Here is a 54,782-nt window from a genome sequence, read left to right as displayed (position 1 = left end):
GATGGCGACCGCGCCCGGCACATCCCTCGCCTCGCTGAGCGCGCGCACCTGATCCTCCTGCAGGGAGATCAGCGGCGAGACGACGATCGTCACGCCGTCGAGGATGGTTCCGGTCACCTGATAGAGCGACGACTTGCCGTACCCGGTCGGCATGATGGCGAGCACATCGCCCCCGCCGAGCAGCACCTCCATGGCCTCGGCCAAGCCGGGGCGCAGCTGCTCCCAACCGAAGGACTCGCGGGCGACTTCCTGGATGCGCGACACATCAGAACCGTAGCCGCTCCCGCTCACGGGGTGGTCCGGGCTCATGCGTCGTAGGCGCGCTGCTGGTCCCGCTCATCTGCGACGCGGACGCCGTGACGGTAGGCGAGCTCACCGCCCAGGAAGCCGGAGACACCGACGACGAGGATGCCGATCAGCGCGAGCACGAAGCCCGCAACGCTGGGATGGTCGGGGTCCCCCGCGCGGACGATCGCACTGATGATGAACAGCACGAGCGCCGTGGAGTTGAAGATCAGGTGCCAGACGGCGGTGCGCTTCACCTTGGTGCCCGCCGGGAGCTGGGAGAAGTCGAGCAGCCCGAGGATCGCGGCCACGACGCCGCCGATGACACCGATCACCACGAGCCACAGAGCACCCGTCGCCAGCGCGCCCGGCGCGGCACCGAGCAGGGCCGCGATATCGAACACGACAGCGGCCGTCCAGGCGCCGATCGGGATGGTGACGACGGTCGCGTGGAACGGGTGGCCGTAGGGGCCGGCGATGACGGAACGGGGCCGCTTGGCGCGGCGGAAGCCGGTGTCGTTGTCAGTGGCGGTCATGGTGTGCTCCTTCTTCTGTCCCCCGATCGTCGGACCGGCGGTCGGCGCGCGGCAGACCCTTCACGCGCGGCCACCGCGCGAGTATGGCGCTGTCAAGGCCTCACGGCATCCGGCCGCAGCGCCTACCGTCGGCGGCATGAGCGCATCCCCTGTCGTCGTCATCACCGGAGCATCCAGCGGCCTGGGCCGGGGAACCGCCGTGGAGTTCGCCAAGCGCCACGCGAGGCTGGTGCTCGTCGCCCGCGGCGCAACCGCCCTTCAGGACGTCGCCGCCGAGTGCACGGCCAAGGGAGCCCGCGATGTCGTCACTGTGGCCGGCGACACGGCCGACCGCGAGACGAGCGACCGCGCCGTCGACACCGCCATCGCCCGTCACGGCCGGCTCGACGTGTGGATCAACGCGGCCGCGGTCAGCAGCTACGGAGTGTTCTGGGAGCAGCCGCTCGCCGAATTCGAGCGCATCATCGACGTCGACCTCCACGGCTACGCGAACGGCAGCCGGAGCGCCCTGCGCGTCATGCTGCGCCAGCGATCCGGCACCATCATCAACGTCGCATCCATCCTCGGAGAGGTGCCGCAGCCGTACACGGCGGCGTACTCGATGTCGAAGGCCGCGGTGATCGCCCTCGGGCGCAGCCTGCGTTCCGAGCTGTCGCTGGCGAAGTCGCCGGTGCACGTGGTGACCGTGCTGCCGCCCACTCTGGACACCCCGATCTTCCAGCACGCGGGCAACCGCACCGGCCGCGCCCTGCAGGCCCTTCCTCCGGTCTATCCGCCGACGGATGCGGTGAAGCAGATCGTCGCCGCATGGAAGCGGCCGGGGACACCGGAGCGGACGGTCAGCGGCGCCGGCAGGGCGATGGTCCGCCAGCACCGTCGGCACCCTCAGGCGGTGGAGGCGGCGATCGCCCGGCAGACGGAGATCGGCCAGTTCCGGAAGGCGCCGGCCGCTCCGACATCCGGAAACCTCGACAGGCCGTCCGGCGCTCCGCTCGGCGTGACGGGTGGCTGGGGCGGCCGGCGCAAGCAGGCCGGCCGCGTGCTGCTGCTCGCAGCACTCACGGCCGGCACCGCCTACGCCATCCGTTCGAGGCGCGACCAGCGCAGCTGACCGTCACCCCCCTGCGGCAGTTACTGGACCGACCAGCCGCCGTCGCTCGGAAGCACCGCGCCGTTGATGTTGACGCCGTCGTCGCTGAGCAGGAAGGTGATCGACGCGGCCAGCTGCTCGGCGGTCGCGATGGTCGGGATCTGCTGCTGGAACGGGGTGAGTCGCGCGGTCCCGGCCTCCGACGGGTGCGCGGGCATCGGGATGCCGGTGGCCACTCCGCCCGGGGCGACGGCATTGATCCGGATGCCCTGCGGGCCGTACATGAACGCCGTGCTGCGGGTGAGACCGATGACGCCGTGCTTGGAGACGGTGTACGCGGTGCCGGACGCGTTCCCGCGCAGGCCGGCCTCCGACGCCACGTTGACGATCGAGCCGGCACCCGCCTGCAGCATGGCGGGGAGCACCGCCCGCGTGAGCTTGAACCCGCCGGTCAGATTGATGCCGATCGTACGGTCCCAGACGGCGTCGGAGGTCTCGTGCGCCGGCGAGAAGTCGTCGTTGACGCCCGCGACGTTCGCCAGGGCGTCGATGCGGTCTCCGGCGGCGGCCACGATGCCGTCGATGTCGTCCTGTTTGGTGATGTCGCCCACCACGGTGGTGACCGCGCCGGCCGGAAGGCTCGACGCGAGCTCGTCCAGGCGCTCCGCGGAGATGTCCACGGCGATCACCCGGCCGCCCTCGCGGGCGATGCGGGACGCGGTCGCCCGGCCGATCCCCGACGCGGCGCCGGTGACGATCACCGTGCGGCCGTCGAAGCGACCAGGGGTGACCTTCTCCACCCAGCCGGTCTCCACATCCTCGGGCATGACACCGTCGTTGGCCTGCAGCACCAGGTCGTCGACGACGGACTGCGGCAGCTGCCCCTGGCTGAGCGCGACCAACTGCTGGAGCGGAAGCCCCCGCACCGGTGCGAGCATCTCCTCGCCGACTCCCGCCTGGGCGAGCAGCCCCTGGATGAGCGGAGCGCCCTTCGGGTGATCCAGCCATTCGCCGATGGTGCTGTGCGCCGTCAGCGGCTTCGATTCGGTCATCGTCGTCCCTTCCTCGTCGGGTTTGTGAGCCGATTATGACACCAAGTGCCAGAAAGAATGCTGCCAATCGACGACAGGATGCCGGCACGCCAGGGCTTGCCACGACGACGTCGGGGCGTAACGGTGGGAACAGACGATCCATCCGTCGAGGGAGGGCCACCATGGAGACAGTTCTCGCCGTGCTGGAGCGCGACGACGATGCCTTCGAGATCGAGTTCGAACGGACAAGCGAACCGCCCTTCGAGCTGCGCCTGCCGTCGCACATCGGCGGGGCGGCAGTGATGGATGTGTTCGACCTGTGCGATTCGACGCTGTGGCCCGAACTGATCCGGTACCGCTTCTCGGAGTGCGTGCCGGTCGTCATCGGCTCCGACGACGACTTCTGACGGCCCTGGGCGCCGACGTTCTGCTGCATTCCCGGCGGCCGGGCCGCTGGCTATGCTGTGCGCCATGAGCACCAAGAGCCGCCAAGGGCCGCACCACGAGGAGACGCTCCAGCTGGGCGAGAAGCGGGGGCTCTGGGGGGCGTTCGCAGGCCTCATCACCGCCGTGCTGATCGCGTATCCGCTGTCGGCCTGCATCGCGTTCGCGACGCATCCCACGACCCAGAAGCTGTTCGGCGGGCGCCTGGAGTCAGCGTCGGCGGGCGGTTATGCGGCCTTCTGGTGGGTGCTGGCGCTCGGCTGCCTGGCGCTGCCGTTCCTGGTCGGCTTCGGGATCGCGCGCCTGTCGGCTCGCGCGGTGGTCACCATCGCGGGGATCGTCGTGCTCTTCATCATCGCCGTGGTCGTACTGGGGCAGATGTTCGCGTTCTGAGCCGGCTCAGACCATCGTGAGGACGACCTTGCGTCCCGGCGCCGCGGACTCGGCCGCCCGGTGCGCCTCCCACACCTCGGAGAGCGGGAACTCCACCGGCTCCGCCGTGCGCAACCCGCCGGCGGCGATGTCGGCGAGGAGCGACGAGAGGAGGCGGCGGTAGGCGGTGCGGCGGGTTGCGATGAACAGCGGGGCGCTGCAGATGCGCTCCGACCGGTCGCGCGCGGCCCGGGCGAACCCCCGGACGGCGTCGGCCCGCTCCTGCCCGGCGCGCCCGGCGAAGCCCGTGCGGACGAGCACGCCCTCGGGGGCGAGCACCTCACGGACGCGCGGTGAGCCCGTGTGGTCGATCGCCGCATCCACCCCGCCGCCCGCCGCCTCGCGAACCAGGGCGGGCCAGTCGGAAGCGCCGTAGTCGACCAGCGGGATGCCGAGGTCGGTGATCGCGGCGCGGCTGCGGGCGGAGGCGGTGCCGATCACGGTCCGTCCGGCTCGCAGGGCCAGCTGCGCGGCGAGCATCCCGACGGCTCCGGACGCGCCCTGCGCCAGGATGCTGTCCCCCGCGCCTGCGAGATCGAGGGCGTGGCCCGCGGTCACCCCGTCGAGCGGGAGCACCGCGGCCGTCGACGGGTCGAGGTCCGCGGGGAGGGCGACGAGCAGTGTCGGAGCGACCGTGACGAACGTCGCGTGAGCGCCCATCCGCGGAAGCGCGGCGACCACGCGGGCGCCGACGCGCAGGCCCAGGGCGACCGACACCGCCGACTCCGTGACGAGCTCACCGACGAAGTCGTATCCCGTGATGAAGCCGGGAGCCGGTTGCAGCACGTACCCGCCGCGCCGGGCCAGCACATCCGTCGCGCCGAGGGAGGCGTGCGTCACTCGCACGACGACCTCGTTGCCCCGCGGCGGACGCACCGCCTCACGGGCCAGCACCATGGCCGTCGGGTCGCCGAACCGCGAGACCCGCGCGACGAGACGCGAAGGAACGGCCGACCCCTCAGCTGTCATCGGGCGGCCAGCCCGCCCGGCGCTGCAGCAGGGCAGCGCGTTCCGGGTGCGCCTCGAACCAGTCGGCCACGTACCAGCACATCGGCACGATCCGCAGCGTCCCGCCCTTCTCGATCTCGCCGACCGCGTACTCGACCAGCTGCGCGGCGTAGCCCCTGCCCCGCCGGTGCGGCACGGTGAAGGCGCGCGTCAGGGAGATGGAGTCACCGAGGATGCGGTAGTCGAGCACGCCGACGAGCTCGCCGTCGACGTGCATCGCGTAGCGGCTCGCATCCGTCTGATCGCTGAACTCGGTGGCCATGTGGCCCATCGTACGTCCGTCGTGCTCGGAGGGAACCCGCGGTAGTGTGAAGGCGTGGGAACCCGACCCGCACCCGACGGCTCCCGCGCGCATCCCGCGACCACGTCACAGCAGACCCGGCCGCCGACGGCGCCTGCCGTCCGCGCGACGTGACGACCCAGGAGCCGCCCTGTGACGAACGACAGCCCGTCGCCCGCTCTCGCCCCCGCCTTCCAGGCCCTGCTCGAGCAGGTCCCGATCGGTGAGCGCTCGGTCATCGAGGCCGAGACGGTGGCGTACGAACACGAGGGAGTCCCGCTCGAGGGGTACCTGGCGCGGGATGCGCAGGCCGACGAGCGACGGCCGGCGGTGCTGGTGCTGCACGACTGGCACGGCGTCGGCGACAACGTGCGGATGCGCGCCCAGATGCTGGCGCGGTCCGGGTACGTCGCGTTCGCTGCCGACATCTACGGGGCCGGCGTGCGGCCGGCCGGAGACGCGGCGCCCGCCGAGGCCGGAAAGTACTACAACGACCTCCCGCTGCTCCGCGCGCGGGTGGCTGCAGGATTCAGCTGGTTGCAGCAGCATCCCGCTGTCGACCCCGCACGCCTCGCCGTCATCGGCTACTGCTTCGGGGGGACGGCCGCCCTCGAGTTCGCGCGCACCGGCGCCCCGGCCCGCGGCGTCGCCTCGTTCCACGGCGGCCTGATCGCGCACGATCCGTCCGACGCGGCGCAGATCGCCGCCTCCCTGCTGGTGCTGACCGGCGGCGACGACCCGGTCGTTCCCGATGAAGCGGTGGTCGCGTTCGAGCAGGAGCTGCGCGGCGCTCCGCACGTCGACTGGCAGGTGAACACGTACTCGGGTGCACCGCATGCGTTCACCATCCCGGGCACGGACCGGTACCGTCCCCTCGCCGACGCGCGGAGCTGGCGGGCGCTGGTGTGCTTCCTGGACGAGGTCTTCCGGTGACGAGGGGCTGGCGCTGATGGAGCACCCACTGCTGTTCGAGGAGGGCGATGCTCTCGTGGAGCGCATCCGAAGCCTCTGCCTGAGCCTGCCCGAGGCGGTCGAGACGCTGAACCACGGCCGCCCCTCGTGGAAGGCCGGCGAGAAGGGCCGGGCGTTCGCCGTGCTCGGTGCGTCGATGGACCGCCCGGACACCCTCGTCTTCAAACCGGATCCCGCGGAAGCGCCGGCCTGGCGTGAGGACCCGCGCGTGTTCGTCCCGAAGTACTGGGGCCCGAGCGGCTGGCTGGCCATCGACCTCGATCGGGGCGCCCGGGACTGGTCGGAGACCTTCGAGCTCATCGAGACGTCATACCGCCAGGTCGCTCTCCGCCGTCAATTGGCGGTCTTGGATGGCGTCATGTAAGCTCGTATCCGGTCCGCGTGCGGGTCATGCGCCACTAGCTCAACGGATAGAGCATCTGACTACGGATCAGAAGGTTGGGGGTTCGAATCCCTCGTGGCGCACTGTGTTTATACACACCCCACTGGTTGAGACAGTAGAGAAGCCCCGCTGAACAGGCATTGCCGTTCAGCGGGGCTTTTCATGTGCGGCCGACCTCCGCGTCGGGGAGCTAGTCCTGTGACGGGGCCACGGCCGTCATTCGTGTCGCCCGACGGCGACGCCACCCCGCCAGCAGCAGCGCGGCAACTCCGGCCAAGAGCACTCCGGAGCCGACGCCGAGCGGCAGTGCCACCGACGAGCCGGTGCTGGCGAGTGCGCCGGAGCCCGTGGCGGCCGACTCGGTCTGCGGATCCGACGAACCCGCGGCGGCGACCAGGGTCAGAGCGCCCCAGCCGATCAGGTCGCCCTGGGCATCGACGATCGCCAGCTTGTGCGCTCCCAGTGGGGCGTCCGCCGGAATGGTGACCGAGAAGGCTCCGCCGGAGACGACGGCCGCCGCGAGCGGCCGCGGGGTCGAGAAGAGCACGGGAGTGACCGTCTCGCCCTCGTGCGCCCCGCCGACGATCGTCACGCGGACCACGCCACCCGGAACGGCTGTCGCCGGCACGCGCACCGGGCCGCGGGTCGCATCGGTCAAGTCGGCCTCGGTGATCGGGTCCGGACCGGAGATGACCGGGGTCGTGAGGGTCGAGGAGCAGTCCGCACAGGTCGCGCCCAGTGCTCCCACCGAGGCCGTCGCGGTGAGCGTGCCGCCCGAAGAGGTCTTCGCGACGACCGCGGTGAAGGCGACGGTCGCCGTGCCGCTCGTCGCGGTGTCCGGCACGGTCCAGGTGAGGGTCGTGCCGTTCAGCGCCAGACCCACCGGGAGCGACGATGCGTCGATGGCCGCATCGTCGAGCACGTCGGCGAGGTCGACTGTCGCGGTCGCGCCGGTCAACGGGACCTGGCCCGTGTTGTTCGCGGTCAGGGTGTAGGTGATCTCCTGTTCGGGGGCGACCTCGCCGTCCACCGGGTCGGAGGTCAGGCCGAGCGTCCACGTCGACGGCCACGCCGGCTTGTCGGCGTCGTACACCCAGTCCTGAAAGAAGGCACTCAGATCGCGACCGGAGAGTTCTTCGGCGAGCGCGATGAAGTCCTCGGTCGTCTTGCTCTGACCGGCGTAGCGCTGCACCCAGGTCTTCATGATGGCGTCGAAAGCGGTCTGGCCGACGGACTGGCGCAACGCCTCCAGGGTCATCGCTCCCCGGGTGTAGACCTGCCAGTCGAAGAGGTCGGCCGGGTCGGTCATGGCTGCGGAGGGGATGGTCCAGCGGGCGCTGCTCGCCGCAGTCGTGTTCCAGGTGGTGAACAGCGACGAGGCCGTCGTGGTGCTGCTGCCGTGGTCCTGGTTGTACTGGGTGGGGATGAAGGTGGCCGGGCCCTCGTTGAGCCAGATGCTGTTCCAGTCGGCCGGCGTCACCGAGTCGCCGAACCACTGGTGCGCCAGCTCGTGGATGAACGTGCCCGACGAGACGGAGCGTTCGAAATAGGGGCGATCCTGGGTCTCCAGGGCGTAGCCGAGGGAGGTGATGTCCACCACGAAGCCCGTGCTCCCGCCCGGATAGGCGCCGTACTTCGACTCGAGGTAGTTGAGGATCTCGGGGAGTGCAGCACGGCGCGTCTGGATCGTCGCCTGGTTCGTGGTCGTGACGGCCGGGTCGACGAAGGTCCATTCGTGGATGGTCCTGCCGCTCACCGCGAGCGCGATATCCGACTCGTAGACGAGGTACTTGCCGATGGTGATCATCGCCAGTTCGGTGGCCATCGGCCGCGTCTGCCGCCAGTGCCAGGAGGTGCGGCTCCCGTCGCCGCTGGGCGTCTTCGCGACGAGCTCACCGTTGCTGACGGCGGCAGCGGAGACGCCGTCGATCGTCGTCGGGGCGTCGATGGTGATGTCGTAGGTGGCCTTGTCGGAAGGGGTGTTGTTGCTGGGAAGCCAGGTCATGGTGCCGACCGGCTGGCCGAGAGCGGTCGCCCCGTCTGAGGTGGAGACCCATCCCTCGCTCGATCCGTCGGGATCCACGTGCGTGACCGGGGTGCCCGAGTAGGCGACCGCCACGGTGAAGTCGCCGGTGACCGTCGACGCCGGCGTGACGACCAGCTTGTACGAGCTGATGCTCGGATCACTCGTCCGGCTGAACGTCGCCGGGGTTCCGTTGACGAGCACCGACGAGACGGTGAGACCCTCGAAGTCGAGGGAGAACGAGGAGAGCGCCTGCGTCGCCGTGGCGGTGATCAGGGTCGTGGCGGTGATGCTCTTGTCGGCGTTGAACGCGAGCGCCACGTCGTAGTGCGTGACGTCGTAGCCGCCGTTCCCGATACCCCGGAAGAGCGAGTCCCCGATCGCTGTCGCACCGGGTGTGCCGTCAGCGGCGGCGGCCGGAGTGCTGAGTGCGATCTGGCTGGCGCCGATCAGGGTGGCTGCGAGGACGACGGGGAGGAGGCGCCGCAGCCGCCTCCGAGGTGCGGTGTTCCGTGGTTCCAACGGTGATCCTCCAGGGATGCTTCGTCCGTGAGCGTTCGGTGGGCGAGACCATACCGGACGTTTGTTTCGAACATGAGTCGATTCTCAGGAACGGCTCGAGGCACTCCGCTCGTGCCGGGTCTACGAGAAGATGAGGTGTCGAGAGGGGAACCCATGGCGAGACACCGGCACGAGGACGAGGCGAGCGAACTGGCGGAGGCGCAGGCCGCGGCGGCCACTGAGGCCACCGAGACCGACGACGATTTCGTGGATGCGGACGAGTCGCTCGAAGCGGACGAAGAGCCCTCGTAGCGAGCGGCCCGCCGGTCAGGAGGCCGGCGGTGCGGCCGTGCTCGCGCGCACGACCAGGCGCGTGTGGAGCACCGAGGAGCGCACCGGCTCCGGGCGCGCCTCGATCTCCGCGATCAGCAGTTCGAGGGCGCGGCGGCCGATGGCCTCGAACTCCTGATGGATGGTCGTCAGCGGCGGCCAGAACGAGTCCGACTCGGCCATGTCGTCGAATCCGACGACGCTGACGTCCTCCGGCACCCGCCGGCCGGCCTCGTGGAGGGCGCGCAGAACGCCGAGGGCCATCTGGTCGTTCGCCGCGAAGACGGCCGTGATCTCGGGGCGCGCGGCGATCTCCTGCCCGTGGCGGTAGCCGGCCGAGGTCGACCAGTCGCCGCGGAAGACCTCCGGCACAGGAGCTCCCGCCGCCTCCAGAGTCCGGCGCCACGACTCCTCCCTGCGTGCTGCCGAATACGAGTCGCCGGGACCGGAGATGTGCCAGACCGTGCGATGGCCGAGGTCGAGCAGGTGCTGGGTGGCCTGCCGCGCACCCTCCGCCTGGTCCGTGTCGACCTGCGGGTAGTCGGGGCGCTCGGTCGAGTCGACGACCACGACCGACAGCCCGGACGGCAGCTCGACGTCGGCGCGGTCGACGATGTGCGCCTCGATCACGACGATGATGCCGTCGACCGCCTGCTCCAGCAGACGGCTGAGCGCGACGCTCACATCCTGCTGTGTCGGGCGTTCGACCGGGACGACCGTGATCGAGTAGCCGGCGGTCGCCGCCGACACGGCGATGGCATCCAGGGTCCGCATGTTGCCGTAGGACGACAGGGTGAACATGACCACGCCGATGTTCCGGAAGCGGCCGGACCGCAGCGCCCGCGCCGCGCGATTCGGACGGTAGCCGAGCGCCTGCATCGAGGCGAGGACGCGCTGACGCGTGGTCTCCTCGACGTTGGTGAGGCCGTTCGCCACCCGCGACACGGTCTGCGTGGAGACGCCCGCGTGCGCCGCGACATCGCCCAACGACGGACCGCGTTTGCGCCCGGTTGCACGGGCGGACGGGGATTCGGCCAGCGACTCTGCCATGGTCTCCACTTCTCGGTGTTCAACGCGAGTGTCAACACGACCTTGCATCATGTTGACGTGAACATGTTAGAGTAGCCGCCACGATGTTGACGTAAACATCCGCACACCGATCTCGAACTCAGGGAAGACATGACAACGACGTCCCTCACGCGGGCCACCGCGCCCGGCACCCCCCGCCGCGGCCGCCGGTCGCGCCGCGACTGGCGCGGCTGGGCCTTCGTGGCCCCCTTCATGGTCGTCTTCGCGGCGATGATCATCGCGCCGGTGGTCTACGCGATCTACCTCAGCCTCTTCCGCCAGCAGCTCATCGGCGGCAACGCGTTCGTCGGGCTCGGCAACTACGTCGCCGTGTTCCAGGACGAGAAGTTCTGGGCATCCCTCGGCCGCGTCTCGCTGTTCCTCGTCGTGCAGGTGCCGATCATGCTGGTCCTCTCGCTAGTCGCCGCCCTCGCGCTCGACAGCGCGCGGCTGCACGGCGCCGGTTTCTTCCGGATCGCACTCTTCCTCCCCTACGCGGTGCCCGGTGTGGTGGCCGCGCTGATCTGGGGATTCATCTACGGCGACCAGTTCGGTCTGACCGCGAGCATCAACCAGCTGCTCGGGACCGGGCTCGCGCCGCTCAGCGGACAGTGGGTGCTCGCCTCCATCGGCAACATCGTCACCTGGGAGTTCATGGGCTACAACATGCTCATCTTCTACGCGGCGCTGCGCGTCATCCCGGGCGAGCTCTACGAGGCGGCCGAGATCGACGGCGCCGGAGCGTTCCGCACGGTGTTCAGCATCAAGCTGCCCGCCATCCGCGGCGCGCTCGTGATCGCGACGATCTTCTCGATCATCGGCAGCTTCCAGCTCTTCAACGAGCCGAACCTGCTCAAGCAGCTGGCGCCCAACGCGATCAGCAGCTACTTCACCCCGAACATGTACGCCTACAACCTCTCGTTCGCCGGCCAGCAGTTCAACTACGCCGCGACCGTCGCGATCGTGATGGGCGTCCTGACCGCCGTCATCGCGTATGTGGTGCAGGTGCGCGGCACGAGGAAGGAGGCCCGCTGATGGCCACGCTGACCGACACCCGCAGCACCCGCCCGCGCAAGGCTCCGTCGCGCGCCGCCGCTCGCGTCCGGGCCGGCGCCTCCTCCGGCCGCCGCATCCGCAAGTCGCCGCTGCTGACGATCGTGATGGTGCTCTTCGTCATCTACTCGTTCGTGCCGCTCATCTGGCTGATCGTCAACGCGACGAAGACCCAGCCGGACCTCTACTCGTCGTTCGGGCTCTGGTTCGGCAAGGACTTCAACCTCTTCCAGAACATCGCCGACACCTTCACCTACCGCGGCGGCATCTTCGTGCAGTGGCTGGGCAACACCCTCCTCTACGTGGTCGTCGGTGCGGGCGGGGCCACGCTGCTCGCCACCGTCGCCGGCTACGGCATGGCGAAGTACAACTTCCCCGGCAAGCGCGCCGTGTTCGCCGTGGTGCTCGGAGCGATCGCCGTCCCGGGGACCGCCCTGGCCGTCCCGACGTTCCTGCTGTTCAGCCAGGCCGGGCTCACCAACACCCCCTGGTCGGTCATCCTGCCCTCGCTTATCAGTCCGTTCGGCTTCTACCTCATCTGGACCTACGCGAGCGAGGCCATCCCGACCGAGCTGCTGGAGGCGGCGCGGATGGACGGGGCAGGCGAGTTCCGCACGTTCTTCACCATCTCGCTGCGGCTCCTCGCGCCCGGCATCGTCACGGTCGCACTGTTCGCGATCGTCGCCACCTGGAACAACTACTTCCTGCCGCTCATCATGCTGAGCGACCCCACCTGGTACCCCCTCACGGTGGGCCTCAGCCAGTGGAGCGCGCAGGCGACCGGGGTCGGCGCCCAGCCGATCTTCAACCTCGTGATCACCGGATCTCTCATCACGATCGTCCCGATCGTGGCGGCGTTCCTGGTGCTCCAGCGCTACTGGCAGTCGGGTCTGGCCGCCGGAAGCGTCAAGCAGTAACCCCATCCCCCATCCGCAATCTCATTCCACGAAGAAGTGAAAGGAAGCTCATGAAGAGCACTCTCGCGTCCCGGCGCATCGCCCGGGTCGTCACCGCCGCGGTGGTCGGCGCCGTCGCCGCCGCCTCCCTGGCCGCCTGCTCCGGCGGCACCTCGTCCGGCGGCGGAAGCGCCTCCGACATCGACGCGGCGCTCAAGCAGGGCGGGACCATCACGTACTGGTCGTGGACCCCGTCGGCGGAGGCCCAGGTCGCCGCGTTCGAGAAGGAGTACCCGAAGGTCAAGGTCAAGCTGGTCAACGCCGGCACGAACACGACCGAGTACACCAAGCTGCAGAACGCGATCAAAGCCGGATCGGGCGCCCCCGACGTCGCGCAGGTCGAGTACTACGCCATCCCGCAGTTCGCTCTCTCCGACTCCCTCGTCGACCTCAAGCAGTACGGCTTCGACAAGCTTCAGGACGACTACACCCCCGGCCCGTGGGGCTCGGTGAACGTCGGCGGCAAGCTGGTCGGCCTCCCGCAGGACTCCGGCCCCATGGCGATGTTCTACAACAAGACCGTCTTCGACAAGAACGGCATCGCCGTTCCGAAGACCTGGGACGAGTACGTCGCGGCCGCGCAGAAGCTGCACGCCGCCGACCCCAACGCCTACATCACGAGCGACTCCGGCGACTCCGGCTTCACCACCTCGATGATCTGGCAGGCGGGCGGCCGCCCGTTCGACGTCGACGGCACCAAGGTGTCGATCAACCTCCAGGACGAGGGCACCAAGAAGTGGACGGGCACCTGGGACAAGCTGGTCGAGGGCAAGCTGCTCTCCAGCGTCCCCGGCTGGAGCGACGACTGGTTCAAGGCGCTCGGCAACGGCTCCATCGCCACGCTGATCACCGGCGCGTGGATGCCCGGAGTGCTCGAGTCGTCGGTGAAGGACGGCGCTGGTCAGTGGCGCGTCGCCCCGATCCCGACCTACGACGGCAAGCCGGCCAACGCCGAGAACGGCGGCGGCGGCCAGGTCGTGCTCAAGCAGAGCAAGAACCAGGCGCTCGCGGCCGGCTTCCTCAAGTGGCTGAACAACGACGAGGACAGCATCAAGGTGTTCCTCGAGTCCGGCGGCTTCCCGTCGACCACGAAGGACCTGAACTCCTCCGAGTTCCTCGCTTCCGCCCCCGAGTACTTCGGCGGCCAGAAGATCAACGAGGTGCTGGTGGACGGCTCCAAGAACGTGTCGACCGGCTGGCAGTATCTGCCGTTCCAGGTCTACGCGAACAGCATCTACGGCGACACGGTCGGACAGTCCTACACGTCGAACTCCAGCCTGAACCCCGGCCTGCAGGCCTGGCAGAAGGCGCTGGTGGAGTACGGCAACCAGCAGGGCTTCACCGTCACCGGCAAGTAGCAACAGCAGTACCTCCGTGGCCGGCCGCGCACGCCGCGGCCGGCCACGGCCTTCCCACCCCTTCAGGAGAACCATGACCACCTTCGAGATCGCGGGCGACGACTTCGTCCTCGACGGCGAGCCGTTCCGCATCCTCTCCGGAGCGCTGCACTACTTCCGCGTGCACCCGGACGACTGGGCCGACCGCATCCACAAGGCGCGCCTGATGGGGCTCAACACGATCGAGACCTACGTGCCGTGGAACGCGCACGAACCGCGCCCCGGCGAATGGCGTGCCGACGGCGCGCTCGACCTCGCCCGGTTCCTGAAGGCGGTGGCCGACGAGGGGATGTACGCGATCGTGCGCCCCGGACCGTACATCTGCGCCGAATGGGACAACGGCGGTCTGCCCGCGTGGCTGTTCACGGATCCGGAGGTCGGCATCCGCCGGTCGGAGCCGCGCTTCGTCGCCGCGCTCTCCGCCTATCTGCGGAACGTTCTCGACATCGTCCGGCCGCTGCAGGTGACCGAGGGCGGCCCTGTGCTGCTCGTGCAGGTCGAGAACGAATACGGCGCGTACGGCGACGACAAGGACTACCTGCGTCAGCTGGTCGAGGTCATCCGCGGCGCCGGGATCACGGTGCCGCTGACGACGGTCGACCAGCCGCAGGACGACATGCTCGAGAACGGTTCGCTGCCGGAGCTGCTGAAGACCGCGTCCTTCGGCTCCCGTTCGGGCGAGCGGCTGGCGACGTTGCGCCGGCACCAGCCGACCGGGCCGCTGATGTGCTCGGAGTTCTGGGACGGCTGGTTCGACAGCTGGGGCGGCCACCACCACACCACCTCGGTGGAGGAGTCGGCGGCCGATCTGGATGCGCTGCTCGCGCTGGGCGCGTCCGTCAACCTGTACATGTTCCACGGCGGAACCAATTTCGGCTTCACCAACGGCGCCAACGACAAGGGCGTCTACCAGCCGATCGTCACCAGCTACGACTACGACGCCCCGCTCGACGAGGCGGGCGAGCCGACCGAGAAATTCTGGGCGTTCCGCGATGTGATCGCACAGTACGCCCCGGTGCCGGAGCTCGAGCCCGTCGCGGCCGCGGCTGCGCCCGCGTTCACCGTCCCGTTCGGCTCCTCGGTTCCACTGTGGTCGGTCGCCGACCGGCTGGGCGAGTGGTCGCACACGGACTCCCTGCCGACGTTCGACGAGCTGGGCCATTACAGCGGTCTCGGCCTGTACCGCACGGAGATCGACACGACCGAGCCCGCGGTACTGGAGTTCGGCGAGGTCCGCGACCGCGCGTACGTCTCCGTCGGCACCAGCCGCCTCGGCGTGCTCGCCCGCGATCACCACGACTCGGCCATCGCGCTCTCCCCCAGCCGCGGAACGCTCACCGTGCTCGTCGAGGACCAGGGCCGCGTCGACTACGGTCCCCGTATCGGCGAGCCGAAGGGACTCATCGGTCCGGTTCAGCTGAACGGCGAGGAGCTGCGGCGCTGGAGCGTGCTCCCTCTCGAGCTGTCGTCGCTCGCGCCCGTGCGCGACGCCCTCGACGCCGCCGGCGCCGAGACCCCCGAGCGCCTGGCCGGTCCGGTCTTCGCCCGCGCCGTCTTCGGCCTGGACGAGCCGTGCCCCCTGTTCCTCGACACGACGGGATGGGGCAAGGGCGTCGCCTGGATCAACGGCTTCCATCTGGGCCGCTACTGGACTCGTGGGCCGCAGGAGACGCTGTTCGTCCCGCGCGGCGTTCTGCGTGCCGGTGCGAATGAGCTGATCGTGCTGGAGCTGGAGTCCGCCGCCGAGGCCGTCGCCGCCTTCGTGCCGGAACCGCGTCTGGGCCACACGGAGGTCTGATCCGGTCAGAGACCAGCGGCCGACGGTGCCTCCGCGACCGTTCCGGTAGCCGGGCGCCCTCGGACGCTGAGCACGGTGACGCAGACCGCGATCGCGGCGAGCAGGATCAGGCTGACCGGTCCGGTCCCCAGCGCCAGTCCGCCGCGAGCGTGCGACACGGCGAGGCCGTCGGACAGCGACGCCCCGAACGGCCGGGTCAGCACGTACGCGGTCCAGAACGCCGCGGTCGCGCCGAAGCCCCACCAGCGATAAGCCGCGCCGGGAAGGGCGAACAGGATGCCGAACAGCAGGGCGGAGGCGAAGTAGCCCAGCCCGAGCGTGGTCGCGGTCAGGTCGCCGACCGCTGTTCCGAGGGCAAAGGTCGCCAGGACCGCGCACCAGTAGAACACCTGGCGCGCCGGAGTGTCGATGCGGTGCACCGACAGGGTTCGCTGGGTGGCGAACCAGAGGACGAAGACCATCGCGAGAGCGACGGCGAACACCACCGTCGAGACGAGGTACGGGACGCCGAGTTCGACATGCAGCACATCGGCCACCATCGTGCCGAAGACGGCGACCATCAGCACGGCACTCCAGTAGACCCACGGGATGTACCGCCGCACGGCGAACTGCAGCCCGAGCGCCACGGCGAACACCACGAAGGCCCCACCGACGGCGACGACAGGGTCGATGGTCTTCACCAGGAAGTCGGACGCCGTCTCCCCCATGGCCGTCGTCAGCAGCTTGGTCACCCAGAACAGGGCGGTGACGGCGGGAACGGTGTTGCGCATCCACTCAGCATCCCGAACGGAGGCGGCTTCGCGCCTGTACGGAGGGGGCGAACGCCTGAAAGGGCTCAGAGACTCCGATCACGCGCAGGCCGCACGGTGAGCACGACGCGCTAAGGTCATACCTATGGCGACCGACTCCGACGCTGCAGCCCGGCTCATCCCGCAGCGGCTGCCCGCCGCGCGGCTGGGCGTCGCCGTGGTGGCCGAGCTCGTCGAGATCATCGTCACCGGCCAACTGAAGGAGGGCGACCTCCTGCCGCCGGAGGGCCCGCTCAGCGAGCACTTCGGGGTCAGTCGAACGGTCCTCCGCGAGTCCGTGAAGCGGCTCGAGGAGAAGGGCCTGGTGATCGTGTCCCAGGGTCGCGGCACGCAGGTCCAGGCGCCCGGCTACTGGAACATGCTCGACCCGGTGGTGCTCTCTGCGCTCATCGACAACGACGAGAGCCTCGGCGTGCTCGACGAGCTGACCGTCGTGCGCGCGAGCCTCGAGTCGGCGATGGCGGGCGCGGTCGCCCGCTCGCACACGGCCGACGGGCTGCGGCGCCTCGAGAACGCGCTCACCGCGATGCGCGAGAGCGAGTCGGAGACGGACTCCTTCCGGCAGGCCGACGTGGTGTTCCACTACGCGCTCATGGAGATCTCCGGCAACCGCCTCGCGGAGAACATCGCCAAGCACCTCTACAAGCGGGCCGTCGAGTCCAGCCGATACCAGGGCATCAACCCGCCGGACGCCGTGGCGCTGACTCTCGACGAGCACGCGGCCATCGTAGAGGCCATCGCCAACGGGGATGCCGCCGCCGCCGAGCGGGCCATGCACGACCACATCCACATCTCGTGGGAGCGCCGCCGGCTTCCGGACCACGCGCCCGGCGCCCGCGCGAGCCAGTCGAGCTGACGGACAGGCGGCGGGTCGTCGGTGATCAGGGCGTAAGCGCGGCCTGGCGCCAGTAGCCGCCGTCCGGGTACGAATACCACGCGACGGATTCATCGAACATCTCGGCGCTGTACCCGGGCTTCGACGGGAGCGTGTAGTTGCCGTCGACGACGATGCACGGGTCGGTGAAGTGTTCGTGGAGGTGATCCACGAACTCGGTCACCCGGTTCTCCAGAGTCCCCGAGACCGCGACGTAGTCGAAGATGGACAGGTGCTGGACCAGTTCGCACAGTCCGACACCTCCGGCGTGCGGGCAGACCGGCACGCCGAACTTCTTCGCCATCAGGTACACGGCGAGGATCTCGTTGACGCTCGCGAGCCGAGCGGCGTCGAGTTGGCAGAAGTCGATGGCTTCAGCCTGGAACATCTGCTTGAACAAGACCCGGTTCATGCCGTGTTCGCCCGTGGCGACGCCGATGGGCGCGACGGCCTTGCGCACAGCGGCGTGCCCGAGGACATCGTCCGGGCTCGTTGGTTCCTCGATCCACAGTGGCGTGAACTCGGCGAGCTGCCGCACCCATTCGATGGCCTCCGGCACATCCCACACCTGATTGGCGTCGATCATGAGCGTGGCGTCCCAGCCGATGACCTCGCGGGTGATCCGAAGTCGACGGATGTCGTCATCCAGGTTCGCGCCGACCTTGAGCTTCACGTGCCGGTAGCCCGCATCGACCGCCTCCCTGAGCAGACGACGGAGTTTGTCGTCGCTGTAGCCGAGCCAGCCGGCACTGGTCGTGTAGCAGGGATAGCCTCCGCGTGCTTCGAGCTCGGAGATGCGCTGAGCGCGGGTCGGCGCCATCTCGGCAAGGATGTCGATCGCCTCGTCGCGAGTGAGCGCGTCGGACAGGTAGCGGAGGTCGGCGGCGCCGACGAGCTCCTCCGGTGTCATCTCCGCCAGGAGACGCCAGAGCGGCTTGCCTGCACGACGGGCGGCGAGGTCCCAGACGGCGTTCATGACGGCGGCCATCGCCAGGTGCACGACGCCCTTCTCCGGGCCGAGCCAGCGCAACTGGGTGTCGGACGCGAGCAGACGGTACGTTGCGCCGAGATCGCCGACGACCTCCTCCACCGAGCGGCCGATCAGCGGAAGCGCCCGCTGGCGAGCGGCCTCGACGCACAGGTCGTTTCCGCGGCCGATCGTGAAGGTGAACCCGAACCCGCTGAGCTCGGGGTCGTCGGTGTCGAGCACGACGTAGGCGGCCGAGTAGTCGCCGTCCTTGTTCATCGCGTCCGAGCCGTCGAGACTGAGCGACGTGGGAAAGCGCACGTCGAAGACGCGGGCGCCGGTGATCGTGGTCATGGTGGCGCCTACAGTGCGAAGACCGACGCCACGGCCCACGGGGCCAGGGCGAGGTCGATCTCGAGGGTCCCGTTCTCCGAGGCGATCAGGGTCTGCCGCTGAAGGGCGTCGCCCTGCTCGCGCAGGTAGGTGGCCTGGGCACGGGAGAGGTTGAGGGGCCGGCCCATGGCACTCCACGCTTCGGCCGCGTCGCCGTGCCCGGGGGCGAGAATCTCGACCGCGAAGACGGCGCCCGGCTCCAGCCCGCCGATGGTGTGCCGCACGCGCTCGTCGGCACCTATTCCGATCAGGTCGCGCGTCGCCTCATAGGAGGTGCGCGAGCCGACCGAGCGGCCGTTCATGTCGTCGGGGTAGTTGTAGAAGACCGCGGCCAGCTTTCCCGTCGCGCTGTGCTGCGAGACGACGCCGCGTTCGGTGGAGGCGATCAGCCGATCTCCCAGCCGGTTGAGCATCTCGAAGGCGTGGAAGGTCGGCTTGTGGATGCCCTGCTCGTTCACCAGGCCGAATCCGCCATGGAACGGGCCGATCCCGGCGCCGCCCTCCTCGAAGATGTCGGTGAAGGTCCAGTAGGAGATGGAGTCGGCCAGGTCGGCGCAGCGGAGATAGGCCCGCGTGATGTAGGTGGCGGCGAACACCGTGTCGTGGATGTGGTCACGGCTCGACGGTGAGCTCGACCACTCGGTGATGTGCACCTCCGCGTCCGGGTAGGCGCTCTGGCCGATCAGCCGCCGGAGCAACGTCAAGTCGTCCGAGGTCGCATCCGCGTAGCGGGTGAGACTGACGGCCTCGCCGTTGGCTCCGAAGGCGAAGTCGGTGGGGTACAGGTGCGTCGAGATGAAGTCGACCGGGAGCTCCCGCTCAGCGCACCAGGCGAGGAAGTCCTCGATCCACACCGGTCTCCAGTCCAGTGCGTCCGGGTCGGATGCCGCGGCGGTGGCGTGCTCAGCCGAGCGGTCCTCGGTCTCTCCCGCGTACCGCTCGTCCGGCACGAAGACGCTGGTCGACGGGCCGCCGACCTGGAGTTCGGGATCGATGGCCTTGATGGCCTGCGCCGTCCGGGCGTACAGCTCGAAGTACTCGGTCTTCGTTCCGGTCCAGAAATGGGGAACGAGGTTTGGTTCGTTCCAGACCTCGAACCGCCACTCCCGCACTTCGGCGAGACCGTAGCGCTCGATCCAGTGCTCTACCGAACGCACCACCAGTTCCACCCAGCGATCCATGTCCTTCGGCGGGCTGCAGTGCGCGCCCCACCAGAACACCGTCTCGGTCTGGGTGGCGAGCTCGCGCGGCATGAAGCCGAGTTCCACGAACGGGCGCACCCCCAGATCGATGAGGAAGTCGAACACCTTGTCCACGTAGGAGAAGGTGTGCACCGGGGTCTCGAGAGGCACATCCGGCCCGAAGCCTCCACCATAGGAGCCGCGGTACACGAACATGTCGTCGTGGAAGACCCCGTGGAAGCGGAGGTAACGGAACCCGAGGCGATCCACGGCCTCACGGAACTGCTGCTGCCAGTCGGCCCGAAGCGCTTCATTGGCCCGGCCCGCCCCCGCGCAGAGGCTCCAGACGTGGGGAAGGACGGTCGACTCGGCGACGCGGTCGTCGACGGTGATGACGGGAAGCGAGGCGGGTGCCATGGGAATGATCTCCAGATGGTGGTGGGCGAACCGGATCCGCGTCAGCGCAGACCGATCGTGAGCAGCAGGTTGCCGTACAGGCGTTCGTCCCCGGTGGCGATGACGACGCCCACGTCCGGAGAGCGCACCCGGTCGTAGAACGCGAAGCGGTCGACTCTCTCCATGGGCACGTCCGCGCCCAGCCGGCGTTCATAGTCGTCCTGCGCCGGCGCCGCGACCCCGGGCGGGGTCTGCATGACGGTTGCCGCTTCGATGTTGACGACGGTGAGCACGGCGTCGAGCACCGATGTGACGTCGAGCAGGCCTGGGCGCAGATTGAGATGGATGAGGCGCACACCCGATCCGGTGGCGGTCAGGTACGGGTAGTTCCCGTCCGCGATCAGCACCCCGGAGCCGTGGCCCGACGAGGCGAGCGCCTCCAGGAGCGGAGGATGGACGAGCGGGCCGGTGATCATGCGGACACCTCCGCTGCTGCGCGGCCGGCCGCGCGATCCGCGGCGTAACCATCCCAGCTCGGGATCGTTCCGTCGACGTCCCACAGGTCGAGCCAGCTGCCGGCGCCGGGCCACAGGAACACCTGACCCTTGATGAGGCGGTTGTTCTGTTCCGCCGATCGCAGCTCCTCGAGCTCGGCAGGGGTCAGCGGGTCCTCGACGACCGACCGCAGGTTGGCGATCAACTGCGACTCCTTCACCGAGAACGGGATCGGGATCTGGCCGCGCTGCACCGCCCACTTCAGGCAGATCGCCGCCGGATGCACTCCGTGCGCACGGGCGATCGAGACCACGACGGGATGCTCCATGTCCGACACATCCGAGAGGACGCGGTCGCGTTCGGGTCGCGACGGCGAGCCCAGGGGCGAGTAGCCCACCGGCTGGATGCCGTGATCGAGGCAGAACCGGAAGAGTTCGGGCTGCTGGAAGCAGGGGTGCAGTTCCATCTCGTTCAACGCCGGTGCGATCCGCGCATCGGCGAGGATCGCCGTCAGCTTGGGGATGGTGACGTTCGAAGTCCCGAGGTGCCGCACGACCCCCTCGTCGACGAGACCCTCCAGCGCGTGCCAGAGCGCCATGTACTCCTCGTGGATGTACGGGCGCGCGTCCGGGTCGCGGTCGGCCGCGTCGGCGAACGGTGCGTGATGGTTCGGGAACGGCCAGTGCACGAACACCGCGTCGAGAACGTCCAGGCGCAGGTCGCTCAACGATCGGCGGACCGAGGCGACCGCGGCGTCGGGGTCGTGGGCGTCGTTCCACACCTTCGACATCACGAACAGCTCGTCACGGGGCACGCCGCCGGCGATCGCGTCCTGCAGGACCACGCCGACCTGTGCCTCGTTGCCGTACACGGACGCGCAGTCGATCAGGCGGTACCCGGCTCGGATCGCGCCGCCCACGGCAGCGGCCACCTCGTCCGGCCCGTAGTGGTCGGATCCGAACGTCCCGACACCGATCGCGGGCATCACGGCCCCGCTCGCGAGGCGGCGGGTGGGCACGGTGTCAATCGTGGTCATGTGTGTTCTCCGTTTTTCGATGTGAGCGGGCGGATGTGTCGCGGCGCCCGCACTAGATGCCCAGGCCGTGGAAGAAGTCGATGCGTGTCTCGGCGACAGGCGGCTCCAGCTCGATACGCACCACCGCGCCACCGGGTCCCGTGGTCTCCGCGGGCGGGAGCACCACTTCCAGGGCCTCGCCGGTGCGCGTCCACTCCGGCCGCTCCGACGAGCCGAGGACGCGCACGTCGGCGATCGGACGGTCGAGGAAGCGGCTGCCCGACCCGAAGCTCCGGATGCGCATCCGGCCGTCCTCCGGCCGCACCATCCCGATCGCGTAGACGTAGTCGTGGCCGACCTCCGTCATCCTGGTGAAACGGAGGTCCTCCGCCGAGTACACGGGAGCGGCTGCGTCGGTGAACGAGCCGGCGGCGGGAGCCGTCGGCCCCTCGCCGAAGACGACCCACGGGCTGGAGCCGTAGATCGCTTCGCCGTGGACGGCCAGCCAGTCGCCCACGGCCTCCAGCAGCGCGGCCTCCTCGTCGGGGATCGTCCCGTCAGGACGGGGGCCGATGTTGAGCAGCAGGTTCCCGTTCTTCGCGACCACGTCGACAAGCTCCTGGATGAGCTCGGAGGCGTCCTTGTAGTCGTGTCCTTCCACCCAGCTCCACGATGTCCGCGACACCGACGTGTCGTTCTGCCAGACGTCGGGGCGGATGCCGCCCATCGTGCCGCGCTCGATGTCGAGCACCGCCGAACCCGGCGCGAACGACTCCCACTTGTAGTTGATGACGACGTCGCGCCCCCACTCCGCCGCACGGTTGTAGTAGTACGCGGCGAGTCTGCGGATGTAGGGCTCGAACGACGGCTCCTCGATTCCGGTGTCGAAGTAGAGGATCTGCGGCCGGTAGGAGTCGATGATCTCGACGGTCCGCAGCAGCCAGTCCTCCAGGAACCGCTCGGTGGGATTCATCTCCTTGCGGAGGGCCGGCCCGTACAGGTCGGCGTACGCGGGATCGCGGACATCGGAGTCGAACTCCGCTCCCCCGTTCATGAAGAACCAGTGCTCCGCCCGGTGGGTGGACGCGCCGGTGATCAACCAGGCCTGGTCGACCGCCGCCAGCAGGTCTCCCATCACGTCGCGCTGCGGGCCGACCTGCGTCACGTTCCAGCGCGAACGCGCCGTGTCGTACATCGCGTAGCCGTCGTGATGCTCGGCGACCGGCACGACGAACTGCGCGCCCGCGCGCTTGAACAGTGCGACCCACTCCTGCGGGTCGTAGTGCTCCATGCGGAAATGCGGAAGGAAGTCCTTGTAGCCGAAACGGTCATGCGGCCCGTACGTCGCCAGGTGGTGGTCGAACGCCGGCGTGCCGCGCCGGTACATGGTGCGCGGGTACCACTCGTTCCCGAACGCCGGCACCGAGAAGGCTCCCCAATGCAGGAAGATGCCGAACTTGGCGTCGCGGTACCACTGCGGAGCGCGATACCGGGACAGCGACTCCCAGGTGGCGTCGTACGGCCCGGCGTCGATGACAGCGTCGACCATCGCGAGCGCCGGACGGTTGTCCGAGACGTCGACAGGCGCCGGCAGGGTCGAGGGGTCGAGCGGTTCGAGATTCATATGTCTCCGTCGTTGGGGGCTCAACGGCCGCCGAAGGCGCCCGCGCCGATCGCGGCCACCAGCTGTCTCTGGGCGAGAGCGACCACGACCACCACCGGGGCGATCGTCATCACGCACGCGGCCATCAGCAGTTGCCATTGCGTGCCGGTCTGCGTCGTGAAACCGGCGATGCCGATGGGGATGGTCCACTTCTCCGAGCTGTTGAGGATGATCAACGGCCACAGGAAGCTGTTCCAGCTCCCGAGGAAGGCGAAGATCGCCAGGACGGACAGCGCCGGGCGCACGAGCGGGACGATGACGCTGATCAGGATGCGCCAGGTGGAGGCCCCGTCAAGGCGGGCGGCCTCCTCCAGCTCCCCGGGGATCTGGAGCATGAACTGCCGGAGCAGGAAGGCTCCGAACGCCCCGAACAGGCCGGGGAGGATCAGCGCGACCCACGTGTCGGCGAGCCCCGCCTGGTCGAAGCCGAGGAACAACGGCACCACGGCGACCTCGCTCGGCAGGGTCAACGTGATGACGAACAGCAGGAAGACCGCGCTGCGACCGGGGAAACGCAGCCGGGCGAACGCGAACGCCGTCAGGGTCGCCACGATCAGGGTGAGGAACGTGGAGATGGCGGCCACGACCAGGCTGTTGAGAAGCAGGCGACCGAAGTCCACCTCCGTCCACGCATCCACGAAATTGGACCAGAGGACTTTCGAGCCGATGAAGGTGATCTGCGCAGCGAACACCTCGTTCGCCGGCTTCAGCGCCGTGAAGACGGTCCAGATCAGCGGAAACGAGAACACGAGCGCGAACAGCCACGCGGCCGTGGTGTTGGCGGCGAACCCGATGGTCCGCCCGCGGCGACGCCAGCGTGGAGCGGAGGCCGGCAGCTGGTGCTCAGTCATAGTGGACCCACTTCCTCTGTCCCCAGAGTTGGAACAGCGTGAAGATCGCGATGATCACGAACAGCACGGTCGCGATGGCGGACGCGTAGCCCAGCTGGTTGTTCGTGAAAGCGGTCTGATAGAGGTACAGCATGATCGTCATCGTGCTGTTGCCCGGGCCGCCGCCGGTGATCACGTAAGCCTGGGCGAAGGTCTGCCAGGCGCCGATGACGGTCAGCACCGTGGTGAAGAACAGGGCGGGGCTGACCAGCGGCAGGGTGATCGAGACCAGGCGGCGGAAGCGACCGGCGCCGTCGATCCGCGACGCCGCGATCACATCGGGGCTGATCGAGTCGATCCCAGCACCGAGCACGATCATGTTGTAGCCGAACGACTGCCAGAGGGACACCCCGATCACGGTGGCCAACGCCCAGTTGCCGTCACTGAGCCAGGGGATCGGACCGAGGCCGAAGACCGCGAGGCCCTGGTTGACGGCGCCGTCCTTCTGGAACAGCAACCGGAAGACCGCGGCGTTCGCCACCATCGGGGACAGGGCTGGGATCAGGAAGATCACCCGGAGCCAGTTGCGGCCCGCGATGCGGGTCTTGAGCCACATCGCCATCGCCAGGGAGATCGCGATGTTCGCCGGGACGTACACGAGCACGAAGATCGCCGTCACCATGACGCTGTTGAGGAATTGCGGGTCGCGGAACAGCCGGATGTAGTTCTCCGTGCCCGTGAACTGGACACCCCCGAGCAGGCTCGAGTCGGAGAACCCCAGGATCAGCGAGGCGACCTGCGGGATGACGATGAACACGGCCAGCCCGATGAGCCCGGGGAGGACGAAGGCCCACCCCACCCAGCGGGGCCCCCCGAGGGGCCGGCGGCGAAGCCGGCCCCTCGGGCGCTCCGGTTGGGCGACGGACCCCTCGGAGACCTCTTCCTCCGCACGGTCCAGACGCACGAACGTCATTGCGGAAGGCCCGCCTTCACTTGCTGGAGGACCTGCTCGACCGTGCTCTTGCCGGAGAACGCATCCACCTCGTACTGGGTCAGCAGCGTGTCGAGCTGCGCCTGGCTGGAGGGCACCGGTGACGGAGTCGCGTCACCGGTCATCTGCTTGATGACCGCGGTGAACGCAGGCGACCCGACGTTGGTGGACCACGCGTCCAGCGCATCGAGCCGCGCCGGCACGGAGGCCTGCGACTTCGTCACGAACTCCAGTCCGCTCTTGCTCGTCATCGCCTCGATGGCCTTGAAGGCCTTCTGCTTGTCGCCGCAGGTCTTCGTGATGCCGAAGCCCGAACCGCTGATGAAGCCCTTGGAGGTGCCGCTCTTGCTCGGGACCACAGCAATGCCGACGTTGTCCTTGCCGAGGGTCTGCTGCTCGTGCTGCAGATCCCACAGACCCTCGAGTTCCATGGCCGCCTGACCCGTGCTGAACGCATCGATGTCCGGGAAGGTGCCGCCCGCGGCAGCCTCGAGCGGCTTCGCGACCTTGTACTTGTTGGCCAGGTCGACGAGCAGCTGCAGCGCGTCGCGGAAGTTCGGGTCGTCCAGCTTCGGACCGTTCTTGTCGGCGTAGGGGTGGCCGTCGGCCGCCATGAGAGTGCTGATGGGCGTCGAGCCCTGTCCGATCGCGAAGCCGTACACGCCATTCTTCGTGGTGGCCTTCGCTGCGGCGATGAAGTCATCGACCGTCCAGTCGAGGCCGGGCTCGGCCACCCCGGCGTCCGCGAACATCTTCTTGTTGTAGAAGATGACGTTGGGACCGGCATTGAACGGGATGGAGTAGAGCTTGCCGTCGACGCTGAGCTGCTCGAGCATCGCCGAGCTGTACGCCGACAGGTCGACCTTGTTCTTCTTCACCAGATCGTCCAGGGGCTCCAGCCCCTGCACGTACTGGTTCACCCGGCCGTTCTGGAACGTGACCAGGCACGGCGCACTGCTGCCCTTCATCACGGTGGGCAGCTTGGTGTAGTAGTCACCGATCGGCGGGCCGGAGAAGCTGACAGCCATGTCCGGGTCGGCGTGCTTGCCTCCGGCGATGTAGTCGCTCCACTGCTGCTTGTCGGCCTTGCCGCCGATCCACGTGTACATCTTGAGCGTCTTGCCGTCGAGGCCCGACGTTCCACCGCCGCCTCCGGAACAGGCGGCGAGAGCGAGGGCCAGAACGCTCGCGACCGCGACGGCGACGCCGACGCGTCCCCGTCGCCTCGGGCTTTTCAACCGTGACTTCATGAACTCCTCCTTGAGTATGAGAGCGAAACGTTACGACTTCAGTGATGGTAAGAGCACCAGGAATGCGAAGTCAATAGATAACACCGGTCACTAAACGTTTCGTTCGCTCGGTTTCTTTCAGTAGATCGTGCGCCAGGATGGTCTCGGCGACGGTCATCGTCTTCAGCGCATCGCCGAAGTGCGACGAGGGAAGACGGCGCGAACGCACCGCCTCGATGAATTCGGCGCTCTTGGCGAGGAAGCCTCCGCGGACATAGAGGTCCGGCGAGCCCGCCACCTCGCCGGCATCGAGCTCCTCCCGCCCCTCCGCGTCCCAGATGGTGGCCCCGACCTCGAGGTCGCCTTCCGCCATGATCCCCGGCCCGTGGACCTCCACGCCGAACGTCCTGCGGCCGCTCGTCCAGTTCGTGATCATGACCCCGACGGCGCCCGTGTCGAACTCGAGCGTCGCCGCGACGAAGTTGATCTCGTCGACGATGACCCTGCGCGTCACATCCGAGACGGCGACGACCTCGCCGCCGCAGAGGTGCCGGAGGGTGTCGATCACATGGACGCCGTCGTCCATCATCCTGTCGCGTGCCGACACCATCGGGGTCGGATCGTTCTTGTAGAACCGGCACACGGCATGGACCACCTCGCCCCGCTCGCGAACGCGCCCGACCATGCGCTCCAGGAGCGGGGACGAACGCCGCTGGAAGCCGACCTGGGTGATGCAGTTGTTCTCGTCGGCGAGACGGGCGAGCGTTCTCGCCTGGTGGACGGTCAGTCCCAGCGGCTTTTCGACGAAGAGGTCGAGCCCGCGAGTCAGGCAGCCGCACCAGATGCCGAACATGAGTTCGGGGGGACCGATGACATAGACGGCATCCGGGCGCGTCTCGTCGAGCATCGCCGACCAGTCGTCGAACAGAGCGGTGATGCCCCAGCGCTCGCCGGTCGCCCGGAGGCGCTCCGGTGAGAGGTCGCAGATACCCACGATCTCCACGTCGGGCAGCGACGACAACGACGGGTAGTGGACGAGGTTCGCCATCTGGCCGGCGCCGATGACGGCAACGCGCACCGGCCGGGTCCCGCCGGCGGTCATCGGGCCACTCCGGCGCCGGCCGCGGCCCGCAGACTCTGCGCGTATTCGAGATCGCGCGTCACCTTCGCCACGAGGTCGCTCTCGTCGGTGTACTCGGCGGTGAGGCAGATCGGCCCGGCGAACCCGCGCTCCGCGAGGTAGGCGAGCGCGCGACCCCACTCCGCCATGCCACTGCGGGCGTCGGTGAACACCGGCTCCCAGACCGGATCCCCGAACGCGGACGCCGGTTCGTCGACCCGCTCGTAGTAGGCGCTCTTGAGATTGACGATGCCGAGCCAGGGCCAGAGCAGTTCCAACCCGTGCTCGGGCCGTTTGCGCGCGAGGGCGTCGTGAGCCGAGTCCCAGATCGCCGCGACGTGGCGGGGGTCGACATCCTGGAGCAGAGCGAAGAGCTCCGAGGAGTCGGCGATGTAGTCGTCGTAGTGCGGCTGGACGGCAACGCGGACCCCGTAGCGTTCGGCGCGTTCGGAGAGTCCGGCGAGCACCCGGCGGATCTCCGTACCGGTCGCGGCGTAGCCGTTCACCCCGATCGGCACCATGATCCGGATGAACGGCACGCCCGCGTCCGCGCAGGCCGCGAAGGTCGCCTCATCCGTTCCGGAGGCGATGCTCGCGACCCTCACACCCGAGCGCGCAAGCTCGCGCGCCGCGGCGGGCAGAGCTGTCGACACCTCGTCCGGGGTGACCTGGTAGCCGGGGCGCACCGGAAGCTCAACGGCGTCGAATCCCATCCCCGCCACCAGCTCACCGAGAGCTCCGACCTGCGGCTCGCGCCACGGTTTCGTGAAGACACTCCACGTGGTCGTCGGATCATCATGCGGCATGGCGAACTCCTTTGTCGGGACGTCGGGGGAATTTTGTGCAACGATACAGTGGTTTGTGCAACGATACAGTGATTCCAAATCACGTCAACAGGAAGTCAGGTGAGAGCGATCGCAACGATCAGGGATGTCGCCCAGGCCGCCGGAGTCTCACCCTCCACGGTCTCGAACCTGCTCAATGCGCGCGAGCACCTCATGCAGCCGGAGACGCGCCGACGCGTGCTCGAGGCGATGGAGTCGCTCTCCTATCGGCCGAGCCGCGTGGCGCAGCAACTCCGCGGCGCCCCCAACCCCACCCTGGGTCTCATCGTCCCCTCCGTGGCCAACCCGTTCTGGGGATCGTGGGCCGCCCATCTCGAAGCGGCGTTCCACGCGCACGGACGGCAGATCTACCTCTGCAACAGCGAGCGCGATCCCGAGCGCGAGCGCGCCTACGTCGAGCAGCTCTGGGCCGACGGCATCGAGCACATCGTGCTCTCCACCTCGCTCCCGTCGCTCGAACACCTGCGCCCCGCCATGGACGCGGGCGTGCAGATCATCGCGTTCGACCGCGAACATCAGGAGACGGACCCGCCCGAGCTTCTGAACGTCAGCATCGACAACGAAGCCGGCGCGTGGATGGCGACGCAGCACCTCCTCGAGCGAGGTCACACCCGCATCGCCTTCGTCTCCGGTGCGATGCGCACGATCAGCCGCCAGCGGCGCTTCGCCGGCTACCGCCGGGCGCTCGACGAGAGCGGCATCCCCTTCGACGACGCCCTCGTCCCCCGCTCCCCCGACTTCGGGGACGCGGACAGCAGCCCGCTCGCACGGGACGCGGTGCACGCCCTGCTGGCGCTCGACCAGCCGCCGACGGCCCTGGTCGCCGTCAACGACATGTTCGCCCTCAGTGCCTCCGCCGCCATCCGGGATGCCGGCCGCGATATCGCCGAATTCGCCGTGGTGGGCTTCGACGACATCCCGATCGGCAGGCTCGTATCGCCCGCCCTGACGACGATCCAGCAGCCGCTGGGCGAGATGGCCGAGGCCGTCGTCCGGCTGACGGCCGGCGGAGGCGGCGACCGCGAGACAGGTCCGTCACTCGTCTTCCCGCCGACCCTCGTGGTGCGGGCCTCCAGCGAACGGAGAATCGCATGACCGCATCCGGAGCCCGAGTGCTCGTCGCGGGAGCAGCCGGCGGTGTCGGCCGCGCCGTCGCCCGTGCTGCGGCGGCGGACGGCGCGACCGTCCTGCTGCTCGGGCGCGACCGGAGCCGTCTCGAGGAGGTGCGAGCGGACGTTGCCGCTGTCGGCGGGACCGCGCACGTCGCGGTCGCCGACACGACCTCGGCGCCCCAGCTCGACGACGCCGTGTCATCTCTGCGGCACGACGCGGGCGGCATCGACGTCGTCGTCAACGCCGTCGGCGTCAACCTCAAGGGCCGCCGCCTGGACCAGCTCGACATCGCCGGCTGGCGGTCGGTGCTGGAGAGCAACCTCGACTCCGCCTTCCTCCTCACGCAGGCGGTGCTTCCCGGGTTCCGCGCGGACGGCGGCGGCCTGCTCATCCACATCTCCTCCGTCGCCGCTCTCGTCCCCGACATGTCGGGAGCCGCCTACCAGGCCAGCAAGGCCGGTCTCGCGGCGCTCGCGCGCGCCACCGCGCTGGAGGCCGGTGCCGACGGCGTCCGGGTCACGACGATCTCGCCCGGGCTCATCGACACCGACTTCGTCCGCCACCGCCCCACGGCGCCGACGCCCGACGAACTGGCAGGGGCGCTCCGCCCGGAGGACGTCGCCGACCTGTGCCTCGCCGTCATCCGGTTGCCTGCCCGGGCGACCGTCAGCGACATCGTCGTGCGGCCTTCCGCGCGCTGATCGGCGTCGACCTCCCCTGTACCGACCGACCGAGACGGAGATCTCCATGACCGCACCCTCCACCGCACGAAACGTCCTGATCACCGGAGGCGCGACCGGAATCGGCCTGGGCATCGCCGAGGCGTTCCTGGACGCGGGCGACCGCGTTGCGATCACGACGAACGCCTCGCCCGTACCCGAGCACGTGGCCGGGCGGGTCGTCGCCGAGCGGATGGACGTCACCGACAGCGCTCAGGTGAAAGCGGCCGTGGCGCGGATCGGCGAGGCGCTCGGGGGCAGGATCGACGTGCTCATCAACAACGCCGGCGGCCTCGTCGCACGTCGTCCCCTGGAGGACGCGGACGACGAGCACTGGCACCACGTGATCGAACTCAATCTCTCCAGCGTCTTCTACGTCATCCGCGCGGCCCTGCCCGCGATGGCCGAGGGCGGCCGCATCGTGAACATCTCGTCTCTGGCGGCGCACAACGGAGGCGGCCAGGGAGCTTCGGCCTACGCTGCGGCCAAGGCCGGCGTCGAGGGCCTCACCCGGGCTCTGGCGAAGGAACTGGGGCCACGGGGGATCGCCGTCTCCGCTGTAGCCCCTGGCCTCATCCTCGAGACACCGTTCCATGAGCGCTTCACCCCGGAAGCCGACCAGCGTGCGACCATAGCCGCCACCCCGCTTCGCCGAGCCGGCACACCCGCCGATGTCGCCGAGGCGACGATGTACCTCGCGTCGGAGGCAGGCGGCTTCGCGTCGGGAACTGTGGTCGCGGTCAACGGCGCTGCCGCCTTCCACTGAACGAAGCGGTCTCCGCGCCTCCGTGGCGCCTACCGGAAAGAGAGCAGACATGCGCATCGTCGTCATCGGAGCAACAGGCCACATCGGCGGCTACCTCGTGCCGCGCCTCATCCAGGATGGGCACGACGTGGTCGCGATCACGCGCGGCAGCTCGGCGCCGTATCGCGAGGACCCGGCCTGGCAGAGGGTCGAACGCGTGATCGCCGACCGCGAGGCGGAGGATGCCGCCGGCATCTTCGGCTCGCGCGTCGCCGAGCTCGAACCGGACGTGGTGGTGGACATGATCTGCTTCACCCCGGAGTCCGCCCGGCAGCTCGCCGATTCCCTCCGCGGACGGGCGCGTCAGCTGGTGCACGTCGGCACGATCTGGACGCACGGAACCCTCACCGAGGTTCCGGCTCCCGAGGACGCCGTCAAACAGCCCTGGGGTGAGTACGGCACCCAGAAGGAGGCGATCGAACGTCTGCTGCTGGCCGAGTCCCGACGCCAGGACGGCCTTCCCGTGGCGATCGTGCACCCCGGTCACATCTCCGGTCCCGGCTGGCCCATCATCACCCCGCAGGGCACCACCGACCTCGAGGTGTGGCGGACCCTGGCGAACGGGCGTGAGCTCCTGCTGCCGGGATTCGGGCTCGAGACCGTGCACCACGTGCACGCCGACGACGTCGCACAGCTGATCCGACTCTGCCTCGAACAACCGGACGAGGCGAACGGGGAGGCGTTCCACGCCGTCTCCGAGCGCGCTCTGACGCTGCGCGGCTTCGCGCAGGAGGCGGCTCGATGGTTCGGGGTGGAAGCGAGGCTGCGCTTCGTACCGTTCGACGAGTTCAGCGCCTCCCTTCCCGAGGAGCACCGCGACTCCGCCTTCCAGCATGTCGCCCGCAGCCACGCGATGAGCATCGAGAAGGGGAGGCGACTGCTGGGCTATGCACCGGCGTACTCCTCGCTCGCTGCCGTGGCGGAGTCGGTGGAGTGGCTCCGACAAGCCGGCCGTCTGGGCGACGGCATCCCGCCCGTCCGATTCGGCTGAGACGCCGCGGGGTGGACATCGTCTCTCTCGGCCGAAACGATTCACGCCGCGCTGACGCTGGATTATGCTGAGCGGACGCTACGCCCAGATATCGGCGACCGTGGAGCGTGTAGGCGGCAACACCAGGAAAGACGGGGATGTGACGACATACAAGGACATCCAGCGGGCAACGGGACTCTCGCTCGCAACGATCTCCAAGTACTACAACGGGCGAAACGTTCTCGAGGCCAATCGAGAAGCCATCGAGGCGGCGGCACGCGAGCTCGACTTCCGGCCCAACCAGTTCGCCCGGACGCTGCGCTCCCGCCGGTCCCGGACGGTCGGGGTGCTGCTGCCGGCGCTCGACAACGACTTCCACCTGACGATCATCGCCGGTGTCGAGGAAGCTCTCCGCCCGCGTGGGATCAGCGTCATCGTGGCCGCCAGCCCCGACCCGAGCGAAGATCCCGTCAACCTGCTGATGGACCGGATGGTGGATGGAATCGTCGCGGTCACCCCGCCGCACGATGTGCCCGCACTGCGCGCCGCGGCGGCGCGCGTTCCGGTCGTGATGGTTGACTGGTACATCGATGACGTCGCCGCGGACGGTGTCTTCATCGACAATGCGGCGGCCGGAGCGCTCGGCGGCCGGCACCTCCTCGACCACGGCCATCGCCGTATCGGGCTCGTCGGCGGCGAACCGGTGATCTCCTCGATGCGCCTGCGCACCGAAGGGTTCGAGCGGGCACTGGCTTCCGAGGGGGTTCAGGTCGACCCGTCGCTGGAGCGTCTGGTGCCGCTGACGATCGAAGCGGGCTACCGCGCCGCCCAGGAGCTCCTGGCCCTGTGGCCGCGGCCCACCGCGCTCTTCGCCACGAACTACGAGCTCACCCTGGGCGCCGTCACGGCCGTGAACGATTCCGGGCTGCGCATCGGACGGGACATCTCGGTCGTCGGGTTCGACAGTCGGGAGCTCGCCCAGGCGCTCGTGCCGAAGCTGACGGTCATCGTGCAGCCGACCCGCAAGATCGCCAAGCACGCGGCGCGCCTGATCGCCGACCACATCGAGTCGCCGGACGAGCGCCCCGCCCCGACGATCGAATACCTCGACGCGCACCTCATTCCGGGCGCCTCCGTGACGCGCCTGGACGACTGACGCGTTCGGGCGGACGGCTCAGGCGAGGGAGTAGACCCGCTCCGCGTTGCCGCCCAGCAGGGCGTCCCGCTCCGCCGGCGAGAGCTCCGAGACCAGCGTGTCGAAGGCCTCGCGCCACGCGGGAGCGCCGCCGCCGAGCTCGGCGAGCGGCCAGTCCGAGCCGTAGAGCAGGCGGTCGGGACCGAACGCCTCCAGGGCCGTCGAGACGACCCCGCGGAGGTCCGCGGCCGTCCAGGCCCCCGGCACCAGCCCCGAGGTGAGCCCGGAGACCTTGGCCGAGACGTTCGGGAGGGCCGCGAGCGCACGCAGCCCCGCCTCCCATCGCGACGCCTCCGCGTCGTCGGCGAGCGGACCCCCGAGGTGGTCGAGCACGAACGAGACGCCGTCGTTGCGCGCAGCCACGCGAGCCGCCTGCTCCAGCTGCCAGTCGCGGATCACGAGATCGAAGGCCAGCCCCTCGCGGCCGAGGGCGGCGAGACCGTCGGCGGTGTCGGCCCGCAGCATCCACTCGGGGTCGGGATCGATGTGGGCGAGATGCCGGACGCCGACGACCGGAACCGATCCGGCGCGCACCTCGTCGAGCTGCGCGCGGACATCGCCGGCGAGATCGACCCAGGCGACCAGCCCCGCCACCACCCGCGGGTCGCTGCGCGACAGCCGGACGCTCTCCTCGAGGCTGTTGCTCGCCTGCACCAGCACCGCGCGGTCCATCCCCGTCGCCGCGAGCATCCCGCGCAGATCATCGGTGGCGAAGTCGCGGTCGATCGCCGCCATCGAGACGGGATCGATCCAGTCCTGCGGATCGGTGGAGCGGTCCCACAGGTGCACGTGAGCGTCGATCCGGGCGGTCACCGCTGGCGCCACACTTCGTCGATCGGCTGCCAGAGGGAGCCCGGGTCACGCTCCTCGGCGATACGCACCTGGCACGGGTCCGTGTGCGTCCACCACTCCTGCGACAGCGGGTCGTCCGCGATCCGCTGCAGGTCGGCGGCGTGATCGTCGCCGACGTACTCGTAGTGGGCGAACAGGATGTCGCCGAAGACGTAGATGCTGTAGTTGCGGATGTTGCACTCGGTCATCTTCGCCTCGACGCCCGGCCACACGGCGCGATGGAGTTCGAGGTACTCCTCGCGCTTCTCGGGCCGGACGCCGACGACGAACGCGAACCGCTGCGGTTCGCCGCTCACGAGACCGGCCTCAGCGGCACGGTCGGGTCGTCGATCACGTCGGGCTCGGCGACGAGTCGCAGCGCCGCGCGCTCGGGGCGGATGTGCGGACCGGTGGCGGGAGGTGCGGGAGTCCCGCCCTCGCCGGTCAGCTTGGCCTCGTCCACGATGATGCCGATTCCCGGCCGGTCGCCGAGGACGATGCCGCCGTCGTCGAACTCCTGGTCGACATCCAGTCCGATCGGGAAGGAGAGGTCCTGCACCTCGTGCGTCAGCAGGTTGGGGATGGCGGCGGCTGCATGGGCGGCCGGATTGGTGTTGTAGGTGACCGGGCTCACCGGCAGGTCGTGCCCGTGGGCGAGGGTCGCGACACGGAGCAGGTGCGTGATGCCCCAGACATTGCCGACCTGCACGATGTCCACCGCTCCGCTGTCGAGCAGCGGCCGGTACTGCTCCAGTCCGGTCAGGTTCTCGCCGCTCGCCACGGCCGCGCGGATCTTGCCGCGCAGCGAGGCCATGCCCGCCGCATCCCATCGGCGCAGGGGCTCCTCGATCCAGGTGAGGTCGAGGCGTTCCTCGATGGCGCCGATGTACCGTGCGGCCTGCGCGTGGTTCCACGACTCGTTGACGTCGAACATGAGCGCGGGATGCCGCGAGTTGCGGCTGAGGATGTCGCGCAGCAGCTCCAGACGCGGGAGGTCGCGGTCGAGGTCGCGCCCGCCCTTGAGCTTGCCCGCCTTGAACCCGCGGTCGGCGAACCGCCCGTAGAGGTCGGACAGTTCGTCGTCGGTCAGGCCGTACTCGAGCCCGGATGCGTACCCGGGCACGAACCGCTCGCGCGCACCGAGCATCCGCCAGAGCGGCTCCTCCGCCGCCTTCGCCTTGAGATCCCAGAGCGCCATGTCGATGGCGCCGATCGTGCCGAACGTGGTTCCGGAGTGACCGGCCTTGAACACCCAGTCGAGCATCCGGTCGTAGAGGGCGACGACCGAGCGCGGGTCCTCCCCCTCGACCGCTGGGAACACCCGGGCGATGTCGGCATGTGCGCCGACCCCGACCCCTTCGATGCCGCTGTCGGTCTCGATGATCAGGACGGGGACGGGCGTCGTGTTGCCGGTCTGCACGCCGTTGACGTCGCCGGTGACCCGGCCCCAGTCGTGGACGGTGCTCAGACTGCGATAGCCCGTGATCTTCATCGGTGGTTCTCCTTCGGTGCTGACGTGCTCATTCCTTGGTCCCTCCCGCGGTCATCCCCGAGACGAGGAACCGCTGCGAGAACAGGAAGACGATGAGGACGGGCAGGATCGACACGATGGTCGCCAGCGCCAGGGTCGGCAGCTGGACCGAGTCGGAGCCCGCCGAACTGGGATTGAAGGCCGGCGTCGCCGAGAGCAGCGAGGTCAGCCCGACCTGGATCGGGTAGCCGTCGCTCGAGGGCAGCATCACGAACGGCAGGAAGAAGTTGTTCCAGTTCTGCACGAAGCTGAAGAACGCCACCAGTGCGACGATCGGAGCCGCCAGCGGCAGCGCGACCCGGGTGAACACCTGGAACTCGGTGCAACCGTCGATCCGTGCGGCCGCGAGCAGGTCGCGCGGGATGCTCGTCGAGAAGTAGATGTACGTCAGGTAGACGCCGAACGGGAAGAACGACATCGGCAGGATCACCGACAGCGGGCTCCCGATCAGGCCGACGCTGTTGAGCTCCAGGAAGATCGGCAGCACCAGCGCCGTGCTCGGGATGAGCATGACCACCAGGGTGAGCACGAGCAGCGCCTTGCGGAGCCGGAACTCGGTCAGCGCCAGCGCGTAGCCGGCCGGGATGCTCACGATCAGCGTGATGATCAGCGCGCCGATCGAGTACAGCGCCGAGTTGCCGATCCACAGCGTCACCGCGCCGTCCTGGAAGCCGAACAGCTGGTTCCAGTTGGCGACGAAGTCCGACCACGACCCGACCGAGAACGGGTTGGCGACGATCAGCGCCTTGGACGACTTGGTCACCGCGAACAGCAGCCAGACGATCGGGATGGCGAAGAACAGCACGAAGACGACGAGGATGACGCCCGCGATGGAGCGTCCGCTCCAGCCGCGCAGACTGGCGCGGCGGCGCTCTGCGGTGAGTGCGGTCATGGTCATTCCTTCTCGAACAGGCCGCCGCGGGTGACGAACACCCAGGACAGCAGGAGCGCGACGATCAGCAGCAGGAGCGAGATCGCGGCGGCGCCGTTGAAGTCGTTCTGCTGGAACGCGTACTGGTAGGCGAGCTGGTTGAGCGAGTAGTCGTTGGGGACGACAGCGTTGCTCGCCTGGCTGAGCAGCTGGGGCTCGACGAACAGCTGCGTGCCGGCCGCCAGCGACATCACCCCCATGTACGCGATCCACTTGCGGAGCATCGGCAATTGGATGCGGAGGGCGATCTGCACGGCATTGGCCCCGTCGATGCGCGCCGCCTCGATCACGTCGGTGCTGATGTTGTTGAGCGCGCCGTACATGATCACGATCCAGCCGCCCGCGCCCGTCCAGAACGCGATGATCGCGAAGATGGCCGGCAGGTTGCCCGGCTGGATGACCTGTACGAAGCTGTTCATCCCCATGAGCCGGAGCAGTCCGCTGACCGGGCTTGCCGTCGGGTCGAGCACGAACAGCCAGAGCAGGACGCTGGAGGCGCCGGCGAGCGCGCCCGGCAGGTAGTAGATGAACCGCAGGCCGGTGCTCGCCCACCGCACGCGCAGGGCGTGGACGACGAGCGCCAGCAGCACGACGAAGATCACGAGGCCGATCAGCCAGATGACGAGGTAGATCGTCACGTGCAGCACGGCCGGCCAGAACCGGAAGTCGGTGACGACCGTGATGAAGTTGTCGATTCCGGCGAACCCGCCGTCCGCCCGGGTGAAGGCGAGCAGGACCGCGTACAGGGCGGGCAGGATGCCGAAGGCGATGGCGAGCAGGGCGTAGAGCGAGACGAAGACGTAGCCGATGGGCGTGCGTCCTGGTGCCCGGCTGCTCCGCCGGGCTGACCGCCGGTGCTCTGGGGCGCCGGCGGCCAGCTGGTCGCTCGGTGGAGCGAGGGTCATGTCAGTTCACCTTGTATCCGTCGACCTTGGCCTGGTTCGCGATGGCCTCCTGCCAGGTGGGCAGCAGGCTCTCGATCGACTTCCCGCCCGTGATGGCCGGGGTCATCGTCTTGGCCCAGACGGCCTCCTGGCTGAAGACGCCGTAGCCCCAGCCGTCCCACACCTGGGAGGCGGCGGTCGCGACCGGCTCGAGGGAGGTGGCGTAGTACTTGCTGGCCTCCTGCTTCTCGATCCACTTCTTGGCCGCCGGCGCATACGCCGGGTAGCCGGGGGCGACATCCACCTGGTAGTCGTCGGAGGTCGTCACGAACTGCGCGAACTTCTCGGCGGCCTTCAGGTTCTTGGAGTGGCTGGAGATGAACCAGGTGCCGCCGCCGACGTTGCCTGTCACGGCCTTGTCCTCGCCCTTCCAGGGCAGCGGGGCCGCGACGCCGAGCTCGCCCGCCGGCACGTTGAGCGACTGCGGGTTGTTGAAGATGGCGCCGGCGTACCAGGCAGGGCCGGGCATCATCAGCACCTTGCCCGCGTAGCTCTTGACGAACTCCGGAGTGAAGACGCTGACGGCCGGGACCGTCTTGTTCTCGCGGAGCGTGTCGAGCAGGGTGGCGGCGCGCTTGCACTCGGTGCTGTCGGTCTTGACGGTCACCGACTTCGGGCCGGTGATGTCGTTGGCCTGGCACTTGCTGCCCCACATGAACACCTCGGGTGTCCAGGCGTCACCGGCGGTGCCGATGATGTAACCGGGGTGCTCGGCCGCGACCTTCTCGCCGAGCGCCTGGTACTCCTCCCAGGTGGTGGGGACGGCGTAGCCGAACTTGTCCATCAGGGTCTTGTCGTACCAGAGCACGGCTTGGGCGAGGTCGTTGCGGAGGCAGTACACCTGCCCGTTGACGGTGCACGGGTTGAGGGCGCCCTCGGTGAAGTTGTCGAGGGTGTCCTTGGGGACGAGGCCCTTGTCGAGCACGGCGGCGAAGGCCTGCTTGCCGTTGCTCTTCTGGCTCGCCCAGGCGGCGTCGTTGTTCTGGCTGGAGAAGACCACGTCCGGCCAGCCGCTGCCGGCACGGTCGAAGAGCTGCATCTTCGTCCTGAAGGAGTTGGAGCCGTTGGCCGACCCGTCGTAGGTGACGACCTTGATCTTGGTGTCCGGGTTCGCCTTCTCGAATGCCTTCGCCGCGGCCTGACGGTCCGCGTCCACCCAGACGGTGATCGTCGAGGAGGTGTCCTGCTTGGCTTCGGGAAAGCCGTACGACCCGTTCGCCGAGCTCCCGCCGGTACTGCAACCGGTGAGAGCCAGGAGCGCCGTCGCGGCGCCAAGTGCGGCGACGGTCAGCGCCGGCCTACGGCGTGAACGCACCACAGTGTGGATTCCGACCATGAGATGTCCTTGTCTTGTCGACTTCGTTGACGACTCCGAGGAGGCGTGATCTTGACTATAGGGCATACGTATGATGTTTGCCAAGCGGCTGACGCGACTAACGCGGCCGGTCATCGTGCCGCCTCGACCGCCGTCCGGCATAGCGCCTCGACGCCTGTGAAATCGCCGGCCGCGATGGCGGCACGCGGCACCATCCAACTGCCCCCGACCGCGATCACGGACGGCAGCGCGAGATAGTCTGCGGCTCGAGACGCGTCGATCCCGCCGGTCGGGACGAACGCCAGGTCCGGGAACACGGACGACAGCGCCGATAGAGCGGCAGGTCCGCCCGAGGATTCGGCAGGGAAGAACTTCAGGGTCCGCAGGCCCAGCGACCGGGCGCGCATCACCTCGGTCGCCGTCACCGCGCCGGGAACGGCCTGCACTCCGCGCCGCTCGCACACCGCGAGGACGGACTCGGAGAGGCCCGGGCTCACCACGAATGTCGCGCCGGCGTCGATCGCGGCCTCCGCCTGCTCGGGCTCCAGGACGGTTCCCACGCCGACGCGCAACCCCGGCATCCCGGCCAGAGCGCGCAGCGCACTCAGAGCAGCCGGCGTCCGCAGCGTGATCTCGGCCTGGTGGATGCCGCCGGCGAGGAGCGCGCGGCCCAGGGCCTCAGCATCTCGCGCATCGTCGATCACGACGACCGGGAGGATCGGTTCGAACCCCGTCATCGCCCGAGCCATCCGCCGTCGACGGGCAGGATCGCGCCGGAGACGTAGCGGGCGGCGTCGGAGGCGAGGAACACGGCCGCTCCCCCGATGTCCTCCGGCGTCCCCCATCGACCGGCCGGGATGCGCTCGAGGATCGACCGCGAGCGATCGGGGTCGTCCTGCAGCGCGTGGGTGTTGTCCGTCGCGATGTACCCGGGAGCGATGCCGTTCACGGTCACGCCCCTCCCGGCCCACTCGTTCGAGAGGGCGCGGACGAGCCCGGCCACGCCGGATTTCGCGGCCGCGTACCCCGGAACGTTGATGCCGCCCTGAAAGGACAGCAGGGATGCGGTGAAGACGACCCGGCCGCCGCCCGCTTCCAGCATCCGGCCGCCCAGCGCCTGGCTGAGCACGAACCCGCTCGTCAGGTCCACCTCCAGAACCTCGTCGAACCACTCCAGCGGATGCTCGGCCGCCGGGGCCCGCCGGATGGTCCCGGCGTTGTTCACGAGGATGTCGGCGTGACGGTCGCGGGCGGCGAGCTCCGCGGCGAACGCGCTCACCTGGGCGCGGTCGGCGAAGTCGACGCGGTGCCCCTCGAAGCTCCGTCCGAGCGACCGCACCCGGTCGCCGATCGCGGAGCCCTCGGGGTCGAGCGTCGCGGAGACGCCGACGATGTCGGCGCCGGCCGCGGCGAGCGCCTCCGCGATCGCGAAGCCGATGCCGCGCTTCGCCCCGGTGACGACCGCCAGCCGGCCGGAGAGGTCGAAGCCGCTCATCGGCCGACCTCCACGAGGATCTTCATCGCCCCGCCGGCCTCGAGGGCCTCGAGCGCCGACGCCGTCTCGGCGAGCGGAACCACCCGTGTGATCAACCGGTCGGCGGGGATGTCACCTCCCGCGACGAGCTCCACTGCCCGCTCGAAGTCCTGCCGCTGGTACACGCGCGCTCCGAGGATGAGGAGCTCGCGCCAGAACACCCGGTGCAGATCGATCGGCCGCGGCTGGGAGTGGATGGCGACGACGACGAGCGTGCCGCGGACCTTCGCCAGCGACGTCGCGCCGAGCACGGCCGCCGCCGAGCCGGAGACCTCGAACACCACGTCCGCGCCGGCTCCCCCGGTCCACTCCTCGACCCACGCGACCTGGTCCACCGCACTCGGGTCGAGGGTCCGCAGGCCCATCTCCTCCGCAGCGGCCCGGCGGCCGCGATCGATCTCGGCGATCACGACCTCGGCGCCGAAGGCGGTCGCGACGGTGGCGATGAGCACGCCGATGGGACCTGCGCCGATCACGACGGCCCGGTCGCCGGGCGCCAGTTCCGAGCGGCGCACGTCGTGAACGGCGACCGCGACCGGCTCGACCAGCGCCGCATCCCTCAGCGACACCCCGTCCGGCAGGCGGACGAGCGTGGAGGCAGGGACGTTCCAGCTCTGCTGCAGGGCGCCGGGGCTGTCGATGCCGATGAAGTCGAGGTTCTGGCAGATGTGCTCGTTGCCCGCACGGCAGGCGGGACACGTGCCGTCCCACGCCAGCGGCATGACCGTGACGGCGTCGCCGACCGCCCATCCCTCGACGTCCGGACCGATCGCGGAGATCGTGCCGGACATCTCGTGGCCGATCGTCGCCGGCAGCGTGACCCGCGCATCCATGTCGCCGTGGTAGATGTGCAGATCGGTGCCGCAGATCCCCGCGTAGGCGACGGCGATCCGCACCTCGCCGGGTCGCAGCTCCGCCGCCTCCCGCTCCTCGATCGTGATCGTGCGCTCGCCTGCGTAGTTCGCCGCCAACATCGCCGGCCGCTCCTTCCTCGTCCCTCGCCCGTCCCGAACGGACCTGGCGTGACGTCCTCGTCTCGAATGATCCAAACATAATACGTATGCTGAAAGGAAGCGATTCTGCTCCTCCGACGAAGAAGGCCCTGCGATGACACCGACACTGCCCACCCGCACCCTCCGCACCGGGACCGACCTGACGGAACTCGGCTTCGGCGCCGCCCAGCTCGGCAACCTCTTCCGCGAGACCACCGACGAGGAGGCTCAGGGCGCAGTGAACTCCGCCTGGGAGGAGGGCCTCCGGTACTTCGACACCGCGCCGCACTACGGGCTGGGCCTCTCCGAGCGCCGCCTCGGTCGCGCCCTCGGCGAGACGCCGCGCGACCGCTTCGCGCTCTCCTCCAAGGTCGGCCGGCTGCTCGTCGACAGTCCGGAGAGCGCCGACCGCCTCGACGACGACGGCTTCGTCGTTCCAGCGAGCACGCGCAGGGTCTGGGACTTCAGCCGCGACGGCATCCTCCGCTCGGTGGAGCAGTCGCTCGCCCGACTCGGCATCGATCGGCTCGACATCGCCTACCTGCACGACCCGGACGACCACTGGGAGGTCGCATCCACCACCGGCGTCGACGCGCTGGTGGAGCTGCGCGAGCAGGGTGTGGTGGGGGCCATCGGCGCCGGCATGAACCAGTCCGCGATGCTGGCGGAGTTCGTCCGTCGCACCGACGTCGATATCGTCATGGTGGCCGGCCGCTTCACCCTGCTCGACCCGTCGGCGCTCGACGACCTTCTGCCGATCGCGGCGGAACGCGGCGTCGGCGTCGTCGCGGCGGCCGTCTACAATTCGGGGCTGCTGAGCTCCGAGACGATCGATCCGGCCGCGCATTTCGACTACGCATCGGCGCCGGCCGAAGTGATCGAGCGCGCACGGAGGATCGCGGAGATCTGCCGCGACCACGGCGTCAGCCTTCCCGCAGCCGCCATCCAGTACCCGCTGCGGCATCGCGCCGTCGTGTCCGTCGTGACGGGGATGCGCACGGAAGACCATGTGCGCAGCACCGTCGATCGCTACCGGGCGGACATCCCGGAGGCCCTCTGGGAGGAGCTGGATGCGGCGGGCCTGGCCCCCGACCCATCGTGATCGCGACGGATCACGCAAACATCATACGTCTCTTGCAGTAAACATCATACGTATGCTAACCCTGTTCTGGGGGCACCGACGCCCTCCATGACAGGAAGCGATCGAACATGACATTGACGTCAGACTCGCGACGATCGATGGCCAGGAGACGAGGGCGACCCGCAGTGCTTGCGGTCCTCGGAGCCGCAGCCGTCATCGCCTCCGCGCTGATCCCGCTCAAGGCGCAGGCCGCGCCGGCGACCATCTTCTACGCTGCGCCCGACGGCAAGAACGCCGGGCACTGCTCCCAGTCGCAGCCGTGCTCCCTCGAGCGCGCCCAGCACGTGCTGCGGCCATCGGTCAAACACGGTGACGTCACCGTGCAGCTGGCCGACGGCACGTACCGCATCGACAAGCCGCTCACCTTCGACGCCGACGACGGCGGAGGCACGAACACGGTCCACTGGGCTGCCGCACCCGGTGCGCACCCGGTCATCAGCGGGGCGTCCGACGTCTCCGGCTGGACGAAGTCGGACGCCGGCGTCGGGATCTGGGTCGCCGACACCCCGGCGGGGCTCGACACCCGCCAGCTCTACGTCGACGGCGTGATCGCTCCACGCGCATCCATCCGCCTGGCCAACGCCGACGTGACGCCCACCGCCACCGGGCTGACGATCAAGAACCCGGCACTCGCGTACCTCGCCGGGCTCCCCGACCAGAGCCGCATCGAGTTCGAGTCGCTCGGCGACTTCACCAACCGATACTCGCCGGTCCAGAGCATCAGCCCGACGCAGATCACGATGGCGCAGCCTGCCTGGGACAACAACACCTGGGGCTGGGACACCGTCCAGAACTCCTTCCTGGCCGGGCCGAGCTGGTACCTCGACAACTCGCTCGCCTTCCTGACGCAGACCAACCAGTGGTACATCGACCCACGCGGCGGAAAGCTGTACTACAAGCCGGCCGACGGGGTCGACCCGAACAAGCTCGACATCGAGCTGCCGCGGCTGCAGTCGCTGATCAGCATCGGCGGCACCTACGACAAGCCGGTGAGCGGTCTCTCGTTCGAGGGCATCCAGTTCTCGGGCACGTCGTGGCTCGGCCCGTCGACCGACGGCTACGCCGACCAGCAGAACGGCCTCTTCATCAAGGGCTCCTACGACTACCGGCCCGCCGACGCGTTCACCAGCTGCTCCCGCGGCTGCGAGATGTTCGAGCGCGCCCGCACGAGCTGGTACCAGGAGCCCGCGGCCGTGCAGGTGTCGGCGGCGAGCCGCGTCTCGTTCACCGGCAACACGTTCACGAACCTCGGGTCGTCGGCCCTCGGCATCGGCAACGACACCAACGCCATGGCGAACGGGGTCGGATACGGCGCAAGCAGCATCGACGTCGTCGGCAACCGGTTCATGGAAGACAGCGGACACGGCATCGCGGTCGGAGGCGTCCTCCCGGACGCGCACCACCCGAGCGATCCGCGCATGGTCAACCAGGACATCCGCATCCAGGACAACACGATCGACCGGGTGTCGGTGGACTACAAGGACAACAGCGGGATCCTGAGCACCTACGTGACGCGGGCGCAGATCCTGCACAACGAGGTCTCCAACGTTCCGTACGACGGGATCGACACCGGCTACGGCTGGGGCATCAACGACGCGGGCGGATCGAACGACTACGTCGACCGCGGTTACTACAAGTGGAACACGCTGTACACGACGCCGACGACCCTGAAGGACAACCGGGTCGAGGGCAACCTCGTGCACAACACGAAGGCGCGTTTCGCCGACGGCGGCTCGGTCTACAACCTGTCCGCCAGCCCCGGATCGGTCGTCGACAAGAACTACCTGTTCAACATCTCGGGCGTCGGCCTCTACCTCGATGAGGGGTCGCGGTACATGACGTACGAGAACAACGTGGTCCAGGGCGGCTCCTTCGTCTTCACGAACGCCTACAGCCTGAGGAACAACACCAGCGACAACACCATCCAGAACAACTGGTACAACTCCGGAGGAATCTCGGCCCCGAACGCCGCGGCCCACAACAACACGCTGGTCAACAACGTCAAGGTCTCCGGTGCCAACTGGCCCGCCGGCGCCCGTGACGTGATCTGCGCGGCCGGTGTGGCGCCGCAGTACCGGACGTCGCTCAACGCCAACCAGTTCGGGTTCGCCGGCTGCCCGGTGGATGCGCCCGTCACGGGCCTGTCGACGGCCGGCTCCTCCGCGGTCAGCTCCTACTTCGGACAGGCCGGTGACGCCTACGGGATCGCCGCAGCCGGAGCGGACGTGTGGGGCGCGGGCGGTCAGCACTCCGACCAGTTCGGGGCGATCTACAAGGCCGGGTCGTTCACCGCGAACTCCGCGGTGTCGGCACGGGTCGTATCGGTGAACGACGCGAACGCCTCGGCGAAGTCGGGCGTGATGGTCCGCAACGACATCACGAAGGCCGGTTCGTCGGCCGGCTACGCGGTCGTCGCGGTGACGGCACGCAACGGCGTGGTGTTCGAGTGGGATGCCAACGGCGACGGCTACCTCGACACGGAGGCGAAGGCGTCGGTCGACGTCTTCCGGCCGATCTGGGTGCAGCTCGCCCGCACCGGCACGTCCTACACGGCGTCGTACTCGTACGACGGCGTCAACTACGTGCCGATCGGTTCGCCGGTCACCCTCGCCTCTGCGGCGGCGACGCAGGACGCCGGGATCTTCTCGACGTCGCACGACGTGACGCAGTCGGCGATCAACCAGTTCGACGGACTGTCGATCACGGCGACACCGTAGCGCGGTTGGCCCGAGGTCTCGGCGCCGTCAGCGGTCACGACTGCTGGCGGCGCCGATTCCGTGTGCGGTCGTGGGTGTTCAGAGGATGCGCCGGGCTAGCCGCGGATAGTCGATCACGATGCCGTCCTCATCCACGGTGAGATCGGCCATGAACGTTTCGCCCACACTGCGGTACCGCACCACGCTGTGACCGGAAGCCGGGTCGTACGGTTTCGCGGCGCTGTACGCCTGCCGGCTCGGGATGACCGCGAGCGACGGCAGGTCGACCCACGCCATCGTGAGCTCGGTCTCCGCCAGCCCCTCTCGGGCACGCAGGCGCAGGATCGGCATCGTGTTGGTGACCGGACAGAGCGCGAGGTCGCAGTCGAGTGCGTCCTCCAGGGCTTCCGGGTGTGCCGCGCCCGGATCGGGCATCGGTTCGCCGTGGTAGCGCACGTCGCCGTGGGCGTACGTCTCGGTCGCCCAGGTGCCGTGGGTGCTGCGCGTCAGCACGAGCCAGCGCGTGAACCCGCGGCCGGCGACCGACACCGAGAGCCGCGAGGTCACCCAGTCCGGCCCGGTCTCCAGCGCCCAGCTGGTGACGTAGTCGGTGGTCCGCGAGGTGCCGAGGGCGTCGAGCCTGTCCGGCGCGAGGGTCAGCACCGCGGCCTCCAGTCGTTGCGGGTCCTCGTCGCCCACCCACTCCACGTGCCGTACAGCTCCACGCATGCTGCTCGCCTCCGCCCAAGACCGCCGTGGCCGAACCATATCCCAGCGCGCGGTCGGTGTGGAGAGGTGTGCGCCCGGCCTCTCTCGCCGTCGTCATCGTCGTTCCGCTTCAGCGGATACCCTCCTGAGGAGGGGCCGACGAGAACGGCGACGGCGACTGGCTCGCCCCCGCGAAGGAGCAATGACCATGCGCAGGAGCGACCTTCCCGACGATTTCGTCGTCGGAACCGCAACGGCCTCTTACCAGATCGAGGGGGCGACCCGGGAGGACGGTCGGGGCGAGAGCATCTGGGACACCTTCGCCCGGCGACCCGGCGCCATCGCCGACGGCAGTACGGGGGATGCGGCAGACGACCACTACCATCGCTCGGCGGAGGACGTCACGCTGATGGGCGACCTCGGTCTCGACGCGTACCGCTTCTCGATCGCCTGGCCGCGCATCCAGCCCGACGGCACCGGAGCGCCGAACCGAGCGGGCGTCGACTTCTACCGCCGCCTCGCGGAGTCGCTGCTGCAGCGTGGCGTGACGCCGTGGGCGACGTTGTACCACTGGGATCTTCCCCAGGCTCTCGAGGACCGCGGGGGCTGGCTGCAGCGCGACACTGCACTCCGCTTCGCCGACTACGCCGCGCACGTCGCCGACCAGCTCGGCGACCTCGTCTCGCACTGGATCACGCTCAACGAACCGTGGTGCTCGGCCTTCCTCGGGTACGCGAGCGGGTATCACGCGCCGGGACACACGGTCGGCTCGCGGGCGGCGCACGCTGCGCACCACCTCCTCCTCGGGCACGGACACGCACTCGAAGCGCTGCGCGCGAGCGACTCCACGTCCCGAGTCGGCACGACGCTCAACCTCTACTCGGTGCAGCCGGCCGGCGACACCGACGGGGATGCGGACGCCGCGCGCCGGATCGACGGGCTCAGCAATCGCCTCTTCCTCGAACCCGTGCTGCGCGGCGCCTACCCGGCCGACGTGCTGGACGACCTCGGCGAGACGGCGTGGTTCGCCGAGAACGCCACCGACGACGACCTCCGCCGCATCTCGGCGCCGATCGACTTCCTCGGCGTCAACTACTACAGCCGCCACACCGTTGCCTCCGGCTCGACGCCCGCGACCGGCAGTCCCGCCAGCGCCTACCCGGGCAGTGAGCACGTCCGCTTCGTGAGGACGGGCGCGCCCGTCACCCAGATGGGCTGGGAGATACATCCTGACGGGATGGTGGATGTGCTCCGCATGGCACACGACCTTGCACCCGACCTCCCGCTGTACATCACGGAGAACGGCGCCGCGTATCCCGACCGGGTCGACTCGGAAGGAGCCGTCGAGGACCCGGAGCGCGTCGACTACCTGCAGGCGCACTTCGAGGCGGCCCGGGATGCGGTGGCCCAGGGCCTGCCGCTCCGCGGCTACTTCATCTGGTCGCTGATCGACAACTGGGAGTGGGCCTGGGGCTTTTCCCGCCGCTTCGGGATCGTCCACGTCGACTACACGACCCAGAAGCGGACGCCGAAGCGGAGTGCCCGCTGGGTAGCCGACTTCCTGCGCAGCTGACGAGCAGAGACCCGGCCGGCGTCAGCCCTGACCGCGCCCGGTCTTCTGCTGGAGCCGGTCGATGTGCTCCGATGCCTGCGCCTTCGTGAGGTCGGCGGGGAGCTCCTCACCGGCCTCGCGGGCGAGGGTGTCGAGGTAGCTGCGCTGGGATGCGGTCATCGGCTCGTCGCCGGTGACCCACTCCGACGGGTCCTTGCTCGCGGGGTTGCTGTCGTCGCCGCGGGCGCCGAGCACATCGTCGCCGGAGCCGTTCGTGGTGCCGCTGGTGTCGCTCATGCGGCAGACAGTACGCCGCCGCACCGACATCGTGAGGGGCCGGCCGCAGAGCGACATGCATTGAGAGGCTCATAGACCCGACCCGCCGGGCCACGCGTCAGAAGGGGGTATACCACTTCGTCTTCATCAGTAGCACCGCCGAGCAGAACGCCCGGCCGATGGGAGACGACATGAGAAGAATTCGCAGGCTGACCGCCCAGCTGGCTGTGGCCGCGGTGGCCATCGCGCTGATCCCCGGCACGACGGGCGCCGAACCGGCCTGGGCCGGTCCGGAGACGAGTCGCGTCACAGCCGAACTGAGCAGGATGCTGGACATCGGGACGGTCGACACCAGCGGGAAAGCCCTGGCCGCGCTGAGCGCCCCCGAACTCCTGGACCTCGGGCGGAAGAAGTTCGCCGCACTGGTCGAGAAGGGCGGGGACTTCTCCGACCTCGCCGGGGCCGGCGCGAAGGACGGCAACGTGTTCACCGCCCTTCCCGCCACACGGGCCGAACTGAACGAGTTCGCCCACACCGCCAAGTTCCGCGACCTCAAGGGTCTCGAGGCTCTCGACGGCGTCGAGGCGCTGCGGTGGATCTTCGACGTCACGGGCGCCTTCGACTCCGACCTCTCGAAGCTCCAGAAGGCCGAGATCTTCGCCGGACAGGTTCCCGTTCTCGCCGAGGCCCTCGGGCTGGCGAACGCCATCACAAGCGGCGACGACATCGACATCGCCCAGAACGTGGTTGCTCTTCTGGCCAACTCGGCCGGCTTCGTGGTGTCCTTCGCAAGCCCGGTCGTCGCCATCGTGATCGTGCTGATCGGCGCCCTGATCGGCGCGTTCATCGCCGCGTTCCGGGACACCTCGCCGATTCAGCTCGACTACATGAAGGGCATCCGCGACAAGCGGTTCCAGGAGTGGCTGCCGGACCACATCGACGAGCTCACCACATCCATGTCCGCGGCCGCAGGAGACATGTTCGCGGCCTGGCAGGCGACCGAGGTGTTCAACCTGGGACTCGTGGATGCCGCGGTCGACCGGGCAGCGCTCGCGGCCGAGGTGGCCGATCCGCGCTCCGGAGCGGAAGTCGTGGCCAAGGCGGCAACGCAGAAGTGGCACGCCCACGCGGCACTCCAGGCCAAGCTCGCCGCGGACCGCGAGGCGTTCATCGCGCAGAGCACGGACGGGTTCGCCGCCGCCATCACGAAGGCGATCGCCGATCCCGAGATGGTCACGAAGATCACGGATCAGGTGTTCCCTCTGTCCTCCGCCACGATCGGGTCCGTGGTCTACGGAACCTCCTCGCAGGACGGCCGCCTGGGCAGCGACAGCAACTGGGCGACCCTGTTCCCCGAGGGGGACGACGCGACCTGGCCCTGGGCGAACGCCGAGGGATCGACCGGCGGCTGGGACATGTTCGCCGCCGATGCCGCCGCCGTTGAATCCAACCGGTTCCCGTTCCTCCCGCGCGAGCAACCGTACTGCTTTGTCAGCGGTCGGGACGGCGCGTTCTACGCCGGTCAGTCCGTCGATTGGCTGAATGAGAACTGCTACGCGACCCTCACCCGGATGGCGGAGCGGTATCGATCGATCGTGGAGGACCTGCGTGGCACGCCTCTTCCCACGGTCGACCAGGACCAGCTGAAGAGGCTGTTCACGCAGCATCTGAACGATCCCGAGATCCAGAAGGATCTCACGGTCATGACGCTGCCGATCGCCAGCATCCCCGGGAGCTGACGATCCCGCCCCGGCTCAGCGGCGCAGCACGCTGGGCCGGGGCAGGCCGAGCTCCTCGAGCAGGTCGCCGAGCATCCGATCGAGTTCGAAGCCTGCTTGGGTGACCTTGTTGTTTCCGAAGCTCGCCAGCCGACTGCTCGGCTGATCGACGCTCAGCACCGTGCCGCCGCCACGCGCAGCGTGCAGTTCGACCCGGATCGGGGTGTACAGCAGTGTGCCGGGATCATGCCGGAACATCCGCGCGGCCGTGGCGTAGTCGCCGATGAGGTACACCGCGCTCGGGATGTCGGCGCCGCCCACGCGCATCACCGCCGTCGGGTGGTCGGTCCAGAACCGCACGAACCGATGGATGCCGGGTCCGGCCGTCTCGCGGGTGAGCCGGCGCCAGTCCGCATCGTCCGCGAGGAGGTCGCGCAGCTGCGCGACGTCGAGCGGGGGCACCTCCGCTTCGAACGCGCGGCGGAGGGTTCCGAAGGCGACGGCGGCCTCCAGCTCGATGCGGGTGACCGGGACGGGGACGATGCGCTCGGTCGCGGGGAGGGCCATCACCCCATTCTCGCCGCTGCCGGGCGGCGGCTCAGCCCCGGCCGGTCACGCCGCGCTTCGGCGGGACCTGCGGCAGGTCGTCCGACGACCCGCCCGCGCGCAGCCGGGCAACGTACGCCTGCTCCCGCTCGAGCGTGTCCGTCTCGGGGATCCCGAACCGCGACGGGTCGGGACGGTCGGCGTCCTGCTCGACCGTCAGCAGGCCGTCCGGGTCCCGCGGGTCGCGCACGCCGGTCAGGCGCACGTCGATCGTCGACTTGTCCTCGTCGTGCCCCCGCCGGTCCTCATCGCGGCTCGTCGCATCCATGTCCCCACCATCGGCGCGTACGAGAGCCGCGGCAAGGGGTCAGCGCGGTTTGCTCCCCGGGATCGCGGAACCGAGCGGCGCGGACTCCTCAGGCGAGCCTGTGTCGTCGGGTGCGACGCCGTCGGCCGGGTCGGAGCGATCCGCGCGCACCAGCGCGATCCCGCCGAGGATGAGCAGGCCGCCCAGCAGCTGGAGCAACCCGAGCTGCTCCCCCAGCAGCAGCCAGGCGTACAGGGTCGCCGCGACGACCTCCAGCAGACCGGTGAACGACGCGAGTCGAGAACCGAGCAGCTCCGTCGCGGTGATGCTCGCAGCGTAGGCGACGGCCGTGGCGAACACCCCGACAACGGCGAGCGGCACCCACCACGCCACCGACTGGCCGAACAGCGGCACGTCGGCGAAGCTCACCGTGACCGGCAGCACGCCCGTCGCGCCGACGGCGCCGAGGGCGATCGCCCCGATCAGGAGTCCGCCGGAGGCCAGGGCGACGGGCGGGAGTCCGTCGCTCGGTCTCGCGGCGATGACGTAGAAGGCCGCGCATCCGCCCATGGCGAGCACCGCCAGCACGAGCCCGAGCGGGTCGAGCGCGCCGGACCCGCCGGGCGAGACGACCAGCACGAGTCCGCCGATCGCCAGCACAGAGCCGGCCAGGACGACGACCCGCGGAGCGCGACGGGTACGCATCCATACGGCGACGACAAGCAGGACGGGCGCGAGGTACTCGACGAGGATGCCCGTGCTCACGGGGATGCGCTGGATGGCCGCGAAGTACAGCACCTGGGTGCCGGCGACGCCGACGAGCGCCATCCCGAGCAGCCGCCAGCGGCCCCGCCAGACGGCAGCCCAACGGCCGCGCACCGCGATCAGCGCGAACGGCAGCAGCACGACCCCGCCGATCAGAGCCCGCGCGGTCACGGCGGCGACGGGCGACCAGCCGCTCTCGAGCAGCGGTTTGATGAAGGCGCCCGACATCCCGAACGTGGCCGCAGAGAGCACGGCGATGAGCAGGCCGAGAGAAGTCGGATGCCGATGCGTCATAGGGTCACCTGTCAGGGTCGTCAGCGATGATGGTCCTGACGGTACGCTCGTAACGAGTAAGGAGTCAACTTGCATTTTGCCCCTGACACAGAGGATGCTCTGGAGTTCGCCGTCCTGCTCGGCAACACGGTGCCCGACGCCTCGCGCAGCGGCGAGGACGAGCTCGCGACCCCGGAGCAGTTGGTCGCGCTGCTCACCGAGAACCGCTACTCGGGCCGGGTCGACGGCGACGAAGCCGAACTGCGGGCCGTCCACGAGACGCGCGACCGCATCCGCCGCACCTGGACGCTCGACCGCGACGAGGCGGCCGTCGAGGTCAATGCCATGCTGGCAGAGGCGCACGCCCTGCCGTACCTGATGCGCCACGACGGGTTCGACTGGCACCTGCACGCCACGGCCCAGGATGCGCCGCTCGCCGAGCGCATCCGTGTCGAGATCGCGCTGGCCCTGGTGGATGTGATCCGTTCCGACGAGACCGGCCGCCTGCGCGTCTGCGCGGCCGACGACTGCACCGGCCTCCTGCTCGACCTCTCCCGCAACGGTTCCAAGCGCTTCTGCAGCGTGCGCTGCGGCAACCGGATGAACATGGTCGCCTTCCGCGCCCGCAAGGAGCAGGACGCGTAGCCGACCGGCTCAGAAGTCGGACAGGTTGCCGCGGATGCCGCCGTCGCCGAACTCGCGCCGCAGGATCCCGCGCCGCCGCAGCACCGGGACGAGCTCGTCCAGGTTGCGGTGCAGCGTCACCGGGTGCAGGTCGCCGGAGAAGATGAAGCCGTCGTTCGACGCCTCCTCCCCCAGTTCTTCGATGAAGTCGGCGATCTGCTCGGCCGTTCCGACGAACCCTTCGCGGTCGGCGATGCGTCCCTTGACGACCTTCGGTGCGACCAGGTCGCGCAGCGTGACACCGTCGCGGATGCCCTGTTTGCCGAACAGCCCCTTGATGCTGCCCTGCGACACGTGGTCGCCGAACACCGAGACGTCGAACGGCTCGTCGAGCGACAGCTGCGTCAGATCGGTCTCCAGGTCGCTCGACTGGCCGGCGAGCTCCCGGTACAGCTCCGCGTCAGTGGGATGCTTCGACGCCTCGACGACCCTCCGCGCCTCCTCGTCGCTCGGCACGACCTCCGGCTTGAAGACGAACAGCACCTTGATGGAGTCGGGGTCGCGCCCGGCCGCCACCGCCGCCTCACGCACCTTGGCCCGGTAGTCGCGGATGCTCTGCGCGTCCAGCGGGGCGAGGGCGAGCTGCACGTCGGAGTGCGTCCCAGCGAACGCGATGCCGCGCGGCGAGCCGCCCGGCGAGACGATCGCCGGGTCGCCCTCGGTGAACGGCACGGCGTTGAGCGGCCCGGCCACCCGGAAGTACTCGCCCTCGTGTTCGAACGGCCGGATCTTCGAGCCGTCGGCGAAGTGGCGCGTCGCGGCATCCTCGATGAGCGCGTCGTCATCCCAGCTGTGCCACAGCCGCCGGATCACGGTGAGCCACTCCTCCGCGCGGTCATAGGCCGCGTCGTGCGAGAGCGCCGGGAGCCCGAGGTGCCGCGCGCTGCCGACGTCGGTGACCACGTTGACCCCGAGCCGGTGACCGCTCAGGTGGTGCAGGCTCGCGAACTGGCGGGCGGCGACGTACGGAGGGTAGGCGCCGGCGTTGATCGTCGGAGCGACACCCAGGTGCTGCGTCGCATCCAGCAGATAGGGCGAGAGGATGAGCGGGTCGTGCTTCGGGCCGCCGTACGCCTCACGCACCCGCAAGTCGACGGTCTCCGGGAAGCCGATCGACAGGGCGTCCTCGATGATGACCAGATCGAGTCCGGCCTGCTCGAGTTCGCGCGCCGACTGCTGGTACAGGTCGGGTCGCGTCCAGCGGTAGTCCCACTCCCAATACGGCCGGCCCCAGCCCTGGGGCCCGAAGCCGCGGCTGAAGAACCAGCCGAAATGCTGCAGTCGTGCCATGCTCGCCTACCTCCCCGCCACGGCGCTCAGCGGCGCCGATGTCAGCTCTGCGTCCCCCGCGACGGTCGCATCCGCGACGGCTGCACCGGCGACCACCACGTCCGCCGTAGCGACCGCCGCGATGCCTCGCGCCAGATCCGCGATCAGGTCGTCCGCGTCCTCCAGGCCGATCGACAGGCGCAGCAGCCCCGGGCCGATCCCGATCCCGTCGCGCACGTGCCGCGGCAGGTGCGCGTGCGTGGTCGAGGCGGGGTGGAGGATGAGCGACCGAACGTCTCCGATGTGCGTCATGCGACTGAACAGCTCGACGGCGTCGTAGAACCGTTCGGCCGCTGCGGCACCGCCCGCGAGCGTGAACCCGAGGACCGCGCCCTGACCGCGCGGCAGGTACCGCTGGGCGAGGGGATGCGACGGGTGCGACGGCAGGCCCGCGTACTCGACCCCGGTGACCTCGGGCTGCGCTTCGAGCCAGCGGGCGACGGCGAGCGCGGTGTCCGATTGCCGCTGCACGCGGAGCGAGAGCGTCTCGATGCCCTGCTGGATGAGGAAGGCGTTCAGCGGGGACAGCACCGGCCCGAAGAGCGACGCGACGACGGATCGGGTGAACGCCGTGTAGGCGGCCGCGCCGTGTGTGGCCACGTAGCTCGCGCCGTCCAGCCAGTCGTCGGGTCCGGTCAGGTGCGCGAACGGCGAGGCCGCCCAGTCGTAGCTGCCCTGGTCGACGACCAGGCCGCCCAGCGTGGAGCCGTGGCCGCCGAGGTACTTGCTGGCGGAGTGCACGACGATGTCCGCACCGTGGTCGCCCGGCCGCAGCAGGTACGGGGTGGCGAGGGTGTTGTCGACGATGAAGGGGATGCCGTTCTCGTGCGCAACGTCCGCGACGCCGGCGATGTCGAGGATCTCGGTGCCGGGGTTCGCGATCGACTCCCCGAAGAGCACACGTGTGGTGGGCCGGATGCGCCGCCGCCATTCCGCGAGGTCGGTCGGGTCGTCGACGAACTCGATCTCGACGCCGAGCCTGCGCAGGCCGTTCTCGAACAGCCCGCGGGTGCCCGAGTAGACGCTCTGGGCCGACAGGATGTGGTCGCCGGCCTGCACGAGGCCGAGCACGGCGACCGTCAGCGCGGCCTGGCCGCTGCCGACCGCGATCGCCTCGCGGCCGTGCTCCAGGGCGGCGACGCGGCGCTCGAGGGCGGCGGTCGTCGGGTTGCCGGAGCGGCTGTAGGTGTATCCGGGCTCGTCGCCGCCGAAGCGGCCTTCCGCCTGCGCGAAGCTGTCGAACTCGAAACCCGCGGTGAGGTAGATGGGTGTGACCCGGGCGCCGTGGGCGGCATCGCGGGTCTCTCCCGCGTGCACCTGGGCTGTGCTGAACTCCGACATCCCCCTATGGTGCGGCACCACCCCCGCTGCGGCGCCTTCTGTTGCACAAAGCTACGCGGTGCAGGCATTACGGGATGCGGTACTCTGGTCGCGCGATATGCGAACGGTGCGTTCGCATAATGAACGACTTACAACGAAGTGAGGTTCCCGTGCAGTTCCACCACCACGGCTA

56 protein-coding genes and 1 tRNA gene (2 of these 57 running past the window's edge) are annotated in these 54,782 nt (G+C 69.3%); 23 read left to right on the top strand and 34 right to left on the bottom strand.

Annotated features, from left to right (window positions below; all coding sequences use genetic code 11):
- Positions 1-309, bottom strand: partial view of a RecQ family ATP-dependent DNA helicase gene (locus ABIC47_RS11540; protein ID WP_354480528.1) — the 5' portion only. It extends 1,368 nt beyond the left edge of the window; 309 of the gene's 1,677 nt are visible here — the first part of the coding sequence; its start codon is at positions 307-309; its stop codon lies beyond the left edge, outside the window.
- Positions 306-821 carry a DUF2231 domain-containing protein gene (locus ABIC47_RS11535; RefSeq protein ID WP_089879996.1) on the bottom strand — a complete coding sequence of 172 codons (516 nt, stop codon included), beginning with the start codon at positions 819-821 and terminating at the stop codon, positions 306-308. The genes ABIC47_RS11540 and ABIC47_RS11535 overlap by 4 nt, the downstream gene beginning before the upstream one ends.
- Before the next feature lie 136 nt (positions 822-957).
- Here ABIC47_RS11535 and ABIC47_RS11530 point away from each other — a divergent pair, with 136 nt between their 5' ends.
- Entirely contained in the window at positions 958-1,932 is a 975-nt protein-coding gene (locus tag ABIC47_RS11530; RefSeq protein ID WP_354480526.1) for an SDR family NAD(P)-dependent oxidoreductase, read from the top strand.
- Positions 1,933-1,952: 20 nt separating this feature from the next.
- Here ABIC47_RS11530 and ABIC47_RS11525 read toward each other — a convergent pair whose 3' ends face one another.
- Complete coding sequence (locus ABIC47_RS11525; RefSeq protein WP_354480524.1) at positions 1,953-2,963, bottom strand: SDR family NAD(P)-dependent oxidoreductase; 1,011 nt, start codon at positions 2,961-2,963, stop codon at positions 1,953-1,955.
- 161 nt (positions 2,964-3,124) lie between these two features.
- Here ABIC47_RS11525 and ABIC47_RS11520 point away from each other — a divergent pair, with 161 nt between their 5' ends.
- Both ABIC47_RS11520 and ABIC47_RS11515 read left to right on the top strand, forming a co-directional pair.
- On the top strand, positions 3,125-3,349 hold the full coding sequence (locus ABIC47_RS11520) for a hypothetical protein (RefSeq protein ID WP_018189345.1): 225 nt from the start codon (positions 3,125-3,127) through the stop codon (positions 3,347-3,349).
- Positions 3,350-3,413: 64 nt separating this feature from the next.
- Complete coding sequence (locus ABIC47_RS11515; RefSeq protein WP_018189344.1) at positions 3,414-3,779, top strand: hypothetical protein; 366 nt, start codon at positions 3,414-3,416, stop codon at positions 3,777-3,779.
- Positions 3,780-3,785: 6 nt separating this feature from the next.
- Here the strand turns inward: ABIC47_RS11515 and ABIC47_RS11510 are convergent, their stop codons facing one another.
- Together ABIC47_RS11510 and ABIC47_RS11505 are read right to left on the bottom strand one after the other, a co-directional pair.
- A complete protein-coding gene (locus tag ABIC47_RS11510; protein ID WP_354480521.1) occupies positions 3,786-4,787 on the bottom strand; it encodes a zinc-binding dehydrogenase in 1,002 nt (333 codons plus the stop codon).
- The gene (locus ABIC47_RS11505; protein WP_354480519.1) at positions 4,777-5,088 is read right to left on the bottom strand and encodes a GNAT family N-acetyltransferase; all 312 of its coding nucleotides are present in this window, start codon (positions 5,086-5,088) and stop codon (positions 4,777-4,779) included. Before ABIC47_RS11505 ends, ABIC47_RS11510 begins: the two co-directional genes overlap by 11 nt.
- Before the next feature lie 171 nt (positions 5,089-5,259).
- Between ABIC47_RS11505 and ABIC47_RS11500 the strand changes: the two genes are divergently transcribed.
- The 3 genes from ABIC47_RS11500 (at position 5,260) to ABIC47_RS11490 (ending at position 6,543) form a co-directional block, all read left to right on the top strand.
- Positions 5,260-6,039, top strand: coding sequence for a dienelactone hydrolase family protein (locus tag ABIC47_RS11500; protein ID WP_354480517.1), 780 nt, complete (start codon positions 5,260-5,262; stop codon positions 6,037-6,039).
- Positions 6,040-6,055: 16 nt separating this feature from the next.
- Complete coding sequence (locus ABIC47_RS11495; protein ID WP_354480515.1) at positions 6,056-6,442, top strand: MmcQ/YjbR family DNA-binding protein; 387 nt, start codon at positions 6,056-6,058, stop codon at positions 6,440-6,442.
- A gap of 28 nt (positions 6,443-6,470) precedes the next feature.
- Positions 6,471-6,543 (top strand) — tRNA-Arg (locus ABIC47_RS11490).
- 107 nt (positions 6,544-6,650) lie between these two features.
- Here ABIC47_RS11490 and ABIC47_RS11485 read toward each other — a convergent pair.
- Positions 6,651-9,005: a M1 family aminopeptidase gene (locus tag ABIC47_RS11485; RefSeq protein WP_354480514.1), complete on the bottom strand. Its 2,355-nt coding sequence runs from the start codon at positions 9,003-9,005 to the stop codon at positions 6,651-6,653.
- Positions 9,006-9,158: 153 nt separating this feature from the next.
- Here ABIC47_RS11485 and ABIC47_RS11480 point away from each other — a divergent pair, with 153 nt between their 5' ends.
- The gene (locus ABIC47_RS11480) at positions 9,159-9,296 is read left to right on the top strand and encodes a hypothetical protein (protein WP_018189338.1); all 138 of its coding nucleotides are present in this window, start codon (positions 9,159-9,161) and stop codon (positions 9,294-9,296) included.
- A gap of 15 nt (positions 9,297-9,311) precedes the next feature.
- Here ABIC47_RS11480 and ABIC47_RS11475 read toward each other — a convergent pair whose 3' ends face one another.
- On the bottom strand, positions 9,312-10,364 hold the full coding sequence (locus ABIC47_RS11475; RefSeq protein ID WP_020075958.1) for a LacI family DNA-binding transcriptional regulator: 1,053 nt from the start codon (positions 10,362-10,364) through the stop codon (positions 9,312-9,314).
- 129 nt (positions 10,365-10,493) lie between these two features.
- On the opposite strand from ABIC47_RS11475, the gene ABIC47_RS11470 reads away from it, so the two are divergent.
- The 4 genes from ABIC47_RS11470 (at position 10,494) to ABIC47_RS11455 (ending at position 15,586) form a co-directional block, all read left to right on the top strand.
- The gene (locus ABIC47_RS11470) at positions 10,494-11,417 is read left to right on the top strand and encodes a carbohydrate ABC transporter permease (protein WP_354480512.1); all 924 of its coding nucleotides are present in this window, start codon (positions 10,494-10,496) and stop codon (positions 11,415-11,417) included.
- Positions 11,417-12,352 carry a carbohydrate ABC transporter permease gene (locus tag ABIC47_RS11465; protein WP_018189335.1) on the top strand — a complete coding sequence of 312 codons (936 nt, stop codon included), beginning with the start codon at positions 11,417-11,419 and terminating at the stop codon, positions 12,350-12,352. The genes ABIC47_RS11470 and ABIC47_RS11465 overlap by 1 nt, the downstream gene beginning before the upstream one ends.
- A 50-nt stretch (positions 12,353-12,402) precedes the next feature.
- Positions 12,403-13,749: an ABC transporter substrate-binding protein gene (locus tag ABIC47_RS11460; RefSeq protein WP_354480510.1), complete on the top strand. Its 1,347-nt coding sequence runs from the start codon at positions 12,403-12,405 to the stop codon at positions 13,747-13,749.
- 73 nt (positions 13,750-13,822) lie between these two features.
- Positions 13,823-15,586: a glycoside hydrolase family 35 protein gene (locus tag ABIC47_RS11455; protein WP_354480509.1), complete on the top strand. Its 1,764-nt coding sequence runs from the start codon at positions 13,823-13,825 to the stop codon at positions 15,584-15,586.
- A 5-nt stretch (positions 15,587-15,591) separates the two neighbouring features.
- Here ABIC47_RS11455 and ABIC47_RS11450 read toward each other — a convergent pair whose 3' ends face one another.
- Complete coding sequence (locus ABIC47_RS11450) at positions 15,592-16,356, bottom strand: COG4705 family protein (protein WP_354480507.1); 765 nt, start codon at positions 16,354-16,356, stop codon at positions 15,592-15,594.
- Positions 16,357-16,480: 124 nt separating this feature from the next.
- Between ABIC47_RS11450 and ABIC47_RS11445 the strand changes: the two genes are divergently transcribed.
- Positions 16,481-17,251 (top strand): FadR/GntR family transcriptional regulator, encoded by a 771-nt coding sequence (locus ABIC47_RS11445; protein WP_020075964.1) that lies wholly within the window; start codon positions 16,481-16,483, stop codon positions 17,249-17,251.
- 25 nt (positions 17,252-17,276) lie between these two features.
- On the opposite strand, the gene ABIC47_RS11440 is transcribed toward ABIC47_RS11445, so the two are convergent.
- The 10 genes from ABIC47_RS11440 to ABIC47_RS11395 form a co-directional block, all read right to left on the bottom strand.
- A complete protein-coding gene (locus ABIC47_RS11440; protein WP_354480505.1) occupies positions 17,277-18,590 on the bottom strand; it encodes an L-fuconate dehydratase in 1,314 nt (437 codons plus the stop codon).
- 8 nt (positions 18,591-18,598) lie between these two features.
- Positions 18,599-20,227 (bottom strand): GH39 family glycosyl hydrolase, encoded by a 1,629-nt coding sequence (locus ABIC47_RS11435; RefSeq protein WP_354480503.1) that lies wholly within the window; start codon positions 20,225-20,227, stop codon positions 18,599-18,601.
- A gap of 41 nt (positions 20,228-20,268) precedes the next feature.
- On the bottom strand, positions 20,269-20,682 hold the full coding sequence (locus tag ABIC47_RS11430) for an RbsD/FucU family protein (RefSeq protein WP_018189327.1): 414 nt from the start codon (positions 20,680-20,682) through the stop codon (positions 20,269-20,271).
- Positions 20,679-21,737: an aldo/keto reductase gene (locus ABIC47_RS11425; RefSeq protein WP_354480501.1), complete on the bottom strand. Its 1,059-nt coding sequence runs from the start codon at positions 21,735-21,737 to the stop codon at positions 20,679-20,681. The genes ABIC47_RS11430 and ABIC47_RS11425 overlap by 4 nt, the downstream gene beginning before the upstream one ends.
- Before the next feature lie 52 nt (positions 21,738-21,789).
- Positions 21,790-23,340, bottom strand: coding sequence for an alpha-L-fucosidase (locus ABIC47_RS11420; protein ID WP_354480498.1), 1,551 nt, complete (start codon positions 23,338-23,340; stop codon positions 21,790-21,792).
- Positions 23,341-23,360: 20 nt separating this feature from the next.
- Positions 23,361-24,230: a carbohydrate ABC transporter permease gene (locus ABIC47_RS11415; protein ID WP_018189324.1), complete on the bottom strand. Its 870-nt coding sequence runs from the start codon at positions 24,228-24,230 to the stop codon at positions 23,361-23,363.
- The gene (locus ABIC47_RS11410; protein WP_089879950.1) at positions 24,223-25,182 is read right to left on the bottom strand and encodes a carbohydrate ABC transporter permease; all 960 of its coding nucleotides are present in this window, start codon (positions 25,180-25,182) and stop codon (positions 24,223-24,225) included. The genes ABIC47_RS11415 and ABIC47_RS11410 overlap by 8 nt, the downstream gene beginning before the upstream one ends.
- Complete coding sequence (locus ABIC47_RS11405) at positions 25,179-26,450, bottom strand: extracellular solute-binding protein (protein ID WP_018189322.1); 1,272 nt, start codon at positions 26,448-26,450, stop codon at positions 25,179-25,181. The genes ABIC47_RS11410 and ABIC47_RS11405 overlap by 4 nt, the downstream gene beginning before the upstream one ends.
- 70 nt (positions 26,451-26,520) lie before the next feature.
- On the bottom strand, positions 26,521-27,531 hold the full coding sequence (locus ABIC47_RS11400) for a Gfo/Idh/MocA family protein (RefSeq protein WP_354480493.1): 1,011 nt from the start codon (positions 27,529-27,531) through the stop codon (positions 26,521-26,523).
- Positions 27,528-28,355, bottom strand: a complete 828-nt coding sequence (locus ABIC47_RS11395) for a sugar phosphate isomerase/epimerase family protein (RefSeq protein WP_354480490.1) — start codon at positions 28,353-28,355, stop codon at positions 27,528-27,530. The genes ABIC47_RS11400 and ABIC47_RS11395 overlap by 4 nt, the downstream gene beginning before the upstream one ends.
- Before the next feature lie 99 nt (positions 28,356-28,454).
- Here ABIC47_RS11395 and ABIC47_RS11390 point away from each other — a divergent pair, with 99 nt between their 5' ends.
- The 5 genes from ABIC47_RS11390 (at position 28,455) to ABIC47_RS11370 (ending at position 33,157) form a co-directional block, all read left to right on the top strand.
- A complete protein-coding gene (locus tag ABIC47_RS11390; protein ID WP_354480487.1) occupies positions 28,455-29,489 on the top strand; it encodes a LacI family DNA-binding transcriptional regulator in 1,035 nt (344 codons plus the stop codon).
- Positions 29,486-30,208 carry an SDR family oxidoreductase gene (locus ABIC47_RS11385; RefSeq protein ID WP_354480484.1) on the top strand — a complete coding sequence of 241 codons (723 nt, stop codon included), beginning with the start codon at positions 29,486-29,488 and terminating at the stop codon, positions 30,206-30,208. Before ABIC47_RS11390 ends, ABIC47_RS11385 begins: the two co-directional genes overlap by 4 nt.
- Positions 30,209-30,254: 46 nt before the next feature.
- Positions 30,255-30,992, top strand: a complete 738-nt coding sequence (locus tag ABIC47_RS11380; RefSeq protein ID WP_354480481.1) for an SDR family NAD(P)-dependent oxidoreductase — start codon at positions 30,255-30,257, stop codon at positions 30,990-30,992.
- Between the two features lie 49 nt (positions 30,993-31,041).
- Complete coding sequence (locus ABIC47_RS11375) at positions 31,042-32,022, top strand: NAD-dependent epimerase/dehydratase family protein (RefSeq protein WP_354480478.1); 981 nt, start codon at positions 31,042-31,044, stop codon at positions 32,020-32,022.
- Positions 32,023-32,161: 139 nt separating this feature from the next.
- The gene (locus tag ABIC47_RS11370) at positions 32,162-33,157 is read left to right on the top strand and encodes a LacI family DNA-binding transcriptional regulator (RefSeq protein ID WP_020075972.1); all 996 of its coding nucleotides are present in this window, start codon (positions 32,162-32,164) and stop codon (positions 33,155-33,157) included.
- 18 nt (positions 33,158-33,175) lie between these two features.
- On the opposite strand, the gene ABIC47_RS11365 is transcribed toward ABIC47_RS11370, so the two are convergent.
- The 9 genes from ABIC47_RS11365 to ABIC47_RS11325 all read right to left on the bottom strand — a co-directional run bounded on the left by ABIC47_RS11365 (position 33,176) and on the right by ABIC47_RS11325 (position 41,256).
- Positions 33,176-34,009, bottom strand: a complete 834-nt coding sequence (locus tag ABIC47_RS11365; RefSeq protein WP_354480474.1) for an amidohydrolase family protein — start codon at positions 34,007-34,009, stop codon at positions 33,176-33,178.
- Complete coding sequence (locus tag ABIC47_RS11360) at positions 34,006-34,344, bottom strand: L-rhamnose mutarotase (protein WP_018189313.1); 339 nt, start codon at positions 34,342-34,344, stop codon at positions 34,006-34,008. Before ABIC47_RS11360 ends, ABIC47_RS11365 begins: the two co-directional genes overlap by 4 nt.
- A complete protein-coding gene (locus tag ABIC47_RS11355; protein ID WP_089879922.1) occupies positions 34,341-35,519 on the bottom strand; it encodes a mandelate racemase/muconate lactonizing enzyme family protein in 1,179 nt (392 codons plus the stop codon). The genes ABIC47_RS11360 and ABIC47_RS11355 overlap by 4 nt, the downstream gene beginning before the upstream one ends.
- Positions 35,520-35,547: 28 nt before the next feature.
- Positions 35,548-36,450 (bottom strand): carbohydrate ABC transporter permease, encoded by a 903-nt coding sequence (locus ABIC47_RS11350; protein ID WP_029042879.1) that lies wholly within the window; start codon positions 36,448-36,450, stop codon positions 35,548-35,550.
- A gap of 2 nt (positions 36,451-36,452) precedes the next feature.
- Entirely contained in the window at positions 36,453-37,394 is a 942-nt protein-coding gene (locus tag ABIC47_RS11345) for a carbohydrate ABC transporter permease (RefSeq protein ID WP_354480469.1), read from the bottom strand.
- Between the two features lies 1 nt (position 37,395).
- Positions 37,396-38,769 (bottom strand): ABC transporter substrate-binding protein, encoded by a 1,374-nt coding sequence (locus ABIC47_RS11340; RefSeq protein WP_018189309.1) that lies wholly within the window; start codon positions 38,767-38,769, stop codon positions 37,396-37,398.
- Between the two features lie 110 nt (positions 38,770-38,879).
- Positions 38,880-39,485, bottom strand: a complete 606-nt coding sequence (gene eda, locus ABIC47_RS11335; protein WP_354480466.1) for a bifunctional 4-hydroxy-2-oxoglutarate aldolase/2-dehydro-3-deoxy-phosphogluconate aldolase — start codon at positions 39,483-39,485, stop codon at positions 38,880-38,882.
- Entirely contained in the window at positions 39,482-40,243 is a 762-nt protein-coding gene (locus ABIC47_RS11330) for an SDR family oxidoreductase (RefSeq protein ID WP_354480464.1), read from the bottom strand. The genes eda and ABIC47_RS11330 overlap by 4 nt, the downstream gene beginning before the upstream one ends.
- Entirely contained in the window at positions 40,240-41,256 is a 1,017-nt protein-coding gene (locus tag ABIC47_RS11325) for a zinc-dependent alcohol dehydrogenase (protein WP_354480462.1), read from the bottom strand. Before ABIC47_RS11325 ends, ABIC47_RS11330 begins: the two co-directional genes overlap by 4 nt.
- Before the next feature lie 133 nt (positions 41,257-41,389).
- On the opposite strand from ABIC47_RS11325, the gene ABIC47_RS11320 reads away from it, so the two are divergent.
- Both ABIC47_RS11320 and ABIC47_RS11315 read left to right on the top strand, forming a co-directional pair.
- Entirely contained in the window at positions 41,390-42,376 is a 987-nt protein-coding gene (locus tag ABIC47_RS11320; RefSeq protein ID WP_354480459.1) for an aldo/keto reductase, read from the top strand.
- 164 nt (positions 42,377-42,540) lie between these two features.
- On the top strand, positions 42,541-45,132 hold the full coding sequence (locus ABIC47_RS11315; protein WP_354480457.1) for a right-handed parallel beta-helix repeat-containing protein: 2,592 nt from the start codon (positions 42,541-42,543) through the stop codon (positions 45,130-45,132).
- 78 nt (positions 45,133-45,210) lie between these two features.
- On the opposite strand, the gene ABIC47_RS11310 is transcribed toward ABIC47_RS11315, so the two are convergent.
- The gene (locus ABIC47_RS11310) at positions 45,211-45,840 is read right to left on the bottom strand and encodes a putative glycolipid-binding domain-containing protein (RefSeq protein ID WP_231918962.1); all 630 of its coding nucleotides are present in this window, start codon (positions 45,838-45,840) and stop codon (positions 45,211-45,213) included.
- Positions 45,841-46,021: 181 nt separating this feature from the next.
- Here ABIC47_RS11310 and ABIC47_RS11305 point away from each other — a divergent pair, with 181 nt between their 5' ends.
- The gene (locus ABIC47_RS11305; protein WP_354480454.1) at positions 46,022-47,392 is read left to right on the top strand and encodes a GH1 family beta-glucosidase; all 1,371 of its coding nucleotides are present in this window, start codon (positions 46,022-46,024) and stop codon (positions 47,390-47,392) included.
- Positions 47,393-47,413: 21 nt separating this feature from the next.
- Here the strand turns inward: ABIC47_RS11305 and ABIC47_RS11300 are convergent, their stop codons facing one another.
- A complete protein-coding gene (locus ABIC47_RS11300; RefSeq protein ID WP_354480451.1) occupies positions 47,414-47,668 on the bottom strand; it encodes a DUF3072 domain-containing protein in 255 nt (84 codons plus the stop codon).
- A 170-nt stretch (positions 47,669-47,838) separates the two neighbouring features.
- On the opposite strand from ABIC47_RS11300, the gene ABIC47_RS11295 reads away from it, so the two are divergent.
- A complete protein-coding gene (locus ABIC47_RS11295; protein ID WP_354480449.1) occupies positions 47,839-49,386 on the top strand; it encodes a hypothetical protein in 1,548 nt (515 codons plus the stop codon).
- 15 nt (positions 49,387-49,401) lie between these two features.
- Here the strand turns inward: ABIC47_RS11295 and ABIC47_RS11290 are convergent, their stop codons facing one another.
- From ABIC47_RS11290 to ABIC47_RS11280, 3 genes are read right to left on the bottom strand one after another with little or no spacing between them, the layout of a single operon-like run.
- Positions 49,402-49,932, bottom strand: a complete 531-nt coding sequence (locus ABIC47_RS11290) for a hypothetical protein (RefSeq protein ID WP_354480447.1) — start codon at positions 49,930-49,932, stop codon at positions 49,402-49,404.
- A gap of 31 nt (positions 49,933-49,963) precedes the next feature.
- Entirely contained in the window at positions 49,964-50,239 is a 276-nt protein-coding gene (locus ABIC47_RS11285) for a hypothetical protein (RefSeq protein WP_354480445.1), read from the bottom strand.
- A gap of 39 nt (positions 50,240-50,278) precedes the next feature.
- Positions 50,279-51,277 carry an EamA family transporter gene (locus ABIC47_RS11280; RefSeq protein ID WP_354480442.1) on the bottom strand — a complete coding sequence of 333 codons (999 nt, stop codon included), beginning with the start codon at positions 51,275-51,277 and terminating at the stop codon, positions 50,279-50,281.
- A 69-nt stretch (positions 51,278-51,346) separates the two neighbouring features.
- Here ABIC47_RS11280 and ABIC47_RS11275 point away from each other — a divergent pair, with 69 nt between their 5' ends.
- Positions 51,347-51,901 (top strand): CGNR zinc finger domain-containing protein, encoded by a 555-nt coding sequence (locus ABIC47_RS11275; protein WP_029042880.1) that lies wholly within the window; start codon positions 51,347-51,349, stop codon positions 51,899-51,901.
- A gap of 9 nt (positions 51,902-51,910) precedes the next feature.
- On the opposite strand, the gene ABIC47_RS11270 is transcribed toward ABIC47_RS11275, so the two are convergent.
- Both ABIC47_RS11270 and ABIC47_RS11265 read right to left on the bottom strand, forming a co-directional pair.
- Positions 51,911-53,230 carry an NtaA/DmoA family FMN-dependent monooxygenase gene (locus ABIC47_RS11270; RefSeq protein ID WP_018189287.1) on the bottom strand — a complete coding sequence of 440 codons (1,320 nt, stop codon included), beginning with the start codon at positions 53,228-53,230 and terminating at the stop codon, positions 51,911-51,913.
- 6 nt (positions 53,231-53,236) lie between these two features.
- Positions 53,237-54,610 carry an O-acetylhomoserine aminocarboxypropyltransferase/cysteine synthase family protein gene (locus ABIC47_RS11265; protein WP_354480438.1) on the bottom strand — a complete coding sequence of 458 codons (1,374 nt, stop codon included), beginning with the start codon at positions 54,608-54,610 and terminating at the stop codon, positions 53,237-53,239.
- Between the two features lie 149 nt (positions 54,611-54,759).
- Between ABIC47_RS11265 and ABIC47_RS11260 the strand changes: the two genes are divergently transcribed.
- A protein-coding gene (locus ABIC47_RS11260) for an FAD-binding monooxygenase (protein WP_354480436.1) crosses the window boundary here: on the top strand, positions 54,760-54,782 show its start. Its footprint extends 1,870 nt past the window's final position; 23 of the gene's 1,893 nt are visible here — the first part of the coding sequence; it begins with the start codon at positions 54,760-54,762; the stop codon falls past the right edge of the window.

The organism is Leifsonia sp. 563, assembly GCF_040545055.1.
GTDB lineage: Bacteria > Actinomycetota > Actinomycetes > Actinomycetales > Microbacteriaceae > Leifsonia.
Note: the sequence above shows the minus strand (reverse complement) of the source record. Positions and strands in the feature narration are given on the sequence as shown.

What these genes read in the sequence shown, in the direction of transcription:
- ABIC47_RS11535 (WP_089879996.1), bottom strand. Translation starts at nt 821, where the DNA reads ATGACCGCCACTGACAACGACACCGGCTTCCGCCGCGCCAAGCGGCCC.
- ABIC47_RS11530 (WP_354480526.1), top strand. Translation starts at nt 958, where the DNA reads ATGAGCGCATCCCCTGTCGTCGTCATCACCGGAGCATCCAGCGGCCTG.
- ABIC47_RS11525 (WP_354480524.1), bottom strand. Translation starts at nt 2,963, where the DNA reads ATGACCGAATCGAAGCCGCTGACGGCGCACAGCACCATCGGCGAATGG.
- ABIC47_RS11520 (WP_018189345.1), top strand. Translation starts at nt 3,125, where the DNA reads ATGGAGACAGTTCTCGCCGTGCTGGAGCGCGACGACGATGCCTTCGAG.
- ABIC47_RS11515 (WP_018189344.1), top strand. Translation starts at nt 3,414, where the DNA reads ATGAGCACCAAGAGCCGCCAAGGGCCGCACCACGAGGAGACGCTCCAG.
- ABIC47_RS11510 (WP_354480521.1), bottom strand. Translation starts at nt 4,787, where the DNA reads ATGACAGCTGAGGGGTCGGCCGTTCCTTCGCGTCTCGTCGCGCGGGTC.
- ABIC47_RS11505 (WP_354480519.1), bottom strand. Translation starts at nt 5,088, where the DNA reads ATGGCCACCGAGTTCAGCGATCAGACGGATGCGAGCCGCTACGCGATG.
- ABIC47_RS11495 (WP_354480515.1), top strand. Translation starts at nt 6,056, where the DNA reads ATGGAGCACCCACTGCTGTTCGAGGAGGGCGATGCTCTCGTGGAGCGC.
- ABIC47_RS11480 (WP_018189338.1), top strand. Translation starts at nt 9,159, where the DNA reads ATGGCGAGACACCGGCACGAGGACGAGGCGAGCGAACTGGCGGAGGCG.
- ABIC47_RS11475 (WP_020075958.1), bottom strand. Translation starts at nt 10,364, where the DNA reads ATGGCAGAGTCGCTGGCCGAATCCCCGTCCGCCCGTGCAACCGGGCGC.
- ABIC47_RS11470 (WP_354480512.1), top strand. Translation starts at nt 10,494, where the DNA reads ATGACAACGACGTCCCTCACGCGGGCCACCGCGCCCGGCACCCCCCGC.
- ABIC47_RS11465 (WP_018189335.1), top strand. Translation starts at nt 11,417, where the DNA reads ATGGCCACGCTGACCGACACCCGCAGCACCCGCCCGCGCAAGGCTCCG.
- ABIC47_RS11460 (WP_354480510.1), top strand. Translation starts at nt 12,403, where the DNA reads ATGAAGAGCACTCTCGCGTCCCGGCGCATCGCCCGGGTCGTCACCGCC.
- ABIC47_RS11455 (WP_354480509.1), top strand. Translation starts at nt 13,823, where the DNA reads ATGACCACCTTCGAGATCGCGGGCGACGACTTCGTCCTCGACGGCGAG.
- ABIC47_RS11450 (WP_354480507.1), bottom strand. Translation starts at nt 16,356, where the DNA reads ATGCGCAACACCGTTCCCGCCGTCACCGCCCTGTTCTGGGTGACCAAG.
- ABIC47_RS11445 (WP_020075964.1), top strand. Translation starts at nt 16,481, where the DNA reads ATGGCGACCGACTCCGACGCTGCAGCCCGGCTCATCCCGCAGCGGCTG.
- ABIC47_RS11440 (WP_354480505.1), bottom strand. Translation starts at nt 18,590, where the DNA reads ATGACCACGATCACCGGCGCCCGCGTCTTCGACGTGCGCTTTCCCACG.
- ABIC47_RS11435 (WP_354480503.1), bottom strand. Translation starts at nt 20,227, where the DNA reads ATGGCACCCGCCTCGCTTCCCGTCATCACCGTCGACGACCGCGTCGCC.
- ABIC47_RS11430 (WP_018189327.1), bottom strand. Translation starts at nt 20,682, where the DNA reads ATGATCACCGGCCCGCTCGTCCATCCTCCGCTCCTGGAGGCGCTCGCC.
- ABIC47_RS11425 (WP_354480501.1), bottom strand. Translation starts at nt 21,737, where the DNA reads ATGACCACGATTGACACCGTGCCCACCCGCCGCCTCGCGAGCGGGGCC.
- ABIC47_RS11420 (WP_354480498.1), bottom strand. Translation starts at nt 23,340, where the DNA reads ATGAATCTCGAACCGCTCGACCCCTCGACCCTGCCGGCGCCTGTCGAC.
- ABIC47_RS11415 (WP_018189324.1), bottom strand. Translation starts at nt 24,230, where the DNA reads ATGACTGAGCACCAGCTGCCGGCCTCCGCTCCACGCTGGCGTCGCCGC.
- ABIC47_RS11410 (WP_089879950.1), bottom strand. Translation starts at nt 25,182, where the DNA reads ATGACGTTCGTGCGTCTGGACCGTGCGGAGGAAGAGGTCTCCGAGGGG.
- ABIC47_RS11405 (WP_018189322.1), bottom strand. Translation starts at nt 26,450, where the DNA reads ATGAAGTCACGGTTGAAAAGCCCGAGGCGACGGGGACGCGTCGGCGTC.
- ABIC47_RS11400 (WP_354480493.1), bottom strand. Translation starts at nt 27,531, where the DNA reads ATGACCGCCGGCGGGACCCGGCCGGTGCGCGTTGCCGTCATCGGCGCC.
- ABIC47_RS11395 (WP_354480490.1), bottom strand. Translation starts at nt 28,355, where the DNA reads ATGCCGCATGATGATCCGACGACCACGTGGAGTGTCTTCACGAAACCG.
- ABIC47_RS11385 (WP_354480484.1), top strand. Translation starts at nt 29,486, where the DNA reads ATGACCGCATCCGGAGCCCGAGTGCTCGTCGCGGGAGCAGCCGGCGGT.
- ABIC47_RS11380 (WP_354480481.1), top strand. Translation starts at nt 30,255, where the DNA reads ATGACCGCACCCTCCACCGCACGAAACGTCCTGATCACCGGAGGCGCG.
- ABIC47_RS11375 (WP_354480478.1), top strand. Translation starts at nt 31,042, where the DNA reads ATGCGCATCGTCGTCATCGGAGCAACAGGCCACATCGGCGGCTACCTC.
- ABIC47_RS11355 (WP_089879922.1), bottom strand. Translation starts at nt 35,519, where the DNA reads ATGAAGATCACGGGCTATCGCAGTCTGAGCACCGTCCACGACTGGGGC.
- ABIC47_RS11350 (WP_029042879.1), bottom strand. Translation starts at nt 36,450, where the DNA reads ATGACCGCACTCACCGCAGAGCGCCGCCGCGCCAGTCTGCGCGGCTGG.
- ABIC47_RS11345 (WP_354480469.1), bottom strand. Translation starts at nt 37,394, where the DNA reads ATGACCCTCGCTCCACCGAGCGACCAGCTGGCCGCCGGCGCCCCAGAG.
- ABIC47_RS11340 (WP_018189309.1), bottom strand. Translation starts at nt 38,769, where the DNA reads ATGGTCGGAATCCACACTGTGGTGCGTTCACGCCGTAGGCCGGCGCTG.
- eda (WP_354480466.1), bottom strand. Translation starts at nt 39,485, where the DNA reads ATGACGGGGTTCGAACCGATCCTCCCGGTCGTCGTGATCGACGATGCG.
- ABIC47_RS11330 (WP_354480464.1), bottom strand. Translation starts at nt 40,243, where the DNA reads ATGAGCGGCTTCGACCTCTCCGGCCGGCTGGCGGTCGTCACCGGGGCG.
- ABIC47_RS11325 (WP_354480462.1), bottom strand. Translation starts at nt 41,256, where the DNA reads ATGTTGGCGGCGAACTACGCAGGCGAGCGCACGATCACGATCGAGGAG.
- ABIC47_RS11320 (WP_354480459.1), top strand. Translation starts at nt 41,390, where the DNA reads ATGACACCGACACTGCCCACCCGCACCCTCCGCACCGGGACCGACCTG.
- ABIC47_RS11310 (WP_231918962.1), bottom strand. Translation starts at nt 45,840, where the DNA reads ATGCGTGGAGCTGTACGGCACGTGGAGTGGGTGGGCGACGAGGACCCG.
- ABIC47_RS11305 (WP_354480454.1), top strand. Translation starts at nt 46,022, where the DNA reads ATGACCATGCGCAGGAGCGACCTTCCCGACGATTTCGTCGTCGGAACC.
- ABIC47_RS11300 (WP_354480451.1), bottom strand. Translation starts at nt 47,668, where the DNA reads ATGAGCGACACCAGCGGCACCACGAACGGCTCCGGCGACGATGTGCTC.
- ABIC47_RS11295 (WP_354480449.1), top strand. Translation starts at nt 47,839, where the DNA reads ATGAGAAGAATTCGCAGGCTGACCGCCCAGCTGGCTGTGGCCGCGGTG.
- ABIC47_RS11290 (WP_354480447.1), bottom strand. Translation starts at nt 49,932, where the DNA reads ATGGCCCTCCCCGCGACCGAGCGCATCGTCCCCGTCCCGGTCACCCGC.
- ABIC47_RS11285 (WP_354480445.1), bottom strand. Translation starts at nt 50,239, where the DNA reads ATGGATGCGACGAGCCGCGATGAGGACCGGCGGGGGCACGACGAGGAC.
- ABIC47_RS11280 (WP_354480442.1), bottom strand. Translation starts at nt 51,277, where the DNA reads ATGACGCATCGGCATCCGACTTCTCTCGGCCTGCTCATCGCCGTGCTC.
- ABIC47_RS11270 (WP_018189287.1), bottom strand. Translation starts at nt 53,230, where the DNA reads ATGGCACGACTGCAGCATTTCGGCTGGTTCTTCAGCCGCGGCTTCGGG.
- ABIC47_RS11265 (WP_354480438.1), bottom strand. Translation starts at nt 54,610, where the DNA reads ATGTCGGAGTTCAGCACAGCCCAGGTGCACGCGGGAGAGACCCGCGAT.